The sequence below is a fragment of the Nonomuraea sp. NPDC052129 genome (genome assembly GCF_040680095.1).
Lineage (GTDB): Bacteria > Actinomycetota > Actinomycetes > Streptosporangiales > Streptosporangiaceae > Nonomuraea.
Window position 1 is genome coordinate 569,622 of the sequence record NZ_JBFAVX010000001.1, and the last position, 55,667, is coordinate 625,288.

Sequence of the window (55,667 nt, forward strand, 5' to 3'; positions counted from 1 at the left end):
CGCCGTCGACGCGAAGGACCCAGCAAATCGAAATCAGACCACCGAGATGGCGCCTGACGGGCACAGCGTCACGGCGCGGCGGACGGCTTCTTCCAGCTCGGCCGGCGGGGTGGAGTCAAGGACCACCACGGTCCCTTCCTCCTCGCTCTGGTCGAATATCGCCGGCACCGTCAGCGCGCACATGCCCGCGCCGATGCACACCGTCGTGTCTGCCTTGATCTCCATCATTGACCTACCAGGTGACAGGGAGGCGGTGCACACCATAGATGCTCATGTCCGAGCGCATCGGCACCTCCTCCGGTGATATGGCCAAGCGTAGGCCGGGGAAGCGCCGCAAAAGCGCCGGGTAGGCGATGCGCATCTCGGCCCGGGCCAGTTGCTGGCCGAGGCACTGGTGGATGCCGTGGCCGAACGTGAGGTGGCCCGTGGCGGGCCGGGCCAGGTCGAGGACGTCGCCGTCCGGGAAGCGGGACGGGTCGCGGTTGGCCACCGGGAGGTGGATCGTGACCGTGTCGCCGGCCTTGATGAGCCGGCCCTCGATCTCGACGTCGGCCAGCGCGCTCCTGATCGGACCGAGGTCGATGATCGTGAGGTAGCGCAGGAGCTCCTCGACGCCGTTCTCGACCGCGGACGGGTCATCGCGCATGAGGGCGAGCTGGGCGGGGTTGGTGAGCAGCGCGTAGGTGCCGAGGCCGATCATGTTCGCGGTCGTCTCGTGTCCGGCCACCAGCAACAGGAACGCGACGCCCGTGAGCTCCTCGTCGTTCAGCTCGCCGTTCTCGATCAGCCCGCTGAGCAGGTCGTCCTCCGGCTTCGCGCGCTTGCGCTGGATCAGCCCGTACAGGTACGCGGAGATGCGCGTCATCGCGCCTATGGCATCCTTGGCTTTGATCTCCAGGTTGACGAGCACCTTGGTGTCTTCCTGGAACTGCGCCCGGTCCTCGTACGGCACCCCGAGCAGCTCGCAGATCACCAGCGACGGGATGGGCAGCGCGAACTCCTGCACCAGGTCCACCGGCTTGGCCGCGGCCTCCATGGCGTCCAGGCATGCCTCGGCGATCTCGGCGATCCTGAGCTCCAGCTCCTTCATCCTGCGCACGGTGAACTGGCCGGTGAGGAGCTTGCGGTAGCGGGTGTGCTCGGGGGCGTCCAAACGCAGGAAGAACCCGGGCGGCACCCGGGAACCCTGTTCCCTCGCGAACCGCATCCGGGCCGGGGTCGGCTGGTGCATGTGCTCGGGGCGGTTGCTGAAGCGCGCGTCGGCGAGCACGGCGCGGGCGGCGGCGTAGCCGGTCACGATCCAGCCGAGGTGCCCGTCGGCGTAGGTCATGCGGTGGATCGGCGCCTGTTCTCGCAACTCGGCGATTTCGTCAGGCGGATCGAAGGGGCGCTGGCGGGTGTTGGTGAAGGTCAGATCCGACATGGTGTGGCTCCTTTCGCGTGGTCAACTACACCAGAAAACCTCATTCAATGCAAAATTTCAATGCATGAAAATCCCTAAGTTTGGCGGTAGAGTCCCCGGCATGGTGGGACTACGGGAGCGCAAGAAGCAGCGCACACGCCGGGCGCTGATCGAGGCCGCGCTCCGGCTGTTCGACGAGAAGGGCTTCGAGGAGACCACGCTGGCCGAGATCGCGGCCGAGGCCGAGGTGTCGACGCGGACGTTCTTCAGCTACTTCGCCAGCAAGGAGGACGTGCTGTTCTTCGACGGCGCGTCGCGCCTGGCACTGACCGTGGAGATGGTCTCGTCCAGGATGCCCGGCGAGCGGCTGGCCGACCTGCTGCTGCGGCTCGTACGGGCGAGTCTGCAACGGGCCGGCGACGACGACTTGTCGATGATGGAGGCGCCTCTGCGGTTGCGGCTCATCATGACCATCCCCTCCTTGCAGGCACGCGCGCTCCATCTGCTGCTCGACGGCCAGCTCCAGCTGGCGCGGGCACTGGAGGACGCCTTTCCCGATGAGCTCGACCACGTGGACGCGGCGGCGGCCGTGGGCGCGCTGATCGGCGCCACCAAGCTCGCGGCCATCTCCACCATCAACCGGGGCGGGTCGCTGGAGCAGGCGGAGGAGTCGGCCGTGCGCGCCGCCCAGCTCGCCCTGCGCGGCCTTTCATCGATCGGATGACCGATTACACCGAGCGCAGGCGGATCAGGGCGCTGGCGTAGTCGCCCGGAGGCAGGTCCAGCCGCAGGCCCGCCGACATCAGCAGGGCTCCATGGTGCAGTTGCCCGGTGTCCTCGTCGCGGTAGCGGCCCAGCGGGTCGAGCCCGGCCAGGCGGAGCGGCACGAGCGGCGTCCCGTGCGCGACGGGTCCCCGCCAGGCGAGTACGACCGTCCGGTCGCCGTAGGTGTACTGCACGCCGTACTCGAGCCTGTCCTGCCGCCCGAGCTGGACGACGGGCCTGATGTCCTTGTAGACGGCGACCAGCGCGGCGGCCTCGGCCAGCTCGGCCGGGCTCCACTTCAGCAGGTCGCCGCCGAGGCCCAGCGCGCCGGCCATGGCGACGTGGAAGCGGAAGCTGAGCGGGGTGACGCGGCGGGTGAGCGGGTTCGGGCTGTCGGTCACCCAGGCGGCCATCACGCGGGCCGGATAGATCTGGCTGAAGCCGTGCTGGATGGCGATGCGGTCGTGGGCGTCGGTGTTGTCGGAGGTCCACACCTGGTCGGTACGGGCCAGCATGCCCAGGTCGGTACGTCCCCCGCCACCCGCGCACGCCTCGATGCGCAGGTGCGGATGGTCGGCGCGCAGCCGGTCCATGATCGAGTAGACGGCTCGCACGTGGTCGATCCAGAGCCGGTCCTGGTCGGCGGCGCCGGGCCAGCCCGCCTCGGTGAAGGCCCGGTTGAAGTCCCACTTCAGAAAGTCCACGCCGTGCTCGCCGACCAGCCGGTGGAGCCACTTGTGCGCCCAGTCCGCGACGTCGGGCCGGGCGAAGTTGAGGACCAGCTGGTTGCGCAGCAGCGTGCGCGGGCGGCCGGGCATGTGCAGCACCCAGTCGGGGTGGGCGCGGTAGAGGTCGCTGTCGGGGTTGACCATCTCGGGCTCGACCCAGAGGCCGAACCGCATGCCCAGCCCGTGCACCTCGTCGATGAGCGGGGCCAGCCCGTTGGGGAAGCGGTCCGGGTTCGGCCACCAGTCGCCGAGCCCGGCGCTGTCGCCGGTGCGCCCGCCGAACCAGGCGTCGTCCATGACGAACAGCTCCACCCCCGCGCGGGCGGCGAGCGCGGCCAGCTCCTTCTGGTTCGACTCGGCCACCTCGAACCCGACGGCCTCCCAGGCGTTGTAGACCACCGGGCGCAGCTCGTCCGGCTCGGGCAGCACGTACCCGGTGACGTGGTCGTGCCAGCGGCGGCTGGCCCCGCCGAGCCCGTCGGGCGCGTAGACCCCCGCGAACACCGGCGTCACCCACTCCTCCCCCGGCTCCAGCCGCCAGGTGAGGCCCTCGTGGCCGAACCCGCCCGTCCACCCCGCGCTCCCCGACGGGTCGCGGGTGACCGTGATGCGCCAGCTGCCGCTCCAGGCGAGCGCGCAGCTCCACACCTCGCCGTGGCGCTCGCCCGCGTCGCCGCCGTCGACGGTGAGCCACGGGTTGGCGTGGTGACTGCTCAGCCCCCGCCTGCTGGTCAGCGTCGTCTCGCCCACGGTGAGGTCGGTACGGCGCAGCCCGTGCTCGGCGCTCCACCCGCCGACGGCGTGGCTGAGCCGGTACCCGGGCAGCGGCGGAACGCTCCACGCGGCCGAGTCGCATCGCAGGATCGTCACAGGCACCTCTGAGCGCAGCGCGGTCCACCGTTCCACGACGTCGCCGCGCACCCGGTAGTGCAGGTCCACCTCGAACGGCTGGACGGCATCCCGGAAGTGGACCGTCAGGTGTCCCCCGTCGATCGTGTGACCGACATGACGCCAGTCGACTCCCCGGGCCCCGTCCGGGAAGGCGATCTGCAGCGACGGAGTGCCGAAGCGCGCGCCCGCCTCGGTGCCGAGCTCCTCGGCCGGTCCGGCGCCGTCGAAACTGCTCGCGGCGGGTGCCGCCGGGCGGGGCAACGACGCCGCCTGCTCCTGGGTCAGCAGGGGTCCCCAGTGCAGGTGGACGGGGGTATCGTCGGCGTCGAGCCCGAGGACGTAGCTGGCGGTTGAGGTGGGCAGCAGATACGTACGGCTGGCCGCGTCGAAGGTCACCGAAGGCATGTCCCGGAGCCTAGATCGATGGGCCCTTCGAATCAATTCTTAACGAAGTTAATTAGTGTTACGATGCCCATCATGCCTGCACCGCTCACCACTCCCGCGGCGGCCACCGTGTTCACCATGGTCCTGACGCAGGGGCCGGTCTCCCGGGTGGAGATCGCCAGGCGGACGGGGCTGTCGTCCGCCGCCGTCACCAAGGCGGCGCGCCCGTTCATCGAGGCGGGCTATCTGGAAGAGCTGGAGGCCACGGACCGGCCGGGGCCCGGCGCGGGCCGGCCGGCCAGCCCGCTGGCCATCAAGCCGGACCGGGAGTTCTTCACCGGCGTGAAGATCACCGACGACGAGCTCATCGGCGTCGTCACCGACCTGCGCGCCCAGGTGCTCGTCGGCGCGCACCGCCCCCTGACGGCGTCCTCGCCCGAGGACGTGGTGGCGACGCTGGCCGATCTCGTGTCCGAGCTGCTCGCCGCCGACCCGGCCTACCGGCAGCGCTGCCACGCGCTGGGGCTGGCCGTGTCGGGCGATGTGGACAAGGCGCATGGCATGGTGCGCTACTCCCCCTTCCTCAACTGGCGGCAGGTGCCGCTGGCCCGGCTGGCCGCGGAGGCGACGGGGCTGCGGGTCACCGTCGAGAACGACGTCAAGTCCCTCACCGTGGCCGAGCAGTGGTTCGGCGAGGGCATCGGCGCGTCGTCGTTCGCGGTGGTCACGGTGGGGGTGGGCATCGGCTGCGGGCTGGTGGTGAACGACCGGATCGTGGCCGGCTCGCACGGCGTCGCCGGGGAGATCGGGCACGTCCCGGTAGGCGGCGAGGAGCCCGCGTGCCACTGCGGGGGACGCGGCTGCGTCGAGGCGATCGCCGGGACCGCGCCCATCGTGGCCGCGATCCGCGCGGCCACCGGCGACGCGTCGCTGACCATCGACGCGGCCATCGACGCCGCCCACGCGGGCGACGTGGCGGCGCGCGAGGTGTTCGCCAGGGCGGGGCACGCGATCGGGCTGGCCATGGCGGCCATGGCGAACCTCATCGGGCCCGAGCGCATCATCGTGACCGGCGACGTGCAGGGGCTGGCGGCCTACGACCTGTTCGAGGAGCAGATCAGCCGGTCGTTCGCGAGCCAGGCGTTCGGGGCGGCGGCCGACTGCCGGATCTTCCTGCGCCCCCGGCCCTTCGAGCAGTGGGCGCGCGGCGCGGCCTCGGTCGCCATCCAGACCTTCTTCACTCTCCAGGATCGACAGTGACTCAGGAGTGGCAGTGACCGCGACGACCGGGATCTGGCAGCCGCACGACCGCGCTCCGGGCGAGACCCGCGAAGTGCGCCTCCGCGCGGGCGCGACGGAGCTGACAGCGACGGCGGCGGCCGAGCTGACATGGACCGTCACCGAGGACGCCGAGGGCGTTCACGAGGTGCGGATCACTCCGGACCGGCCCGCGGCCGTCCGCGTGGCGTGGCGGGTGCCCTGCGTGGCCGCCACGGCCTTCTGGGCGCCCGACGGCGGCGAGCACAGAGGGCTGCCGCCGTTCTGGCGCAAGCCCCGGGTGGCCGCCCTGGAGAAGAACGCCCCCGTGGGCTGCCTGGTGGGCGCCGGTGACGTGTCGCTGTGCACGTACGCCGTCGGCGAGGTGGTCCGGCCGGTGCACATCCGCACCGGGGTGGTGGAGGAGACCGGCGACTTCGGCTTCTGGGCCGAGCACGACGCCGAGCCCGGCACCGGCCTGGTGCTGCGGCTCGACCTCACTGGACGGCCCTTCGCCCGCACGCTCGCGGACGTGGCCGAGTGGTGGCAGGGCAACGTCCACGAGCCTGCGGACGCGGCCGAGGGGTGGCGCGGCCCGGCGGGAGAGGTGCCCGAGGTGGCACGGATGCCCGCGTACTCGACCTGGTACGCCATGCAGCAGCACGTCGACGCCGCGAGCGTGGAGCGGCAGGCGGGCCCGGCGGCCGAGCTGGGCTGCGAGGCGATCATCGTGGACGACGGCTGGCACAGCGACGACCGCGGGCGCGGTTACGGGCACGTCGGCGAGTGGGAGCCCTCCACCACGTCTTTTCCCGATATTTCCGCACACGTGGCGGCGGTCAAGCAGGCGGGGCTCGCCTACCTGCTCTGGTACGCCCTGCCGTTCGTCGGCCGCCACACCGCGCTCTGGGACCGCGTACAGCCCTACTCGCTGGCCTACAAGGAGCACATGAACGCGGTCATCGTCGACCCGCGCTACCCCTACATCCGCGAGCTCCTCGCCGGCCACCTGACCCGCGCGGTCCAGGAGTGGGGCATGGACGGCCTGAAGATCGACTTCATCGACCAGTTCGCCGTGGAGGACCCGCCCGAGCCGGGGCCCGAGGCCGACTGCGCGACGGTCAACGAGGGCGTGCGCAGACTCCTGGCCATGCTGCCCCGCGACTGCCTGGTGGAGCTGCGCCAGCCGTACGTGAGCCCGGGGCTGTGGCCGTACGCCACGATGGTCCGCGCCTCGGACTGCCCGCTCAGCCCCGCGCACAACCGCCAGCGCACGGTGGACCTGCGCCTGATCGCCGGGCCGCTGGCCGTGCACGCCGACATGCTGATGTGGCACCCGGACGAGACCCCGGAGCGGGTCGCGGCGCAGCTGGTCAACGTGCTGTTCGCGGTCCCGCAGATCTCGGTGGACCTCACCACGCAGACGCCCGGGCAACTGGAGGTGCTGCGGTTCTGGCTGGGCTTCGTCAAGGAGCACGCCGATGTGCTGCAGCGCGGCGCGTTCGAGCCGGCCCGCCCGGACCTGGTCTATCCGCAGGTGACGGCCCGTTCGGCGGGCACGGTGATGACGGCCCGCTACGCGCCGCTGCCGGTGGCGGTCCCGGAGGCGGGCACGTTCTGGCTGGCCAACGCCGACGACTCGGCCGACGTGCTGCTCCAGGTCGGCCGCTCCGGTACGGCCCGCGCCAGGGTCCAGACCTGCCGGGGCCGTACGGTGAACGACACGACGCTGGAGCTGTCGCCCGGCACGCACACGATCACCGTGCCCACCGGCGGGCTGCTCCGGCTGGACCTGGGTTCAGAAGCCGCCTCGTAGCCGGTCGAGGAACTGCGCCTCGTACAGCGAGGGCGGCAGGAGACCCGCCTGGCCGGTGCCCTCGATGTACCCGGCGGGCTGCTGGAAGGGGCCGTCCCCGGTGACCATCCCCAGGCAGCCGATCGCGTAGTTCTGGGCCGTCGGCGGCTTCTGGACGATGAGTCGGCTGGTCGACACGTCGCACCGCCAGGCCACCGAGTGCGCCGCCGACCAGCCGTGCGAGGTGCCGTAGCGGCCCCGGTTGTACAGGCCCAGCGTGTAGTCGTAGTGCGGGTCGATGTCGCGGTGCCCGTCGTACAGCAGGCCCTGGGACCAGCGGCGGTGGCCCTCGCTGGAGTTCAGCGCGTACTCGGCCGTGCCGCGCAGGAACACCACGCCCGACACCGTGCTGTGCCCGTTGGAGACGAAGGCGTGCCGCGACTTGTAGGCGTAGCAGTCACGGAAGAGCACCTGCTGCGAGTAGACATAAGTGTTGAAGTTGTACCGCCTGCTCCCCGTGACGATGCTGACGGGGTCGACGGCCCGGCAGTTCTCGACCGTGGCGCGGGTCGTCTCCTGGGTGGCCACCCCGGCCTGGGTGAAGTGCAGCATCGTGCAGTCGCGCACCCACGAGTCCTCGGTACGCAGCAGCACGACCGCGTTGTAGGCGTGGTCCTCGTCCTGCTCGGGGTCGCCGTGATACTCGATGTCCACGCGCAGCCGCTCGACGCCCACCTGGGTGACGAGGCCGGCCCGGTCCCACTTGTAGACCGACGACTGGGACAGCGCCCGGTTCAGGTGGTTGAACACGGGCACGTCGATCGTCAGCCTGTTGCCGGAGATCTCGCGGATATAGCGGTTGTAGATGATCGGGTGCTCGCCCACCTGCCAGGCCGGGCCCACGTCGTGACCGCCGTAGTCGATGGCCTTGAGCCACCCCTCCGAGCACGGGTGGTGGATCACGATGTTGTCGCCGGGCCGCAGCGACCCGGCGTTCGCCACCTCGAACTCGCGCGCGCCCACCTGCACGAAGTCCGTGGTGATGTCGGTATGGGTACCCGGCACCTCCCCCGCCCAGCCGCCCGCCGACGTGCCGCCGGCCACGATCACGTCGCGGTCCTTGGGGCTGTTGCCGGTGGCCTTGATGATCGTGTTGCCCGCCGGGTCCTCGCCGTCGCCGCTGCCGCGCAGCACCATGCCGTCGGCGCGTACGTACAGGGTTCCGGCGACCGGGTAGAGGCCGGGCAGCAGGAGCAGCGCGCCACGCCGCTCGCGGGGCAGCGCCGCGATCTCGTCGAGGGCCGCCTGGATATGGGCGGTGTTGTCGCCCTCGACCGGCCGGATGGCCTTGACCACCCGCGCCCACGGGATCGGCCGCTCGCCGTTGCGGTATCCGGCGTGACTGAAGTCCGGCAACCGGTTGCCCTCGGCGTCCTGCGCGTAGGTCAGGCGCCCGCGCCGGTCGTAGGAGAGCAGCTTGGACTGCCAGAACGTGCCCGCGGCAGCGGGCTGGATGCCGGTCGCCGCCGCGAGGGCCAGCGCGCCGCCCGCCACGAGTAAACCGCGTCTGCTGAGGTCGTGTGCCATGGGGCCTGACTCCATCCTTGGGGGGTGCTACGGCCCACGCCCAAGCAGGACGTGGGCCGTACGGGCTCAGCTGATGACGATCTTGTCCAGCTCGGGACCCCTGGCCGTCAGGCCGAAGAACCGGATCGTGTTGACCCCGGCCACCAGGTCCACCGGCACGGTCGTGGTCGTCACGGTGTCCTTGGTCCCGGTCATCGGCACCTGGATGGAGTCGGCCCCGTTGACGCTGACCGCGAACGTCTGCGCGCCGTCCACCAGCGCGTGCACGGTCATCCGCCGGGTGCCGGTGGTCTCCGACAGCACGCCCTTGACCACGGCGTAGTCGTAGACGTTGCCGCCGATGAGGATCACCTTCCTGCCGCCCGAGCAGACCGCGCAGTAGGCGGGCTCGGCCGCGCCCTCCCACACGTTGCCCACCCGCTCGGCCTCATAGGCGCCCGGGCTCCGGTCCGGCGCCGGGAGCTTGACCGGCGGCGTCGCCGGGCCGAGCTGCCACGCCTTGAGGTCCTTGACCAGCAGGTACGTCTCCTGCAGCCCGGCGCTCTTGATGCTGCGGTAGATGCCCCACTTGGGCCGGTTGTACTGCTCCTGGGTCCACCACAGGTCGATGTGCTCGATCTTCTGGTCGGCGATCGTCCGGCGGCCGTCCGACAGGGTCCAGCGCATGTAGCCGTCGTCGCTCGACTTGAACTCCAGCGTGGTGGTCACCCACTTGTTCTGGATCGGTTCCAGGTCGGCGGTGGCGAAGTCGTGCGAGGTGTTGTCCGGCAGCGTCCAGTAGCGGGCCGCGATCTTCTGCACGCCCCCGATGACCGGCAGCGAGATCTGCGCGATCGGGGTGCCGACGTCGGAGTTCTTGAGCTGCCAGATGTGGGTGAAGGAGGTGGTCGCGTCGAGGGTGTCCGGGATGTACATGCGGTAGCTGATCCGCCAGGTCTCGTCCTTGCGGATCTCCAGCGGGGCGCCCTTGCCGTCGCGCATGCCGCGTACCTCGTTGCGCATGCGGTCGGAGCCGTCGCGGTCCTCCAGGTGGGCGGTGAAGCGCCAGGCGTCCTTGTCGGTGGAGACGTGCGGCAGGCCCTCGGGGTGGGAGCCGCGCCGGTCGTCCTCCAGCGCCTCGAACGCCTGGACACCGTCCTTCTTGACGCTCGGGTCCCAGCGCAGCTCCCAGCGCGGTGGCCGGGCCGTCTGGGTCTGCGACGGCCCCTCCGACGGGGTGGGGGTGCGCGCCGCCACCGCGGGGGTGGCGGTCGCGATCAGGGCGAGCGTGGCGAGCGCGCCCGCCAGGCGGGCGCCGTACTTCTTCACGGGTTGGGTACCTCGTCGGTGTCGGCCGCGCTGGCGGTCTGCTGTTCGGCGCGCAGGTTTCTGACCAGCAGGTACGTGTTCTGCAGGCCGGAGCTCTTGATGCTGCGGTAGATGCCCCACTTGGGGCGGAGGTAGTCGGTGTCGGCGCGCCAGAGGTCGGTGTTGTCCAGGCGCTTGTCGACCAGCGTCGTCGAGCCGTCCTTGAGCGTCCAGCGCAGGTAGCCGTTGTCGGCGGCCTTGAACTCGAAGGTGGTGTCGAGCCACTTGCCCTGGATGGGGTTCAGGTTGGTGTTGCCGACCTCGTGCGTCTGCTCGTCCTCGTCCCAGTAGCGGACGTTGATCTTCGGGGTGCCGCCCGAGATGGGCAGCGACATCGTGTAGAGGGGCGCGCCGGAGCCGGGCACCTTCATCTGCGCGATGTGGGTGAAGGAGCTGGTCGCGTCGAGCGAGGTCGGGATGTACAGCTGGTAGGAGATGCGCCAGACCTGGTTCTTGAGGATCTTGATGTACGAGCTGCTGCTCGTCCGCATGCCCTTGACCTCGTTGCGCTGCCGGTCGTCGCCGTCGCGGTCCTGGGTGTGCATGTCGAAGCGGTAGGCGTCGCCGGAGACGTAGATGTGGGTGACGCCGGAGTGGGAGTCGGAGCGGTCGTCCTCGATGCCCTCGAAGGCCTGGGCGACCGTCTGACTGGCCGGGTTGGGGTTCCAGCGCTGCGTCCAGACGGCCGCGGCGGTGGAGGTCGAGGCGGAGGCGGGTATCGCCGATAAAGAGACGAGGGTGACGGCGGCGAGGGTGCCGCTCAGGCGCTTGATCATGAGGTCTGTCTCCTCAGATGGAGGGTGAACCCGCCGTTGGGGGATACGGCGAGGTCGAGCTTGCCCCCGGCCGATACCGTCGCCGTCTCGGCGAGGATGCCGTCGTCGGGGGCGTCCCGGTAGATCTCGGCCGTCCACTCCCCTTCGTCCAGGAAGTCGAGCGGCACGGTGAGCGTGCGGGCCTCGCCCGACACGCCCGCGCCGACGTACCATTCGCCGCCGCTCCTCCTGGCCAGCAGGATGTGGTCGGCGGGGTCGCCGGACAGCAGCCGCGTGTCGTCCCATGCGGTGGGGACGCCGGACAGCAGCCGCAGCGCCTCGGGCCTGGCCTCGTAGGCCTCGATGCCGTCGGCGAAGTGCTGGACGCCCGATTCGAAGATCACGGATAGCGCGAGCTCGAATCCGGCGGAGATGGTGCGGACCGCGGTGAACGTGCACGGGGTGAAGTCCATCGGGCCCTGCACGTTGCGGGTGAACGCGAGCGACAGGTAGTGCGCGGGCGGGTAGAGCGGCAGTTTGCCGGGCTTCGGCTTGATCCACTCGGCGCCCTTGACCGCCTCCGCGGTCATGAACTGCGGCCAGGTGCGCTCGGTGCCGCGCGGGATCGTGCCGCCGTGGAAGACGACCATGAGCTTCAGCCGGGCGGTGGCGGCCAGGATGGCGTCGAACCAGCGCATCCGGTCCTGGCCGTCGGACTCGGTGAAGTCGATCTTCACGCCGACGGCGCCCCACTCCTTCCAGAGCGCGAGCTTCTCGCGGTGCTCCAGCTCGGTGTCGACGTGCTGCCAGTGCGACCAGAGCCAGACGCCGACGTTCCTGGCCGCGGCGTAGGCGATCAGCTCGGGCATCCACTGCTTGTTCCAGCCGGCGTCGGCCAGCACGTACGGCCAGCCGTGCGCGGCGGCGAAGTCGACCCAGCGCTTCTGCTCCTCCAGATCACGGGTGGAGGGGCCGTCGGACCACCACGACCAGGCCGCCGCGCCGGGCCGGATCCACGAGGTGTCCGCCACCTCCGAGGGCGCCGCCAGGCTGGTCACCAGGTCGCTGGCGACGATCGTGGCCAGCTCACCGATGATCATCGTGCGCCACGGGGTGACGAGCGGGCTGGCCGCCGTCACGTAGGGGTCGGGCAGGTCGAGGCGGAAGGCGTGGCCGTCGAAGCGCAGCCGGGTGCCCGCGTAGCCGCTGTCCAGGTTCGACTCGGTCACCAGCAGCCAGGTGTCGCCGATCTGGAAGAGCGACGGGTAGCCGTACAGGATGGGCTCGGCGTCGGCGACCGGGCCGTGCCGGTGGATCTCCTCGTAGTCGCAGCGCCCGTTCTCGTACGGCAGGAGCACCGCACGGGCCTCCCTCGGCACCACATACTCCGAAATTTCGTCAATTACCGTCACCGGTCCGGTCCACGGCACCACGTACCGGTAGGCCACGCCGTGGCCGCCGATCCGCACCTCCAGGTGGAGCCGGTGCGCGCCCTTGGTGAACGACAGCGTCCACTCCTTGGCCGCGTACAGGTGCTCGCGCCGCTTGCCGGTCACCGTCTCATAGGACTCCGTCACCTGCCTGGACGACATCCCGTCGAAGGCCAGGCCGGTGCTCAGGTCCTCGTGCGCGGCCCGCAGGCCCAGCCTGGACGGCCGCACCACCACCCGGCCGTCGCGCCGCACCTCCAGGGTCGGCTCGCCATCGGCCGAGAGCGCGATCGCGACTTCCAGGTCTTCGTCACTGAGCGTCCATTGCGACACAGGGCCTCCAAGCAGAGATAGGAGGAGTGAGCCGAACTCATCGGCAACCCGCTCGGGCCCGCCGGCTCGAGCAGGGCGGCCGACGCCGACCCCACTGAGCTCCTCACAACGTGCCTGAGCCTAGGTTGCAAGCGCTTGCAATTCAATTCTTGACGAAGTTAATTACCAGGTCTACGGTACGGCCATGCCTCGCGCATCGGACGATGACGGATCCACACATCGGATCTCTCCCGCTCGGCTGGCCGAATTCCAGCGCCGGACGTGGCGATAGCAGTGATCGAGCTCTTTCTCTGAAAGGCCCACCCCCCATGGAGATGAACCGGCGCCAGATGCTGGCCCTCGCGGTGGCCGCGGCGACCGTGCCCATGCTGTCCGCCTGCGCGGGCGACACCCGTCAGCAGCGGCAGGCCGCGGCGCCCACGAAATCCGGCGTGCCGACGCTGGACCCGAACCGGCCCGGCAACGACACCTGGCCGTTCGAGGAGGCCGAGCAGCTCAACAACGCGCTGAAATGGCCGACGACCCAGGTGGCCGACCCGGCGTCGAAGGTGACGCTGACGGTGGCGATCACCGCGGACGTGATCGCCGAAGTACGCAACGCGCAGTTCGACTTCTTCTTCCACAAGCGCCACCCGAACATCGAGATCAAGCGCGAGACCTCGCAGTTCGACTCCTACCTCACCAAGTACATGGCCCAGGCGGCGGGCGGCTCCATGCCCGACGTGATGTACACGCACTACAGCTGGGCCCAGAACTTCATCGCCAACGACATCTTCCAGCCGCTGGACGAGTTCATCGCCAAGACGCCCGAGTTCGACAAGCAGGACCTGCCGGTGAACGCGCTCGGCTACTACGAGCGTGACGGCAAGCTGTTCGGCCTGCCGACGGACATGGCGCCCAAGCTGCTCTTCTACAACAAGGACGTCTTCGACAAGGCCGGCGAGAAGTACCCCGACGAGTCGTGGACCGTCGAGAAGATGATGGAGGTCGCCAGGAAGCTCACCAGCGGCTCCGGCGCCGAGAAGGTCTACGGCTTCACCCCGATGCTGCTGCCCGAGCCCGACATCACGCCGCGCGCCCTGGCGCAGTACGGCGGGCGCTACCTGAACGCCGACGAGTCGGTCTCCATGATCTCCCAGCCGGAGGCGCAGAAGGTCTTCGGCATGTGGCTCGACCTGCTCAACAAGGACAAGGCCGTACCGAGCCTGGCCGAGCTCAACCAGGTGCTGGAGAAGGTGGAGCCGTTCAAGGTCGGGCACGCGGCGATGACGATCAACGGCGCGTGGATCCTGACCGAGTTGGCCAAGCAGACGGCGTTCAAGTGGGGCGTCGCTCCCACGCCCAAGGGCCCGAAGGGCCGCTTCACGCCGGTCATCGGCAGCGCCCTGGCCATGTACGCCAAGTCACCGCAGAAGGACGCGGCCTGGATCTACCTCAACGAGTACCTCTCCTCGACCGGGCAGCAGTTCCGCCGCATCAGCGCCCCGGCCCGACAGTCGGCCTGGGAGCCGAACGCCGAGGCGCTCGGCATCCCCAAGGACGTCGTCGAGACCGTCAAGAGCGCCATGAAGGAGTACGGCACCGGCGACGGCGTGCTCAAGCTGCCCGCCAACAAGAAGGTCGTCGAGACGGCCAAGCCCATCTGGGAGCGGGTCATGATCGGCAAGACCGATCTGGCGAGCGGTCTGAAGGAGATCACCGACAAGATCACCCCGCTGCTGGCCGAGAACAAGATCGCATGAGCGCTGTCGCCGCCGTCTTCTCGCGGCGCGGCCAGAGCACACTGGCCCGCCGCGAGGCCCGGCGCTTCCATCTGTTCGTCTCGCCGTGGGTAATCGGGTTCGTCTTCTTCAGCGGCGGGCCGATCCTCGCCTCGATCGCGATCAGCTTCACCGACTGGAACCTGCTGCGCAGCCCCACCTGGGCGGGCCTGGCCAACTACCAGAAGATGGTCAACGACCCGGAGTTCTGGGACTCGATCGTCAACACGTTCTACTACGGCCTGGGCGCGGTGGTGCTGGGCGTCGTCTTCACCTTCGCGCTGGCGCTGCTGCTCAACCAGCCGCTGCGCTTCCAGGGGTTGTTCCGCACGGTGATGTACCTGCCGTCGGTGGTGTCGGGTGTGGCGACCGCGCTGCTGTGGCTGAACATCCTGCATCCCGACTTCGGCCTGATCAACAAGCTGCTGGCGATGATCGGCATCTCGGGCCCGCCGTGGCTCGGCTCGACGGAGTGGGCGATGCCGGCCCTCATCCTGATGAGCGTCTGGGGCGCGGGCAACACCATCGTCATCTACCTGGCCGGCCTGCAGGGCATCCCGGCCACGCTGTACGAGGCCGCGGAGATCGACGGCGCCGGCTGGTGGCGCAGGTTCTGGAGCGTCACGGTGCCGATGATGTCGCCGGTGATCTTCTTCAACGTGGTGACGGGCTTCATCGCGAGCATCCAGGCGTACACGCTGATCCTCATCATGACCGAGGGCGGCCCGGCCAACTCCACCATGGTGCTCGGGCTCTACATCTACCGGCAGGCGTTCGTGTTCTTCGACATGGGCTACGCCGCCGCGCTGTCCTGGGCCATGTTCCTGATCGTCATCATCGTCACCCTGATCCAGTTCGGCCTGGCCAGGCGCTGGGTCCACTACGAGTTCAACTGATCTTTCGAGAGGAGGGCCGGGATGCTGGTCGAGACGAAGGCCGCCCCCGACATCCGGCGGCCGGGGCGCGCCGCCATGACCGCCGGTCAGGCCGAGCGCATCAGACGGGCCCAGCGGGTGGGCGCGTACGTGCTGCTCATCGCGGCCACCGGCGTGTTCCTGCTGCCGTTCCTCTGGATGGTGACGACGTCGCTGAAGTCGGACGCGGAGAACCTGGCCTTCCCGCCCCAGTTCCTGCCTGACGCCTTCCATTTCGAGAACTACACCCGAGGCTGGAGCGGGAACCTGCCCTTCACCCGGTTCCTGCTCAACACCGTCCTGATCACCGCCCTGTCGATGGCCGGCAACCTGATCTCGTGCGTCCTGCCCGCCTACGCCTTCGCCAGGATGCGGGCCCGGCTCGGCGCCTTCCTGTTCGCGCTCATGCTGGGCACGATGATGATCCCGCGCGAGATCACGCTGGTCCCGAAGTACATCCTGTTCGCCAAGCTGGGCTGGGTGGACACCTACCTGCCGCTGATCGTGCCGGAGTTCTTCGGGGTGGCGCTGTACATCTTCCTGCTGCGCCAGTTCTTCACCACGATCCCGCAGGAGCTCATCGACGCGGCCCGGATCGACGGCGCGTCGGAGTGGCGGATCCTGTGGAAGATCATGCTTCCGCTGTCGAAGCCGGCGCTGGCCGCGATCATGCTGTTCTCGTTCGTCGGCAACTGGAACCAGTATCTGGAGTCGGTGATCTACCTGCGGACCACCGAGAAGTTCACCATCCCGCTGGGCCTCGGGATGTTCTCCGGCCAGTACGCCACTCAGTACAACCAGATGATGGCCGTCTCGATCATCGCGATGATGCCGATTGTCGTACTGTTCTTCATTGCCCAGAAAACGTTCATCCGGGGCGTGACGCTGACCGGAATAGCGGGAAGGTGAGCTGTTGAACTACGAACGCCAGCCGTACAGGAGATGTGGCCGCAGCGGTCTGCGACTGCCCGCGGTCTCGCTGGGCCTGTGGCACAACTTCGGCGGCGGCAAGCCGCTGGACAGCCAGCGGGCGATCCTGCACAAGGCGCTCGACCTTGGCATCACCCATTTCGACATCGCCGACAGGTACGGCCCGCCGCTCGGGGCCGCCGAGTCGACGTTCGGCACGATCTTCCGTCAGGACCTGCGTGGCCACCGCGACGAGATCGTGGTCACCACCAAGGGCAGCAACCCCATGTGGGACGGCCCCTACGGCAAGGGCAACTCACGCAAGCACCTGCTGGCCACGCTCGACCGCTCGCTGGACCGGCTCGGCCTGGACTTCGTGGACATCTTCTACCTGCACCGCGACGACGAGGAGACGCCGCTGGAAGAGCAGGTGAGCACGCTCGACCACATGGTGCGCACCGGCCGCGTCCTCTACGCCGGGGTCTCCAACTTCTCCCCCGAGCGTACGGCGGCGGCCGCCCGGCTGATGCGCGAGCTCGGCACCCCGCTGGTGGTGCACCAGCCGGTGTACTCGATGGTCAGGCGGGGCATCGAGGAGTCGCTGCTGGGCGTGCTGGAGCAGGAGGGCATGGGCTGCGTCGTCTACTCGCCGCTGGCGCAGGGCCTGCTGACCGACCGCTACCTGAACGGCATCCCGGCGGACTCGCGGGCGGCCGAGGGCCGCTTCCTCACGGCCGACCGGGTGACGCCGGAGATGCTGGCCTTCGTCCGCGCCCTGGGCGAGCTCGCCTCGGCCCGCGGGCAGTCGGTGGCCCAGCTGGCGCTGGCCTGGGCCCTGCGGGACCCGCGTATCACGTCGGTCCTCGTGGGCGCGTCGAGCCCCGAGCAGCTGGCGGCGAACGTCGCGGCCGTCGACCGGCTCGACTTTACCGACGACGAACTGTCCCAGATCGACCGAGCCGCCAAGGAAGCGGGTGTCGATGCGTAGCAGGCTTCATCTGGCGCCGGCGTGATAGCCCTTCCCAGGGTGGGCCTGGGCGGCGGACCCCTTGGGAACTACCTCCATCCCATCTCCGACGCCCAGGCCCAGGCCGTCATCGACACAGCCTGGGCGGCCGGGGTCCGCTACTTCGACACCGCCCCGTTCTACGGCTTCGGCCTGGCCGAGCAGCGCCTGGGCAAGGCGTTGCGCGACCGCCCCCGGTCGGAGTACCTCCTGTCGACCAAGGTCGGCCGCCTGGTCCGGCCCGGCGCCAACGGGTCGCCCGGGGCGGGCATCTTCGCGGTGCCCGACGATCGGCACGTCGAGTGGGATTTCACCCGCGACGGCGTCCTGCGCAGCGTCTCGGACTCCCTGGAGCGCCTCGGCCTGGACCGGATCGACATCCTGCTCATCCACGACCCTGACCACCACTGGCCGCAGGCCCTGGACGAGGCCTACCCCGCCCTGGCGGACCTGCGCGCTCAGGGTGTGGTGCGCGCGATCGGCGTCGGCATGAACCAGTCGCGGATGCTCGTCGACTTCGTCAAGCGCGCCGACCCGGACCTCCTGCTCGCCGCCAACCAGTGCACGCTGCTGCGCCGGTCGGCGTTCGAGGAGCTGTTGCCCCTGTGCCGGGAGCGCGCCATCCCCGTCGTCGCGGCCAGCCTGCTGCACCGCGGCGAGCTGGCCGGCCCGTCGGCCGACGCCTCCGAGGAGGTGCGGCGGATCGCGGCGGCGTGTCAGGAGCACGAGGTCCCGATCACGGCCGCTGCCCTGCAGTTCCCGTTCCGGCATCCCGCGGTGCACTCGATCCTGGTCGGCGCCCACGAACCAGACCAGGTCACCGCCAACCTGGCCGCCCTGCGCCATTCCATACCCGACGCCCTGTGGCAGGACCTGGGACCTAGCTGATCGGTTCCTTGTAGACGAGCAGGTAGCGCCAGAACAGCAGGCGGCGGATCGAGGCTCCGGGCAGCAGCGTCGCCGCCTCGGCGGTGATCTCCGGCAGCGTCATCATGGCCTTGGCGACCACCATCTCGGTGGGAGCCTCCTCCTGCGGCCGGGTCGCCGAAAGGAGCCGCGCGACCGCGTTCACCGGCGCCGCGCACAGGCTGACCGCGTAGTCCGCGGGCGTGCTCTCCCGATAGCAGCCGAGGATCGCGAGCACCCCACCGGGCGCGAGCGATCCGCGTAACCGGCTGACCGTCTCGAAGGGCACATGGTGGATGCTGGCCAGGCACGAGACGAAGTCGTACTTTCCGCGCGGCAGCTCCGCCACCGCGATGTCGGCCTGCTCATACCGGACGGGACCCGGGATCGAGCGGGCCGCCTCGACGGCCTCGGCGGAGGAGTCGACCGCGTCGACCACCAGCCCCCGCGCGGCCAGCCGCCGCGCGAACAGCCCGGTCCCGCAGCCCACGTCCAGGGCGGTCCCGGCGCCCTCGGGGATCTGCTTGAGTAGAAGCGGATGATAGTGGTCATTGTGACTGAACGACATGACACGCAAAGCTAACGCTGCGGAAGCAGCTTGATCGTGCTTTCGGCGTACCGCTGCACCTGGGCGCGGCTGTACAGGAGCGGGAAGTAGTCGCTCGTCCGCCAGCGCTCCGCCAGATCCCGATAGTGCGGGCTCCGCGGATCGCCGGACTGGCCGGGGGCGTTGACCGCGCGGGAGTCGTCCCACTTGCCGACGTCGAGCACCATCTTGAACGACGCTCCGGACGTCTGCTGGTAGGTGGCGGCGTTGTAGGAGGAGGCGTCCACCGTGTACGCCGAGCCGCCCCGGGGGAAGGGACCCACGTTCGCGCCGACGGGGCTGGTGAACTCCGTGTACTGCAGCGCGCCCCACGTCCACAGCCGCGGGTCGGCACCGAGCCGCCCGGCGACCTCGCGGTAGGCGGCGGCCAGTGTCGTGGCCAGCAGGTCGTCCCGCACGGCCTTACCTTCGGTCCCGAACCAGCGTTCCGGGTTCTCCAGCGCGTCGATCAGCACGCGGACGTCGAGGACGGGGATGGCGTCCGCCACCGCCGGCGGCAGGACCGCGCGGCGGAAGGCGGGCACCAGATGACGCGAGAACCACGGCTCGAACAGGGTCGCCTCCGGCGAGTCCGCGTCCGTCGCCCCGCCCCAGGGCCGGAGCAGCGCCAGCGCCCGCTGGGTGTCCGGATCCGCGCTCGTCAGGCCGGCGAGCACGCGCACGATCCGCTGCGCGGGCTTGGACACCTTGTCGGCCTGCAAGCGGATCGAGTCGTCGAGGGAATTCCGCGGGCTCGCCGCGAGCACTTCGTCGATCCGCTGTTTGCGGTAGGGAGGATCCCACTCGAACCCCACCTGGACCGGGTGGTTCGCCGGAAGGTCGAACTCGTTCGCCGAAGAGATCAGCCCCCGCGGCGGGTTGTAGGAGCGGGGCAGTCGGGCGCCGTCGTAGAAGCCCTTCCATTCGTAGCGGCCGTCGCCCGGCACGGGCAACAGGCCGTCATAGCCGTTGCGCCGGGGGGTGAGGCCGCCGGGCACCCAGCCGATGTTGCCGGAGGTGTCGGCGTACACCTGGTTCTCGGGCGGGCCACCCCAGGTGCTCATGGCCGCCGCGAACTGCTTGAAGTCGCGGGCGCCCATGTACGTCAGGCTGCCGAAGTAAGGGGACGTGCCGGGCTCCAGCCAGGTGGTGCGCAGGGCGTACGCGAGGTTGCGCTGCTTGTCGATCTTGAGCACGGGACCGTGCCTGGTGAACGGCAACTCCACGTCGACCGGCGAGCCGCCCGCGACCGGCACCTTCTCGGTGATCGTCGTGAAGCGCTCCCAGCCGTCGCCGTACCGGTACCTGCCCGGGTCGGCGGGATCGAGCTGGTAGACGTAGAGGTCTTCCTGGTCGGTGCCGAAGATGGTCAGGCCGAACGCGACCGTGCCGTTGTGCCCGATCGAGATCCCTGGAAGCGCGGGTTCACCGGCCCCGATGACGTCGATCCCGGGCGCCGACAGATGGGCCATGTAGCGCAGGGAGGGCGCCGTCAGCGACCGGTGCGGGTCGCTGGCCAGGATGGGACGGCCCGTCGCGGAGCGGCCCGGCGAGACCGCCCAGCTGTTGCTGCCCTCGCCGGCCGCTGGGTCGGCAGGGGCCAGGCGTAGCGCGCCGTTCTGGAAGACCACGCCCCGCGTGGCCAGATCGTAGGTCCGCAGCACGTCCACGGGCACGGAGCAGGGATCGAGCCCTTTGGGCAGGCTCGTGGTGTGTTCGGGTTCCAGCTGCCACAGGGCTCCGGCGGCCTCGATTCCGCCCGCGCAGACGATGAGTGAGCGGAGCACCTCGCTGAAGACGTTCTTGGAGATGCCGTGGCTTCTGATCCGCACCACGTCCTCCGGCCGCCAGAGCGCGGGCGCGTATCCGAGTTGCCGGAACTCGGGCGGCATGCGGTCCGGATTCCGTTCGAGCCACCGTACGTAGGCGTTGACGCCCTCGGTGAAACGGGTCGCCGCCTGTTTGGCTCCGGGGCCGTAGCTCGCCCATTCCCGGTCCATGTTCCCGCGATACAGGAACATCCTCGTCGCCTTGTCCTGCTCCATGTAGGCGGAGCCGAACACCGCGGAGAGCTCTCCCAGGCCGCGGCGCCGCCAGAGGTCGATCTGGAACAGCCGGTCCCGGGCGGCGTTGAATCCCTGGGCGAGGAAGAGGTCGTCGGTGTTCTGGGCGTAGATGTGCGGCACACCCCACTCGTCCACCACCAGCTCGACCGGCTGCCTGAGCCCCGGGACGACCTGCTCCGTGGCCTGCCGTGACTGCGCCACGACGGGCGGCGCCGTCAGGCTCAGCACAAGGACGGCGGCCAGCGCCGCTCCGGCACGCAGGCGTCTCCGCATGGCACAGCACCTCTCGGTGGGGTCCGGGACTCCATGACAGGACGCCTGCGATGATTTCGGCCAGGGAAGTCGGGATATTTAGGGGGCACAGCGGCGGAAAAAGCCCTCCGCCCCTCATCTGTAGGGGTTGAGTAGGGGTTCTAGGCGCACGTCTTCTGCTCGACGTCACACAGCTTGACTTCGGGGAAACGAGGTGACCGTTCGTCGAACAGCGGCTGCGGCTTCGCGCGCAGGTGCAGGTCGAAGAACGCCGCCACGTACGTGCGGGTGATCGCCATGGAACGGGCAGGGGGCAGGCCGGTGTTGCGGTAGATGCCGATCTGTTCGCCTAGCACGGCGATGTCGGTGAACGAGACGTGCTCCGCCCCCGCCACCACGAGCCAGCGCTTCCATCCCGTCAGGTTCTGCCAGACGCCGTCCCACGAGACGTCCTTTCCGCCCGGGCTGTGTTTCGCCTGCGTGCCCAGGAAGAGGAACGGCCGCGACAACCCGCTCTTCGGAACCGGGACGAACGCGGTGCCGTCGATGTCGATCCCGGCGCGTACCCTCGGGTCCTTGAGCATGGCGCCCACCGCGCTCGCGCCGCCCGCCGAGTGACCGGCCATCGCGATTCTGGACGGGTCGATCAGCGCGGCGCTCTTCCATTTGGGGTGTGCGCGCGTCAGTGCGTCCAGCACGAAGGACACGTCGGCCGCTCGGGTCGCGCCAACCTTGTCCCAGAATGCCTGGTCCTTCTCCTTGACCTCGCAGGCCACGCAGGTGGTGATCCGGCCCCCGGGGAAACTCGTCGCGGTCTCGTACGTGTGGCCGATGGAGACCACCGCGTATCCTCTGCTCGCCAGGTCCTCGGCCAGTGCGGTGAGCGAGCTCCGTGGCTCGGTGAAGCCAGTGGAGAGCACCACCAGCGGCAGTCCGCGCCGATGACCCGCGGGTTCGGCGTCGGTGGTCGCGTTGGTCCGCGTCTTGCTCAGCAGGTCGAGCGGCAGATCGGTTATCTCCCCATCCTTCATGAGAAGTTCGGATTCCTTGGGCGTCATGTACGGGGCCGGCATTCGGCCGCGGGACTTCGCCGGGTACCACAAGGAGACCATGAGTTCCCGCGCCTTCACGCTGGGCACCCAGGGGTCGGCGCGGGAGGTGTCCTTGAGGTACAAGGACGTGGTGCCGACCGGCTGGGACCCGGTCGGCTTGGGGAGGTACGGCGTGCCGCTCCGGACAGACGCCAGACCAGCGGAGGCGGGCCTGGCGGGGTTCGGCGACGTCGTGCGCGCGGGGCCGTCGGATCGGACCGGCCCGGCCGCGGGAGCGCAGGAGGTGACGGCCGCGAAGGCGAGCAGAGCCGCGATGGCGATGACGCCTCGGCGCGGCGTCGGATTCATCACATGACCCATGAACTGGTGTCCTTCCGGGTGGGAGCGGCAGCCTCGATGGAGGTTCCACAGGCGGCCGATGGCAGCAAGCAAGCTATGCGCGCGGGAGATTCGCCCGCGTCGTCTGTCATGCCGATATCGGCCCCTTCTCGGGGACGACCCCCAGCCGGGTCATCCCTGCGATGTACTCCTGGAGGATGTCGGGCCCGGTCACCGAGGCTGACGCGGGACGTACCGCGCAGTCGGGACAATGCATCAGTGACAGTGAGCGAACGACGTGGATGGCGGCAGCTCGGGCTGGATGTGCTGCGCCCCGAGCAGAAACCCGCCCGGCCCTCGCGCCGGTCGCTCCTCGCCGACCTGCTGCTCGCGATCCTCCTGACCGTTGTCGCGGTGGCCGCTACGGCGAGCACGACCGGCGGTGATCTCCACCGCCTCGACGTGCGGCAGCACTCCCTGGTGGAGCCCTTGCGACTGCGGCCCGCTCCTCCGCCACGAAGCGCCGATGTCCGGCCCGACACTCTGGTACGGCCCGCCGACGACCGGTCGGGCCCGCTTCCCCTTCTGGTGGTTCTGACGGCGTTGCCGCTGGCGGTACGGCGGCTTTATCCGCTGACCACCTTCGGGGTGGTACTGGTGGCGGCATTGGCCACCGCCGACGACGCGACCTGGATCACCGTGCTGACGTTCGCCATCGCCGCCTATGGCGCCGTGGCCCACAGTCGTTACCGGGTGCTGGCGATGGGCGGCATCGTCCTCGCGACCGTCCTGGCCGGCGCGGCCTTCCAGGACTCCGTACCGCCGTTGCCGAGCTGGCTCGGCCCGTTCGTGGTACTGCTCAGCGCCGGAGTCGCCGCGAGTTTCGGCCGGTTCTGGAGGCGACAGATCGACGCACTGCGGCAGGCTCAGGAGGAGGACACGCGCCGGGCCGTCGAGGTGGAGCGCTCCCGGATCGCCGGCGAACTCCACGACGTCGTCACCCACAATGTGAACGTGATGGTCATCCAGGCCGGAGCGGCACGCAAGGTCATGGACACGGCCCCGGATCGGTCGAAGCAGGCCATGCTGGCGGTCGAAGCCGGCGGCCGGGCCGCCATGGCCGAACTCCGCCACGTCATGGGTCTGCTCGCCGGTCCGGAAAGCGCGCGGGCGGTGAGCGGCGCCGACGGGCTCGAACCACAACCGGGACTCGACCAGCTGGACTCCTTGATCAAACGGGTCCGCGAAGCCGGAATACCGGTCAGTGTCGAGGTCTCTCCCCCGCCCGGCCCGCTGCCGCCGGGGGTGGAGCTGGCCGCGTACCGCGTCGTACAGGAGGCCTTGACCAACACCATCAAGCACGCGGCCGGCGCCGCGGCGTCCGTCACGATCGGCCACAACGGCGACTGGCTGGAGATCGAGGTCACCGACACCGGCGGCAGGCAGGCGACGCGCACCGTGGACGGCCAGGGCAGGGGCCTGATCGGGCTACGCGAACGCCTCGCGCTCTACGACGGCACCCTGGAGGCGGGACCAAGGAGTGGCGGCGGCTACCAGATCAAGGCGAGGCTTCCATGGACGTGACCAAGCCTCTGCGCGTGGTCATCGCCGACGACCAGGCGCTGGTACGCAGCGGATTCGGAATGATTCTCGCCGCCGACGGCATCGAGGTGGCAGCCGAGGCGGCCAACGGCGCCGAAGCCGTCGCCGCGGTCCGGCGCACCCGACCCGACGTCGTGCTGATGGACATCCGGATGCCGGAGATGGACGGCCTCGAAGCCACCCGGCAGATCATGGCAGGCGCCCCGGACGAGACCCGCGTCCTCATCCTGACCACCTACGACCTCGATCACTATGTCTACGCGGCGCTCACCATGGGGGCCAGCGCGTTCCTGCTCAAGGACGTCACCCCCGAGCACCTGGTGGCCGCGGTGCGCCTGGTCCGCGCGGGTGACGCCCTGCTCGCCCCGTCGATCACCCGCCGCCTGGTCGAACGCTTCGCCCGCCGTGACGAGGCCAGGGCGGCCGTTCACCGCGACCTGTCGGAGCTGACGCCCCGAGAGCTGGAGGTGTTGCGCCTGCTGGCCACCGGGCTGAGCAACGCCGAACTCGCCGAACGGCTGAGCCTCAGCCCGACGACGGTGAAGACCCACGTGGCGCGCATCCTGTCCAAGCTCGGCCTCAGGGACCGGGTTCAGGCGGTCGTGCTGGCGTACGAGACGGGGCTGATCACCCCCGGCTCGCCCATTGACGGGCCGCCCGGGAGCGCGCGGGGGCCGTCGTAAGCGCCGGACCCGGTCCTCTCACGCCGAGACCGTCCTACAACGATCATCCGCAGGGCCCGGGATGCCGAAAGGTCCGCGAACCTCGGGCGAGAACTTCCCGAAGCTCACGGACCTGTCACCGGCGAGGCTAGCGGCGCACGTGCACCGGCACGCCCTTGCCCAGCAGTCCGGGCAGCTCGACCGCCACGTTCATCGGCATCCGCACGCACCCGTGCGACGCCGGATACAGCGGCACCGACAGCGCGCCGTGGAACGCGATGCCGCCGTTGAAGAAGATCGGGTTGTACAGCTGCCCCAGGTACGACCTGTGCCAGCCCTTGGCTCGCCACGTCGTCTTGAAGTCGCCCGTGGGCGTCCTGGCCGAGCCGCAGAAGCGCTGGCTCTTGCCCTGCCACTTCGCCGTCTCGCAGTACGGGACGCCGCTGCCGGAGGAGATGTGGGTGATCAGCTTCACCTGGCCGTCGACGTACAGGACCATGATCTGCTTGGTCAGGTTGACCTCGGCGCGGGTCGGCTTGCCGTTCTTGACCAGGACCTTGGGGGTCCTGGGGTTCTCCAGCGCGGTCCACGTGCGCTTGGCGATCGTGCTGGTGGGCCGGATGCCGTTCACCTTCTGGAAGGCCCACACGGCGGTCATCGTGGACCCCCCGTAGCTGCCGTCGGCCCGGCCCGGCCGGTAGCCGAGCTCTTTGAGGCGCGTCTGCAGCCAGGTGACCGCTTTGCCCTTGGCGCCCAGCTTGAGGGTCTTCTTGGGCGCGGCGACGGTCGTGGTGGGCCCGGCCTCGGAGGCCGCCACAGTCGGCGGCACCGCGGTGGGTGTCGCCGCCGTGGGTGTCGTTGTGATGGACGTGGGTGTCGTTGTGATGGAAACGATCGCGGGCGCGGGCGCCGACCGCGCATGGGTGACGGTCGTACCGCACCCCGTCAGGACTAGGGCGCCAGCCGTCAAGAGAGCAGCCACGCCGGGCAGCCGTCGATCCCCCACCCGTACCACCTCTCAAACCATGAACATTCTGATCAAAGGACCATGTCAGGTTAATGCAATGGTCAACCTGTTTAGAGTGTGCCCATGCCTGAGAAGTTGCCTGCCAACGCCGTTCTGGTGGAATCCGCCCTCCGCGCGCTAGGTGCCGAGGGAGAAATCATCGTATTGCCGGAAAAAGCCCCCACTGCGGCCACTGCCGCCGCGCAGGTCGGCTGTGAGGTCGGCGCCATCGCCAACAGCCTCATCTTCGACGCGGACGGTGCGCCGCTCCTCGTGATGACCAGCGGCGCGCACCGCGTCGACGTCGAGCTGATCGCCCGCACGGCGGGGGTCGAGAAGGTACGGCGGGCGACACCGGAGTTCGTCAGGGCGGCGACGGGCCAGCCGATCGGCGGCGTCGCGCCCGTCGGGCATCCGGCCCCGGTGCGGACCCTGGTGGACAACTGGCTGAGCAAGCACGAGGTCGTTTGGGCCGCCGGCGGGCATCCGCTCACGGTCTTTCCCACCACATTCGATGAGCTGGTGCGGATCACCGGTGGTACCCCCGTCGACGTCGAGTAGTGTGCGACGCGTGATCGAGTTTCGTGGGGCGGGACAGGCGGAGTTCACCGAACACCTGGACACGGTGATCGGCATCTACGCCGCCGCCATGCGCCCGCCCGCGGACCAGATCACCGGCCGCAAGGCCATCATGCGGAATCACGGGACATACCCATATTTCCAGTGCTATTTCGCTGAATTGCGTGGGGAGTCGGAGGCATACCCCCCGAAGATCGTCGGCTTCGCCTACGGCTTCCGGGGCGCGCCGGGCCAGTGGTGGCACGACGTCGTGTTCCGCGCGCTGGAGAACCAGGCGGGCAGGGAGGTCGCCGACGCCTGGCTGGGCAACGCGTTCGAACTGGCCGAGATCCACATGCACCCCGACTACCAGGGCAAGGGCATCGGCCGCGCCATGATCTCCACTCTGTGCGCGGGCCGCCGCGAGCGTTCGGCGGTCCTGTCCACCCACGATCGCCCCACCACGGCCCGCCACCTGTACGCCAGCATGGGCTTCACCGACCTGCTGAGCCCGTTCCTCTTCCCGGGCGGCTACGAGCAGTACGCGATCGTGGGCAGACCCCTCCCCCTGTGACCACGACGGCTTTGACACGACGGCTTGACCCCGGCGGCTTGACCACAGGGGGCGAATCGCGGCCCTGATCCGGTTCGTTCCAGGTCCGTACCAGCGCGGCTCCGCCTCGTTCGCCACGCCGCCGCCATAATGAAGACGATCAACCTGGCGCCCCCATCCGCGTCAATCCCGGGCACCTCCCCCTGCACCGACGCCCACGTCACACCACCCGGACGTCCGGCAGGAGGAACCTATGCGTCTCGTCACACGAATCGGAGTGGCCGCCACTCTCCTGGTGAGCCAGGGCACCCCACCCGAGCCGACCGCCACCTCCGCACCCACACCTACGCCCACACCCACGTCGACCGCGAGCACCAGCAAAAAGAGCTCCAAGACTGCCATCCCCCCAGAGCTGAAGAACGTCCCGTCGCTCCGCGTCCTCCCCTGGGACCCCCGCCAGGCCAGCCACGTCCGGATCTTCGTGCACTGCCCGCCGAAGGCGAATCACGCGCTCATCGGCTCCACCGCGTTCGCCCTGAAGGGGTCAAGGCGCCTCTACCGGGAGGTGGGGCTGGGACTGTCCGACCGGGGTCTGGCGCACCGCGCCGTGTCCATCTCCTACTCCGCCCTGCCTGGATTCCACGGTGCGCACCTGAAGTGCGTGAAGGTCAAGATGAACCAGAAGACACGCATCAGGCGCATCAGGGTGCTCGGCCGGGATGCCGTGCCTCTCTACGTGCGCAGGTTCAGCATCTGGCAGTTCTTCGACTAGGCCGGAGAACGAACCGGCGTGTCATTGGCCGTCTCGTGACTTGTGGTTTGCCAGCCGTCACTCTGGGCAATCTTCACTACGTAGGGCAACCGGCCATCCGCCCGATCCCCCTGCGGGCGGAGCACCGGCACGAGGTCCCCTCACCGAGGGTCGTTCTTCTTCTCCCACGAAAGAGCTATCCCTCCCCAGGGACCCCGACCGCGACGGACCGCCTTCCTCCACTCCGCCGGACCGTCACAGGGGTCGCACCAAAGGATCTAGACGGCCAAGGGACGAGTCGCAACAAGAGAAAGGCCAGGATGCGCCGGGTTACGCGGACAGCGCCTCGGCCGGAGCAAGCCGCTCGAACACCTCTCGCGTCGCGCTGGAGCGGTTGAACGTGATGAAGTGGATGCCTGGGGCGCCCTCATCGAGCAGCCGCTGGCAGAGCTCCACCCCGTGGTCGATGCCCAGCCGCCGCACGGCCGCCGGGTCGTCAGCCACCGCCTCGAAGCGGGCCGCCAGGTCCGCCGGGAACGGCGCCCCCGACAGCTGCTCCGACCTGGCGATCGTGCTCATCTGCGTGACCGGCATGATGCACGGAATGATCGGCGTGTCACACCCCTGCTCCGCCACGCGGTCGCGCAGCCGCAGGTAGTCGTCGGCCTGGAAGAACATCTGGGTGATCGCGTAGTCGGCGCCGGCCCGGCACTTCTGTACGAAGAAGTCGGTGTCGGACTCGATCGACGGCGAACGCGGGTGTTTGTACGGGAACGCCGCCACGCCCACGCAGAAGTCGCCCACCTGCCGGATCAGCCGCACGAGCTCCTCGGCGTACAGGACGCCTTCGGGGTGCTGGACCCACTCGCCCGTCGGGTCACCAGGAGGGTCGCCCCGCACGGCGAGGATGTTGCGCACCCCCGCGTCCGCGAAGCGGCCGATCAGGTGGCGCAGCTCGCGCATCGAGTGGTTGACCGCGGTGAAATGCGCCACAGGGGTGAGCGTGGTGTCGTGGGCCAGCCGTTCGACGATGTCGACGGTGCGGTCACGGCTGGAGCCGCCCGCGCCGTAGGTCACGGACACGAACGTCGGCCGCAGCGACTCGAGCTCTCTGATCGCCCGCCACAGCTGCCGTTCCCCCTCGTCCGTCTTCGGCGGGAAGAATTCGAAGGAGAACGACCGGCCACCGGACGCGAGAAGCTCACGGACGGTGGGAACACGATCGGGCAGGATGGAGGGTCGACCAAGCGCCATGTGACCCAGGCTACCGCCACAAGCCCCGTCCCTGGAGATCCGGCTCGGCCGCCCGGCCACTAGTCTCAGATGCATGACCACTGACGCCGCGAGCCTGGACGCCCTGCGTGCCAAGGTGGACGCCGCGCTGCGGACGTTCGTCCGACGGCAGTTGCCCGTCCCCGGCGACACCGAGCTCGAGCCGCTCCGCTCGGCCGCCGAAGACCTGCTGTCCGGCGGCAAGCGGCTGCGCCCGGCCTTCTGCTACTGGGGATGGCGGGGCGCGGGCGGCACCGACGTGCCCGGGATCTTCACCGCCGCCGCCTCGCTGGAGCTGCTCCAGGCCAGCGCGCTGGTGCACGACGACGTGATGGACAAGAGCGACCTGCGCAGGGGCATGCCGTCCGCGCACCGCCGCTTCGAGGCCATCCACGAGAAGTCGGGCTGGCACGGCTCGGCGGAGCAGTTCGGCGAGGGCGCGGCGATCCTGCTGGGCAACCTGCTGCTGATCTGGTCCGGCGAGATGTGGCGCAGCAGCGGCCTGCCGCCCGAGTCCCTGTCGGCGGCCCAGCCGGTGCACGACCACATGCGCACCGAGCTGATGTGTGGCCAATATCTCGACCTGCTGGAGCAGGCGCACGGCGAGAACACCTTCGAGTCCGCCCTGCGCGTCGCTCTCTACAAGAGCGGCAAATACTCCGTCGAACAACCGCTCCGCCTCGGCCTGGTGCTCGCCGCCGGCAGCCTGGAGCCGTGGATGGACGAGCTCTGCATGGAGTACGGCCGGCGGGTCGGCATCGCCTTCCAGCTGCGCGACGACATCCTGGGCGTGTTCGGCGACCCGGCGCAGACCGGCAAACCGGCGGGCGACGACCTGCGCGAGGGCAAGCGGACGATGCTCGTCGCCCGGACGCTGGCCGCGGCCGCACCCGGCGACGCCGAGACCGTGCGAGCCCTGCTCGGCGACCCCGGACTCGACGAGGACGGGGTGGCCGTGCTGCGGGGCATCATCGAGGGCACCGGGGCGCTGCGCCAGTGCGAGGACATGATCGGCGACTACCTCGGCGAGGCGCTGACGTTCCTCGGCAAGGCGCCCATCACACCGGAGGCCCGCGCGGCCCTGTCGGACCTGGCGGTGGCCGCCACCTCACGTACCACCTGAGTCATCACTCTCACTCTCAGGCGCACCTGAGAGGCCGCACGCGCACACCCTGAGAGGCCGCGTGTACGACCCGCCGCCTCACACACGACCTGAGTACGGCGCGGCGGGCGCCGGAGGGCGCCCGCGCGCGTCTGTCAGCCGGCCAGGCGCTTGGCGAACTCCGCTGCCGCGGCGCCCGGATCGTCGGCCTCCGTGATGGCGCGTACCACCACAACCCGTTCGACCCCGTACGACCGAACCTGGTTGAGATTGCCCAGGTCGATCCCACCAATGCCGAACCACGGCCGCCCGGTGCCGAGCGACGCCGCGTGCCGGAGCAGCGATGGCCCCGGCGCGTGGCGGCCCGGCTTGGTCGGCGTCGGCCAGACGGGACCGCAGCAGAAGTAGTCGACGCCCTCCTCCACGGCCGCGGCGGACGCCTCGGCGATGGAGTGGGTGGACCGTCCGATGAAGACGTCGTCGCCGAGTATCTCTCGCGCGACCTTCACCGGAAGATCGTCCTGCCCCAGGTGGAGCACGTCGGGCCGGGCGGCGTAGGCGATGTCGGCCCGGTCGTTGACCGCCAGCAGCCGGCCGTGCCGGTCGCAGGCGTCGCGGAAGACCTCGAGAAGCGCGAGCTCTTCGCGCGCCTCCAGCCCCTTCTCCCGCAACTGGACGATGTCCACGCCCGCGGCCAGCACCGCGTCGAGGAAGTCGGCCAGGTCACCGCGTTCGCGACGGCCGTCCGTGCAGAGGTAGAGGCGGGCGTCAGAAAGCGAGGGCTTGGGCACGCCGCTTGACCTCGGTATGGCGACCGGCCCTGATGGCGTCGACGGGCGAGCCGGGCAGGGAGTCGTCGGGAGTGAAGAGCCAGCGCAGCGACTCGATGTCGTCGTAACCGGAGTCGCGCAGCACGGAGAGCGTGCCGGGCAGACCCTTCATCACGTCCTTTCCGTCAAGGAACACCGCGGGCACTTGTGGCCCACCACCACCCCGGCGCACACCGAGCAGTTTCCGGTCCTTGAGGAGTTGCTTGGCCCGCCCTATCGAAAGGTCTAGGCGCGCGGCCACTTCGGGGAGAGTGAGCCACTCGGCGACGAGCTGGTCGGTCTCCCGGTCGATCTGCGCAACAGAAAGCGTCACGAAACCACAACTACCACATGGCGTGCTTGCTCAAACAACACAGTCCCGTAGGGAGAGGTCGGGATCTACCAGGCGTTCGGCGTCTACGCGGTGTCCGGCTTCGATGATTCTGCGGCCCTGGACGAGGTCTCGGGGCCGGTCCACGGCGAGTACCGCGGCCAGGGTGTCGTCCGAGGTGAGCCAGCAGGCCGACCATTTTCCGCCGAGTTCGCCCCGGTAGAGGAGGCGGTCTCCGGCCGGGTGGTGGCCCGCGTACTGGACCATGTGGCCGAACTGCTCGGACCAGAAATAAGGCACCGGGTCGTAGGCGGCCTCGACACCCAGCAGCGTGGCGGCGGCCACCTCGGGTGAGTTGAGCGCGGCGTCCCAGTGCTCGACCCTCAGCCTGGTCTCGAACCGGCGCGACCACCAGGCGGCGCAGTCGCCCACGGCCACGACGTTCGGCAGGGAGGTGCGCAGGTGTTCGTCGGTGACGACGCCGTTGTCCAGGTCGACGCCGGAGCCCGCGAGCCAGCCGACGGTCGGGCGCACGCCGACGCCGGTGACGACCACGTGCGCCTCGATGAGGCTTCCGTCGGCGAGCGTGACGCCGCCGTCGTCCACGGAGCCGACCAGGGTGTTCAGCCGCAGGTCGATGCCCTCGTACCAGCCCTGGGTGCGGGCGCCGATCTCGGGGCCGACCGCCTGGGCGAGCGGGGTGGGGCCCGCCTCGATCACGGTCACCTCGCAGCCGGCCCGGCGGGCGGCGGTGGCCACCTCGGCGCCGATCCAACCGGCGCCGATGATCACCACGTGGGCGCCCTTGACGAGCCGGGCGCGCAGCTCCAGCGCGTCGTCGAGGGTACGCAGCACGTGCTGACGGCCGTCACCGGGCAGCGTGATCGGCTCGGCTCCGGTGGCGATCACCAGCCCGTCGTAGCCGAGCTCGCCCTCGGTGGTCTCGACGACGCCGGGACGCAGCGCCTTGGCCGAGACACCCGGCCAGAAGTCCACCTCCAGCACGGCGAGGTCGGCGTCGACGAAGCTGGAGTCACTGCTGCCGGACAGGACCGCCTTCGACAAGGGTGGCCGGTCGTACGGCCGGTGCCGCTCTTGCCCGATCAACGTGATCCTGCCGTCGAACCCTTTCGCGCGCAGCGCCTCGACACTCCGTACACCGGCCAGACCGGCACCTGCCACCACCACATGATTCACGTTCAAGACCATAACGGGGCCCGTGCCGGGACGTCGCGCCGAGGCCGTAGGGTGGAGACGTAAGACGCGCGGGAGTCCGGCCGTTACCGGGCTGAGAGGAAGGCTGCACCGGGCCTTCGACCGCAAGACACCTGATCCGGATCATGCCGGCGAAGGGAGCGGACGTGGACATCGTCGTAGGCGGCGGGATCATCGGGCTGTCCATCGCCTGGCGCCTGTCCCGCTCGGGGCGGCCGGTCACCGTGGTCGACCCGGCTCCGGCCACCGGGGCCTCGCACGCGGCGGCGGGCATGCTGGCGCCGGTGAGCGAGGTCACCTACACGGAGGAGCCGCTGCTCCGACTGGGCCTCGCCGCACTGCGCCGCTGGCCGTCCTTCGCCTCCGAACTCGCCACCGACGCCGGCCTCGACACCGGTACGCAACCCGCCGCCACCCGCGTTGACGAGGCCGGGGCGTCTGAAGCGGTCGTGAGCGGGCTCAGTGAGGCCGCGCGGGCCGGGCTGGACTTCCGGGTCGACGGGACGCTGGCCGTGGCGTTCGGGGCCGACGATCTGGCGGCGCTCGGTGAGCTGGCCGCGTTCATGGAGAAGCTGGGGCTACCGGTCGAGCGGCTCACCGGGCGCGAGTGCCGTCGGCTGGAGCCCATGCTGGCGCCCTCCGTACGCGGTGGGCTGCTGGCCCGTGGAGACGCCTGGGTGGACCCGCGCCGGGTCACCGCCGCGCTCCAGGCCGCACTCGACCGCCTGGGCGTCCCCCTCGTCCGGGCTCGCGTCAGCGAACTACTCCGGAACGGCGGCATGGGCGACCAGGTCGTGGGCGTACGCCTCGCACCCCCGGACCAGACGGCCACTCCGTCCGGGCCGACCACCCCGGACAGGACAGCCACCCCGGACGGGACAGCCACCCCGGACAGGACAGCCACCCCGGACAGGACAGCCACCCCGGACGGGACAGCCACCCCGGACCAGGGCCTCCCGCAGGCGGACATCCCCGCCGAGATCCGGGGCGAGCAGGTCGTGCTGGCGGCCGGGGCGTGGAGCGCCGGGCTGGTCGATGTCCCGGTACGGCCGGTCAAGGGGCAGATCATGCGGCTGCGCTCCCCTCAGCCCCTGCTCGGCAGGTGCGTACGCGGGACGGTCCACGGCAAATCCGTCTACCTGGTGCCGAGGGGTGACGGTGAGCTGGTGGTCGGGGCGACCCAGGAGGAGCTGGGGTTCGACACGAGGGTGACGGCGGGCGGACTGTACGAGCTGCTGCGGGACGCCCACGAGCTGGTCCCGGGCGTCACCGAGCTGGAGATCGCCGACGTGGTGGCGGGGCTGCGGCCGGGCACACCGGACAACGTCCCGCTCATCGGGCCCAGCGGGACGCCGGGGCTGGTGCTGGCCACTGGGCATCACCGGGGCGGGGTGCTGCTGGCCCCGCTCACGGCGGCCATTCTGCTGGGCGAGGAGAGCGAGCTCGCGGAGCTGTGCTCGCCGCTGAGATATCGGGATATTTCATGAATGTGACCATCAATGGGGCCCCGCACGAGGTGCCCGACGGCACCACCGTGGCGCAGGCCGTACTCACGCTCACCACGGCGACGACCGGCGTCGCCGTGGCCGTGAACGACGAGGTGGTGACGCGGAGCGCCTGGGAGACGACAGCGCTCGGCGACAGTGACCGGATGGAAGTGCTGACGGCGGTGCAAGGTGGATGATCTCCTCATAGCCGGAGAGAAGTTCTCCTCCCGGCTCATCATGGGCACCGGCGGCGCGCCGTCGCTGGAGGTGCTCGACCAGGCGCTGGTCGCGTCCGGCACCGAGCTGACGACCGTCGCCATGCGGCGGCTCGACCCCAGTGCACCCGGCTCGGTGCTCGACGTGCTGCGCGAACGCGGCATCAAGGTCCTGCCCAACACCGCCGGCTGCTTCACCGCGGGCGACGCCGTGCTGACCGCCCGGCTGGCCAGGGAGGCGCTCGGCACGAACTGGGTCAAGCTCGAGGTCATCGCCGACGAGCGGACGCTGCTGCCGGACCCGATCGAGACGTTCGACGCGGCCGAACGACTGGTGGCCGACGGGTTCGTGGTGCTGCCGTACATCGGGGACGACCCGGCGCTGGCGCGTCGCCTGGAGCTGGCCGGATGTGCCGCGGTGATGCCGCTCGGCGCGCCGATCGGCTCGGGCCTCGGCATCCGCAACCCGCACAACATCGAGCTCATCGTGGAGGCGGCCTCGGTGCCGGTCATCCTCGACGCGGGCATCGGTACGGCCAGCGACGCCGCCCTGGCGATGGAGCTGGGCTGCGACGCCGTACTCCTGGCCACGGCCGTCACCAGGGCGCAGCGGCCGGAGCTGATGGCGACGGCCATGAGAGCGGCCGTCCAGGCGGGCCGGCTCGCCCACCAGGCGGGCCGCATCCCCCGCCGCCGCTACGCGGAGGCATCCTCCCCGACGGGCCCATAGCCACGCGAAACCCCCGGACGGTTCCGTAGCCACGCGAAGGCCCCCGACGGGTCCGTAGCCACGCGAGGGCCCCGGACAGGCCCGCAGTCGCCGACGCCACGCGGAACCGGCGAAACAGGATATGTCCGGTTATGTTCCAGATAGGCGCGTTCCAACGAGCACGGCTCGGCATCGGTTTCGGATGGTCAGGCCTTGCCAGTGGCAAAACGCCCGTAAACTCAGCGGGGTGGACACGACGACAGCGGACCCTCTCGTCGGACGGCTGCTCGATGGGCGTTATCGCATCGAGTCCCGGATCGCGCGGGGCGGTATGGCGACCGTCTACCTGGCGCTCGACGTCCGGCTTGACCGCACGGTCGCGCTGAAGGTCATGCATCGCTCGCTCGCCGAGGACCCGGCGTTCGTGCGGCGGTTCATCGGCGAGGCCAAGTCCGTGGCCAGCCTCTCGCACCCCAACGTGGTGCATGTCTTCGACCAGGGCACCGACGGTGACGTGGTCTATCTGTCGATGGAGTACGTCCCCGGCAAGACGCTCCGCGACACCCTGCGCGACCGGGGCAGGCTGCCCGCCCGCGAGGCGCTGGAGATCATGATACCGGTGCTCGCGGCCTTGGGCGCGGCCCATCAGGCGGGCATGGTGCACCGCGACGTCAAGCCCGAGAACGTCCTGCTCACCGACGACGGCCGGGTGAAGGTGGTGGACTTCGGCCTGGCTCGGGCGATCGAGGCGACCAACCAGACCCGCACCGGCGTGATGATCGGCACGATCGGCTACATGTCGCCCGAGCAGGTCATGACCGGCGGCGCCGACGTGCGCAGCGACGTCTACGCGGCGGGCATCATGCTGTTCGAGCTGGTGACCGGCGAGCAGCCCTACGACGGCGAGACGCCGATGTCGGTGGCCTACCGGCACGTCCACGACACCGTGCCGCCGCCGTCCTCCGTGGTGCCGGAGGTGCCGCCGCTGATCGACACGCTGGTGACGCACGCCACGGCCCGCTCCCCCGACGACCGTCCCGCCGACGCGACCGCGATGCTGGTGGCGGCCGTGGACGCGCACCGCATGCTGCCCCGTACGACGACGCCGCCCATGCACTCGGGGGCGTCCGGGGCGCGCTCCATGCCGTACTCGATGCCGGGCTCCAGACCCGCCACCGCGCCGCACGCGATGACGCAGGTGGTGCCGAACCACACGATGATCCAGCCGCGCGAAGAGCTGCCCGCGCGGCGCACCGGTTTCAAGCCCAACTGGTTCCTGGTCGCGCTCGCCGCGGTCATGGTGGTGGCGGTGGCGCTGACGGGCTGGTACTTCTCGCAGACCACGTACGTGCCGGTGCCCGACCTGGTCGGCAGGGACCTGGCGGTCGCCCAGAAAGCCGCCGCCGGCCAGGGCTTCCAGGTGAAGACGGCCCCCGGCCAGCACGACGAGAAGGTCGCCGAGGGCCTCGTGCTGCGAACCGACCCGGGGCGCAACGTCGAGGTCGAGCGGGGCGCGGCCCTCACGCTGGTCCCCTCGCTGGGCCCGAAGCGGGTGCTGGTGCCCAACGTCGAGGGCATGACCGAGCCCGAGGCCCGCACCGCGATCGGCAAGGCCGGGCTCGACGTCAACCGCGTCAGCCGGCAGGCCAACCAGGAGATCGACCGCGGCAAGGTGATCCGCACCTCGCCCGACGTGGGCGAGAAGGTCAAGGAGAACTCGAAGGTCAACCTCTACGTCAGCGCGGGGCTCGTGATGCCCGACGTCAGCGGCATGCCCAAGGACGAGGCGGCCAGCTACCTCGGCACCCAGGGCTTCCAGGTGCAGGTCAACGAGGTCGACGACCGGGCCGAACCGTGCACGGTGATCGCGCAGGCGCCCAAGGCCAAGGCCGAGGTCAACAAGGGCGCGCAGGCCATGATCACGGTGGCCCGGTGCCAGACCGACTTCTGGGACTGGTTCAGCGGCGACAATGAGGACAACGAGGCACGTGACGACCAGGAGTTCCAGCTCGTCCCGTCGGTGGTGGGCAAGAACACCGGCGACGCCAGGAACGAGTTACAGGGTCTCGGCTTCAGGGTGCAGATCCGCAAGCTCTCGGGCGATGGAGTCGTACGGTTCCAGCGCCCGGCGGGCAACAGCGAGCGGCCGCCCGGCGCGGTGGTGGTCCTCTGGCAGTAACCCGGCAGTCGTCCTCTGGCAGTGACCCGACGGCCGGGCCGCGCCCAGGCGAGGGCCGTCAGGCGAGGGTGCCGTTCAACCGGACCCTTGCCAGCCCACCATCGGGATAGATGTCGACGCGCACCCGCGTGACCGGCCCGGCGTGCTCCAGGCGGAACCGGTGCGGGGTGTCGGGCTGCAGCCGCGTCCTGGCCAGCAGCTCGACCTCACGGTCACCGTCGTAGCCGGTCAGTGACACCCATCCGGGCGCGTTGAACAGCAGGTTCGTGGTGTCGATCTCGGCCAGCCGGATGACGCCGCGCGCGGCGAGCCGGATGACCAGCCACTCGTTCCCGGCCTCGCGCCGCCGCGCGGTCTCCCAGCCCTCCGCCTGATGGCGGGCCAGCCCGGGGGCCAGGACGTTGTCGGGCGCCGAGTAGAACTCGTTGGAGCAGGCGATGACCCGCCCCCCGTTCGCCAGGGCGGCCAGGTCGAGGCTGAGCCCGTCGTAGAGGGACAGGTCCGGCCGTACCTCGCCGTGCACGCGCAGGCGGGCGATCCCGCCGTCGGGATACATGTTCAGCCGGACGTGCGTGTAACGGGAGTCGTCGGTCACCTCGAAAGCGTGCTCGGCGTCCCCCTTGAGGTCGCTCCTCGGCACGATCTCCACCCAGTCGGCGTCGGCGAGTTCGGCGGGTGACGGGTAGCCGTCCACGGCCACGGCCTCGACCGAGGCGTGGGGCGGGAAGTTGCCCTTGAACCAGGCTGTGTCGATCACCACGCCCCGGACGACCCCCGGCAGGCCGAGCCGGACGATCGCCCAGTCGTGGCCGGGCTCGCGCCGGCGCCGGGTCTCCCAGCCGTCGTAGACCTGGCCCTTGCTGCCGAACGTCTCCGCCTGGAAACCGGGGCGTCCCGGCCGGATCAGGCTCTCCTTCTCGGCGAAGGACTCGTCGCTGGCGGCGACCACCGAGCCGCCGAGGGTACGCATCGCGAGGTCGGGCAGGTCGGTGAAGCCGGGCATCTACTGCTCTCCCAACAGGAAGGCTCCGTGCGGTACGCCGTCAGTGGGCCGGCCGCGGAGCCAGGTGGTAAGGACGGCGCCCTTGAGGAGGTGGCCGTGGTAGGGGGTCACCGGGTTCTTGTGGTGGAGCCGGGCCGCGTCGACCGGGTTGACGGCCGTGGCATCGAAAGCCACCAGATCAGCGTCGTTGCCAACCTTTATCCCGCCTTTTCCGGAAATATGGGCCATTGCTGCTGGCTGGGTGGACATCCAGCGCACCACGTCGGCCAGCCCGTGACCGCGGCGCGACGCCTCGGTCCATACGGCCGGCAGGCCGAGCTGGAGTGAGGCGATGCCGCCCCAGGCCGCCGCGAACGAGGGCACCTTGAGGTCGGCCGGTGCGGGCGAGTGGTCGGAGACGACGCAGCTCAGTACGCCACCGGCCAGCCCGTCCCAGAGCCGGTCACGGTTGGCGGCGGAGCGGATCGGCGGGCAGCACTTGTAGGCGGTCTCGCCCTCGGGCACCTGTTCGGCGGCCAGGGTCAGGTAGTGGGGACAGGTCTCGGCGGTGATGCGTACCCCCTCGGCCTGGGCGGCGGCCAGCGGCTCCAGGCAGTCGGCGCTGGAGACGTGCAGGATGTGCACCCGGGCGCCGGTCTCCCGGCCCAGTCGAATCACCTGCTCGACCGCGCTGCGCTCGGCCGCGCCCGGCCGGGAGTCCACGAACTCGCGGTACGTCGGACCCGCCGGCTCGGCCAGCAGCGCCGGGTCCTCGGCGTGTACGACCATGAGGCCGTCGAACCCGGCGAGCTCCGTGAGCGCCTGGCGCACCTCTGAAGGGCTGAGCGGCGGGAACTCCTCCACGCCCGACGGCGACAGGAAGCACTTGAAACCGTGGACACCGCGGTCGTGCAGGGGGCGCAGGTCCTTGACGTTGCCGGGGATCGCGCCGCCCCAGAAGCCGACGTCCACGTGACACTGCCCGTCGGCGGCGCGCAGCTTGGCGTCGAGCGCGTCCACGGTGACGGTGGGCGGGAGCGAGTTGAGCGGCATGTCCACGATCGTGGTGACTCCGCCGGCGGCGGCCGCCCTGGTGGCCGAGGCGAACCCCTCCCAGTGCGTACGGCCCGGCTCGTTGACGTGCACGTGAGTGTCGACCAGGCCGGGCAGCAGCGCGAGGTCACGCAGGTCGATGTCCTCGGCCGCCTCGATGGCGTCACCGTACGCGCCGACCGCGGCGATCCGGCCGTCGCGGACGGCCACCGAGGCGGCCCGCTCACCGTCGGGCGTGACGGTCCTGCGCGATCGAACCACGAGGTCATAGCCGCTCATATCAACTCCGGTCAGAGGCGGTCGGCGGCGAGCTTGGCGGCCAGGCGTTCGAGCAGCGCGGCGGCGTCGGCCATGCAGCGGGCCGGGTCGGGCTCCAGGTCGGTGAGGGCGTAGGCGGCCTCGATGCCGGCCGCCCGGAGCTCAGCGTCGGACAGGGTACGGCGACCGCACACGGCGACCACCGGCACGCCCGCCCTGGCAGCCGCCTGGGCGACGCCGACAGGGGCCTTGCCGCGCAGCGACTGCTCATCCAGCGAGCCCTCACCGGTGATCACCAGGCGGGCCCCCTTGACGTGCTCACCGAACCCGAGCAGGTCGAGCAGGTAGTCGATGCCCGGCTGAACCTCGGCGTGCAGGAACGCCAGCGCCGCGAACCCCACCCCACCCGCGGCCCCTGCGCCCGGAGCCCCGGCGACGCCCATCGGGCGGGGCACGTCGTCGTGCTCGACGGCGCCCGCGAGACCGTGCGTGCGCGTGGCGACGGCGGCGAGGCGCCCGAGCGCCCGGTCCAGGACCGGCACGTCCTCCAGGGTCGCGCCCTTCTGCGGACCGTAGACCGCCGCGGCGCCGTGCGGACCGAGGAGCGGGTTGTCGACGTCGCTGGCCACCACCACCTCAATGCCCGACATATCCGTGAAACCGGAGATGTCGATGCGGTCGAGCCTGCCCAGGGCGGCTCCGCCGTACTCGAGCTCGTCGCCCTGAGCGTCGAGGAAGCGGGCGCCGAGCGCCTGCGCCATGCCCGCGCCCCCGTCGGTGCAGGCGCTGCCGCCCAGGCCCAGCACGACGCGCTTGGCGCCCTGGCGGATCGCGTCGGCGATGAGCTCGCCGGTGCCGTAGCTCGTGGCGGTGAGAGGCTCGAGCCCGCCGGGAAGGCGGCGCAGGCCGGACGCCTCGGCGAGCTCGACGACGGCGGTGTCTCCGCGCCGCGCGTACGAAGCCTGGACGGGCTCGCCCGTGGGCCCGGTGACCTGGCGGGAGACGCGCGTGAAGCCACAGGCCACGACCGCGTCCACGGTGCCGTCTCCCCCGTCGGCCACCGGCAGCTCTATCGCCGGAACGCCCAGCCCCGCCGACACATGGGCCGCCACCTCGGCGGCGGTCAGCGACCCCTTGAACTTGTCGGGGGCAACGAGCACATGCTCAACCACTACGAACTCCCACACGGTGACGAACGGCGAACGGCCCCGCCTCCGGGGAGACGCGACGATTCATCATCACATCCCGGCGGACGGCGCCTCGAACTGGCGTCCGGTGCCGCCCGCCGCGTGATTCACGACAGATGGGCGTGGTTACCGGTGGATCTCCTTGGCGGCGGTGATGCCATGCTTTTCGGCCAGCCGGGTCAGGCGGCGGTGGGCCTCAACGCCCGCGCGGCCGACTGCGTCATGGGCGACTGTCCTGAGCTCGTCGTCCTCGACGACCGTCTCGCCGCCGACCAGCAGCCGGGCCAGCGGCGGCTGGCGGGTGGCGAAGACCAGGCGGCAGACCGGGTCGGTCACCGCCGAGGCGAACGGCTCGTCCACCCGCCACAGCGCGATGTCCGCGAGCTTGCCCGCCTCCAGCGTGCCCAGTTCGCCCTCACGGCCGAGGTTGCGGGCCCCGCCGAGCGTGGCGAGTTCGAGGGCCTGCCGGGCGGTCAGCGCGCCGGGTCCGTACACGGCCCGCTGGAACAGCAGTGCCTGCCGCATCTCGCCGGACAGCGTGGTCAGCTCCGAGGAGGCGCTGCCGTCCACGCCGAGGCCGACGTTCGCGCCGCGTCGGAGCATCTCCGAAACCCTGGCGATCCCGGCGCCGAGCCGGCCGTTCGACGAGGGGCAGTGCGCGGAGCCGGTGCCGGTGGCGGCGAGCTTGCCGATGTCGGAGTCGCTGAGGTGCACCGCGTGCGCGAACCAGACGTCGGGGCCGAGCCAGCCGAGCTTGTCCATGTACTCGACGGGCCGCATGCCGAACTGCGCGCGGCAGTGCTCCTCCTCGTCCAGCGTCTCGGCCAGGTGGGTGTGCAGGCGGACTCCCCGGTCGCGGGCGAGGGCGGCGGCCTCGGTCATCAGCTCACCGCTGACCGAGAACGGCGAGCAGGGCGCCACCGCGATCCGCAGCTTCGAGGAGAACGACGGGTCGTGGTAGACGTCGACGGCCTCGGCGGTGGCGGCGAGGATCTCGTCGAGCCGCTCGACGACGACGTCCGGGGGCAGGCCGCCCTGCAACTCGCCCCTGTCCATGGAGCCGCGCGCCGGGTGGAAGCGGATGCCCAGCTCGCGTGCCGCCTCGATCTCGGCGGCGAGCAGGTCGCCGCGGCCCTTGGGGAAGATGTAGTGGTGGTCGCTGGAGGTGGTGCAGCCGGACAGGGCCAGGTGGCCGAGCCCCGCCCCGGCCGCGCCCCTGACGACCTCGGCGTCCATGGCGGCCCACACGGGGTAGAGGGCCACCAGCCACTCGAACAGCGTCGCGTCCTGGGCCAGGCCCTGCGAGGCCCACTGGTAGAGGTGGTGGTGGGTGTTGACCAGGCCGGGCGTGGCCAGGCAGCCGGTGCCGTCGATCCGGGTGGCCGGCGGGGTGGCGGGCGCATCGGCCATGGGGCCGAGGCCAGTGATCAGATCACCCTCGATACGGATATATCCGGACTCGACCTCCGGCCCGGCAACAGGCGCGATGTAGACGTTGTCGATCTGCACAGAACCCGACCGGACAGAACCCGACTGCGCGGATCCGATCGACCCGGATCCGGACTGCGCGGATCCGATCGACCCGAAGCCGGGCTGTGTGGGAGAGGTCACCTGGTCGCCGCCTTTCGCTCCGCCGCCAGCCGTACCGCGTCCAGGATCTTCTCGTAGCCGGTGCAGCGGCACAGGTTCCCCGCGAGGGCCTCGCGGATCTCCGCGTCGGACGGCCGGTCGACGCGTTCGAGCAGGTCGTGCGTCTGCACGATCAGACCGGGCGTGCAGAAGCCGCACTGCACCGCGCCGCTCTCGACGAACGCCTCCTGCACGGGGTCGAGCCGGTCGCCGTCGGCCAGGCCCTCGACGGTACGCACCTGGCGGCCCTCGGCCTGCCCGGCGGCGACCAGGCAGGCGCAGACCGGCGTCCCGTCTAGGTAGACCGTGCACGATCCGCATTCGCCCTGCTCACAGGCGTTCTTGGAGCCGGGCAGCCCGACCCGTTCGCGCAGCACGTACAGGAGGCTCTCGCCCTCCCACACGTCGTCGGCGCACTGCTCGCGGCCGTTGACGGTGAAGGTGACGCGCATCAGGCGGCCCTCCTTCCTCGGTAGTCGTTCCAGGCCCAGGTCAGCGTGCGGCGAGCCATCACGCCGATGGCGTGCCTGCGGTAGTCGGCGGTGCCGCGCACGTCGTCGATCGGCGAGGCGGCCCGAGCGCACAACTCGCCGAACCGCTTCAGCACGGCGGGGTCGAGCCGGGCGTTCCAGTCGAGCTCGCGGCGCAGGAACTCCTCGGCCTCCAGCGCCCTGCGCGGCGTGGGCGCGGCCGATCCGAGGCCGGTGCCGACCCGCCTCTCCCCGGGATGCAGCGCGACCGCGAACGAGCACACCGCGATGACCATGGCGTTGCGGGTGCCGACCTTGGAGAAGTATTGAGGGCCGGTGGCGGGTTCGAGGTGGACGGCCCTGATCAGCTCGTCCGGCCGCAGCGCGGACCGCTTGACGCCCAGGTAGAACTCGTGGGCGGGGATCATCCTGACGCCCCCGTCGCGCGACTCCACCTCGATCACCGCCCCGGCGGCGAGCAGCGGCGGGTGGCTGTCCCCGGCGGGCGAAGCCGCGCCCAGGTTCCCGCCGACCGAGCCGCGGTTGCGGATCTGCGGCGAGCCGACCGTCCGCGACGCCTGCGCCAGTCCCGGCAGCGGGCCGGCAAGTTCCTCGATGATCGTGGTGTACGGCACGGCGGCCCCCACCCGGTAGCGGCCGTCCTCCAGGGACCAGGTACGCAACTCGGGCACGCGGGTGAGGTCCAGCAGCGCCTCCGGCCGTCGCGCGTCGAAGTTGATCTCGACCATCACGTCGGTGCCACCCTGGATGGGCACGGCCCCGGGCCGGTCCGCCTTGGCGGCCAGCGCCTCGTCCCATGTCGTGGGGCGCAGGAATTCCATCGCTCTACTCCCAGGCGAATGCGGCGTCAGGGGCGTCCTCGCGCAGTACGCCGCCCTCGATCAGGCCATAGGGGCGGTCGGCCGCGAAGTAGACCTCGTTGTCGTTGTCCAGGCCGAACGGCGAGAGGTCCACCAGGAAGTGGTGCTTGTTCGGCATCGCGAACCTGATCTCGCAGACCTCGCCTCGGGTGTCCAGTACCCGTTTTCCCATCGCGTACAGCGTCTGCTGCAGTGACAGGCTGTGCGTGTCGGCGAACGCCTCGAGCAGGCAGCGCCGGACCTCCTCGTACGACTTGCCGTACGCGGTCCCTTCTGAAGCGTGGCGCCACCGGGCGGCGACGGCGGTGGCGAGGACGCGGTCGGTGGTCGGCGGCAGCGTGGTGTACTCGTCCTGGATGTAGCCGTGGAACTCCGAGCCCGTCGAGTTGAGCACGACCAGGTCCTTCAGGCCGGAGACCACGGTGGTGCGGCCGTCCCGGTCATGGTGGACGACGCAGGTGCGCACCTCGCCGCCCTTGCGCGCGAACGAGTGCGGCCGGTCGCCGCCGATCCGCTCCCAGGCGTACTCCTCGACCTCCACCCTGGCGTGGTCGATCGACGGCTGTGACGCGACATAATGCCGGGCCAGCAGCAGCGCGAAGTCCTCGATCTGGTCGACGCCGTGCTTCTTGGCGAAGGCGTAGACGGTGTTCTTCTGCGAGTCGGTCGGCAGCACGGTGGCGTTGTCGCCGGTCAGGTGGACGGCCTCCATGTCGCCGGAGAGCGAGGAGCTGACGCTCAGGTCCTTCAGGTGGTGGACGTCGCCCTCGCGGACGACGCGGACGAGCCGGGTCTCCGCCTTGCCGTAGCGGTTGGGGCCCAGGATGACGTCGGGCACGTTCTAGCTCCCTCGGTAGGTGGAGTAGGCGAACGGGCTGAGCAGCAGCGGCACGTGATAGTGCGCGGCCGGGTCCGTCACGGTGAAGGTGATGACGACCTCGGGGTAGAACGTGTCGGCCAGGTAGGCGCCGGTGTCGAAGACCACCCGGTGGACGCCGGCGCCGGGGTTCCAGCCCTTGATCCGGCCGTCCGCGTCAGTGCGGCCGTCGGCCACGACCTCGCCCGCGTACTCCAGCCGTACGGCCACTCCCGCGGCGGGGCGGCCGGTGACGGCGTTCAGGACGTGCGTCGAGAAGCTCATCAGGACCCCTCCAGCAGCTTGACCAGCCGCAGCCTGGTGATCTTGGCCAGCTCGTCGCGAACGGTGGCGCGTTCGGTCTCCTCGTCGTGGAGCAGGCGTTCGCGCAGCCTGGCCAGCATCTCCGCGCCTGTCAGGCCGGTGGCGCAGATCAGGTAGACGTGGCCGAAACGGTCCTCGTAGGCCCGGTTGCCCTCGGCCAGCTCGGCGCGCGTGTCGTCCTCGACGCCCGACTGCTCCTGCCTGGACCAGGCGCTCTCGGCGCGCTCCCCGATCCTGGGGTGGGCGCTGAGCGCTTCGAGGACGTCGGGCCAGGCCAGGTCGCGTACGGCCACGTCCGCGGCGGCGGCGAGCCGGTCCGGGTCACTGTAGGGGCGCCGGGCCGCGACGGACCTGGCGAAGGCGCGGGAGGCGCAGCAGGCGAGCAGTTCCGCCTCGATGGCCTCCCGGGCGTTGAACCCGGCCAGACCGGTGAGCGTGTTGGGCATAGCAGCAGTACACACACCCGCCTGGTGCCCGGTCCATCCGCAAGAACTCTCAAGTGGCCCAGCGGTTGGCTAGGACTTTTCGTGTCATGCTCCAAGCTCGCCGCATATCCCGCACGGCCGGCCCGCTCCGCCGCCCGCCTAAACTGATAGGCATCATGACCCCAACCTCTCTCATCGGCGGGCACGTCTCCGTCGCGGGCGGCCTGGCGACGGGCGGTCTCGCGTACATGGCCGAGATCGGCGCCGAGATGATCCAGGTGTTCGTCACCAACCCGCGCGCCTGGGCGCTCACGCCGGGCAAGCCCGAAGAGGACGCCGCGCTGGCCGCGTCGGGTGTCGATACCTTCGTGCACGTGCCCTACCTGGCCAACTTCGGCTCGCCCAACCCCGAGACGGTGGCCGGCACCATCGCGCTCGTCCGTTACACGCTGCGCCGCGGCGCCGAGGTCGGCGCCAAGGGAGTCGTGGTGCACACGGGCTCGGCGGTGACGCAGCCGCGCGACGACGCGATGCGCCAGCTGCGCGAGCATCTGTTGCCGTTGCTCGACGAGATCCCCGAGGGCGGCCCCGATCTGCTGCTGGAGCCGATGGCGGGCCAGGGGGCGATGCTCTGCGCCACGGTGCAGGATCTGGAGCCCTACCTGGCGGCGCTCGACTGGCACCCGCGGGCCAACATCTGCCTCGACACCTGCCACGCGTTCTCGGCCGGGCACGACCTGGTCGCGGCGAGCGGGGTCAAGGAGACGTTCGACGCGCTGCACGCGATCGCGCCGGGGCGGCTGAAGCTGATCCACGCCAATGACTCCAAGGACGTGTGCGGCTCGAAGAAGGACCGCCACGAGAACATCGGCGCGGGGCACATCGGCGCCCAGCCGTTCGCCGACCTGATGCGGCACCCGGCCGTGGCGGGCGTCCCGATCTGCATCGAGACGCCGGGGAAGGCCGACAAGCACCGCGAGGACATCGCCACCCTCAAGAAGCTCCGCGACGAGCCGTGATCTCCGGCCTGCTCGGTTGAGTCGGGCCTTGACGCACGTGTCGGGACGCCCGCTCTCGCGATCCGGCCACCCCCGTAAGCCGGATCGCGGTCCTTTCCGCGGCCACAGCGGGCGTCCCACACGTGCTCGGCAGGCGGGCCCTGCCCCCCGGTAGAGGGCCCGACAGCCGTGGTGACCTGCGCGGTCACCGGAGGATCCGACGCATCAGACTAATCAGCGAGCCTTTCGGCTCGTCCCCCCCGATGCGCCGGGTGGCTTCCGATGCGCAAACACTACGGTCGCGATCTTGCGGGCGAACCCCCGTTTACGGACAGCTCGTCGAACGGTCTGTAGTCATCGCCATACGGAGCGTGCTGATACGACGAGCGGCGGCTCCGGCACGACGAACGGTCACTTCCGCGGCCCCGCGATCCCGGACACGACGGCCCTCCGGACGCCACAGAGCCACCCGACCCGGTGTGACCAGGGAACTCGCCACCATCACGGAGAAATCGCCCGGCGCGGCGAACCGCGCGGGCGGCCGTTCACACTCCCCGCGTTCACGCCCACCCCACCCGGGAAACGGGCGGCACAACGGGTCAGCGACGGGTCAGGAAATGGCGCCGCGATGCTGGCGGACCAGCTGCTCGCGCACCTGGCGGCTGTGCCGCCTGCTCACCTGGAGCGTCTGGGTGCCGACGGTCAGCATCACCCTGCCGCCCTCGAACCTGAGCTCGCTCACGTGCCTGGCGGAGACGAGGGTGCTGCGATGCACCCGGATGAACCCGGCGTCGGCCCAGCGCCGCTCCAGCGCCGCCAGGGACATGCGTACGAGGTAGCTGCCGTCGACCGTGTGCAGGCGTACGTAGTCGCCCTTCGCCTCGGCGTACCAGACCGCCTGCTGCGGGACAAACCTGGTGATCCCGCTCAGCTCAACCGGGATCACATCGTCGAGGGCCGGCTCGGCGGGCGGCGCCACGGCCACCTCCAGCCTGCGCACCGCCTCGGCCAGCCGCTCGGCCCGGACCGGTTTCAGCAGGTAGTCGACGGCCTCCAGCTCGAACGCCCGCACCGCGCAGTCCTCGTGCGCCGTGACGAACACCAACCTGGGCGGGCTGGGGAATCCGCCGACGAGCTTGGCCAGGTCGAGCCCGTCGATGCCGGGCATCCGGATGTCGAGGAACACCCCGTCGAGCCGCTCGCCGGTCCCGATCATCTGGACCATCTCCTGCAGGGCCGCGACGCCGTCGCTCGCGGTCGTGACCCGTTCCACTCTGGCGTCCTTGCGCAGCAAGTAGGCCAGTTCTTCCAAAGCGGGCACCTCATCGTCGACGGCCAGCACACGCAGCATGACCACCACGCTGCCTTAATAACGCTGAGGTCACAACCCACTTGCGCACGCAGCGCGAATAATTGACTACAGAGCGCTGAGGCGCGTCTTGGGCACGCGGAGCCGCACGGTGGTGCCCGAGCCCAGCGTCGTCTCCACCACCAGCCCGTAGCCGTCGCCGTAGATCTGGCGCATCCGCACGTCCACGTTGGCCAGGCCGATGCCGTTGCCCTCGCGCCTCGGGTCGTCGTCGAGCACCCGCCTGACGTGTTCCGGATCCATGCCGGTGCCGTCGTCCTCGACGGTGATGTGCGCCTCCGGCCCGGCGTCGCGGGCCACCACGCGGACCTGTCCGACGCCGCCGCGGCTGCCCATGCCGTGCTTGATCGCGTTCTCCACCAGCGGTTGCAGGCACAGGAACGGCACCGGCACCGGCAGCACCTCCGGCGCCACCTGCACGCTGAAGCGCAGCCTGTCGCCGAAGCGCGCCCGCTCCAGCAGCAGGTAGCGGTCGACGCAGGTCAACTCGTCGGCCAGGGTGGTGAAGTCGTGCGCCCGGCGCAGCGCGTAACGGGCGAAGTCGGCGAAGTCCAGCAGCAACTCCCGGGCCCGCGCCGGATCGGTGCGGACGAACGAGGCGATCGTGGTCAGCGCGTTGTAGATGAAGTGCGGCGAGATCTGCGCCCGCAGGGCGCGCATCTCCGCCTCCAGCGCGCGCCGCCGCGAGGTGTCGAGCTCGGCCAGCTCCAGCTGGCCCGACACCCACCGGCCGACCTCGGTGACGGTACGCACCAGCGCCGCGCTCACCTCCTGGTCGAAGGCCGCCAGCGTGCCGACGAGCTTGCCGTCGACGAGCAGCGGCACCACGACCGCGCCGTACGGCTCCCCGGCGAACACCTGCGGCAGCCCGGACGCCAGCGCGGTGCGGGCGTAGGTGAGCACCTCGTCGGTGCACGGGCCGTCCCAGGCCAGCGCCGCCTCGGTCGAGGTGATCGCGACGGCGTAGGTGCCGAGCAGGGCGTGCAGATGGCGTACGGCCTTGCGGGCCGAGTCGCGGTTCAGCCCCGCGCGCAACGAGGGGGCAGCCAGGGCCGCGATGTGCAGCGCCGTGTACGTCGCCTCGTCCCTCCAGTCACCCGGGGGCGGCCCGGCCGGATCGGACGGCTCGCGCGGCTCCCGGCGTCCCCGCGGCACCAGGGCGACGACGTAGCCGAGGACGAAGGTCAGGCAGGACAGCACCACGCACGCGGTGGTCGACATGCGGGCAACCGTAGCCAACAACGGACCGTGTTCGGGCGGAAACCCTACGGAGGGCCCTCCCCGGGTTCTTCCTGGTAGGAGTAGCGTTGCTCGCGCCAGGGATCGGCCACGTTGTGGTAGCCGCGTTCCTCCCAGAAGCCTCGGCGATCTTCGAGGAGATACTCGATGGCCCGCACCCATTTGACGCTTTTCCAGGCGTACAGATGGGGCACGACGGCGCGTACGGGGAAGCCTCGGTCGGCGCTGATCGGCTTGTCGTCCAGCTCCATGGCGAACAGCGTGTCCGAGGCGGTGAAGTCGGACATCCGGAGATTGGCGCTGTAGCCGTACTCGGCCCAGATCATCACGTGCCGCACGCCCGGATCGGGCGGGGCCGCCGCGACGATCGTCGCCGGGCTGACACCCCGCCACTCGTTGCCCATGATCGAGAACTTGGTGACGCAGTGGAAATCCGCGATGACGCCGGTGCGGGGCAGGCTCTCGAACTCCGGCCAGGTGAAGCGGTGTTCCTCGCCCGAGGCGGTGGCTCCGAAGACACGGAAGTCCCAGCTCTCGGGCCGGAACTGCGGCACCCTGCCGTAGTGGATCACCGGCCGGCCGCGCGGGACGTACTGGCCCGGAGGCAGCCGCGATTCCTCCACGTACACTCCCCTCGCCGGTTTCCGTGGTCTTGGGCCATCCTGCCATCGGCCCGTGTCTGCCTTGCGCGCGGGTGCGGTGCGCTACGATGGCGACTATGCGTAAAGCGTTCGTGTTTTGGTATGGCGACGGACCCGTGTCCGTTCGCCACCTGACGCTGCGCTAGCAGACAGGCGAACGAAAGGCCCCGGGTCCACATGGACCCGGGGCCTTTCGGCGTTTCCAGGGCTTTTTCCGCGCTTGATCAAAGGAGCAGCAGATGGTGATCGTGATGGGCCAGGAGGCAACCGGGGATGACATCGCGTCGATCGTCGCGGTCGTCCAGGCGGCCGGGGTAGAGGCGTTCGTGAGCAGGGGTGTACGGCGCACGATCGTCGGGCTGGTGGGCGATGTGACCCAGCTCGACGAGGCGAGCCTGCGGGGCATGCCGGGGGTGCGCGACGTGATGCGGGTGAGCACCCCGTACAAGCTGGTGAGCAGGGAGAACCATCCCGAACGCTCCACGGTCCACGTGGGCGGCGTGCCGATCGGCCCCGGCACCGTGACACTGATCGCGGGGCCGTGCGCGGTGGAGACGCCCCAGCAGACGCTGGAGGCGGCCAGGATGGCCATGGCGGCGGGCGCGACCCTGCTGCGCGGCGGCGCCTTCAAGCCCCGCACCTCGCCGTACGCCTTCCAGGGGCTGGGCGAGCAGGGCCTGCGCATCCTCGCCGACGTGCGCGAGGAGACCGGGTTGCCGATCGTCACCGAGGTGGTCGACGCGCAGGACGTCGCCCTGGTCGCCTCGTACGCGGACATGCTGCAGGTCGGCACCCGCAACGCGCAGAACTTCGCGCTGCTGCAGGCGGTCGGCGCGGCGGGCCGGCCGGTCATGCTCAAGCGCGGCATGAGCTCGACGATCGAGGAGTGGCTGATGGCCGCCGAGTACATCGCGCGGCGCGGCAACCTCGACATCGTGCTGTGTGAGCGCGGTATCCGGACGTTCGAGACCGCCACGCGCAACACCCTCGACGTCTCGGCGGTGCCGGTGGCGCAGCGGCTGTCGCACCTGCCGGTGATCGTCGACCCGTCGCACTCGGGCGGCCAGCGTGGCCTGGTGCTGCCGCTGACGCGGGCGGCGATCGCCGTGGGCGCCGACGGCGTCATCATCGACGTGCACCCGCATCCCGAGCAGGCGATCGTCGACGGGCCGCAGGCGCTGGTCGACACCGATCTGGGCGAGCTGGCCCAGGTCATGCGGGACTTCCCGCCGCTGCTCGGCAAGACCGCCGCCGCCGCGCTGACGGTCTGATCCGCCTGGGATGAGTACGGCCGGCACCACGCGCCCGGTCGGCCGTACTCATGAGTAACTTGAGTACGTAACCCCATGTGCCGACATGTCGCCCAGCCTGATGATGGTCGACATGACGAAGCCCATCCAACCCACCCAGACCACCGCCTACTACGTCCAGGCGATCCTGTCGTTCGGGGTCTCCGTGTCGTCCGTGGTGCTCGCCCTGGTCTACCTCCCGGCCTCCGGGTGGATCAGGGCCTTCCTCGCCCTGGGCGTCCTGTACGTCATCACCTCGACCATCACGCTCAGCAAGGTCGTACGCGACCGTCAGGAGCTGTCGGGGGTCAGCACCCGCGTCGACCAGGCCCGCCTGGACAAGCTGCTCGCCGAGCACGACCCGTTCAGGGTGGACGCGTCCTGACCGTGCTGATTTGCCGCACTCCGTGCGGCGGGCTCGGTCGCCCAATGCCGCCGTCTTCCCCCGTCGCTCTGGTCGCTACGCTCCGTGCTGATTTGCCGCACTCCGTGCGGCGGGCTCGGTCGCCCAATGCCGCCGCCTTCCCCCGTCGCTCTGGTCGCTACGCTCCCGGCGCTCCTCCTCCAGACGACGGCGCTCCCTCGCCGGCTCCTCCTCCAGACGACGGCGCTCCCTCGCGGGCTGGGTGGCCCTCTCAAGCCTGAGGCCGGGCCGCCCAACGGAATGGTCCCCCACGGGCGGGCCGGCCTCAGCCCAGGCTCAGAGTTTGTATTCCTGGATCGAGTCGGCGAGCTGGACGGCCAGCTCTTCGGCGTCCAGCCGCTTCTCGATCTGCTTGAGGTCCTCGATCTTCGCGCGCGTCTCGGCCCGCTTGGGGGCCAGCAGCGTGCAACAGTCCTCGTCGGGCAGCTCGGAGATCTCCAGCGTGCCGATGCGCCGGGCCTCGGCCATGATCTCCGTCTTGTCCCAGCCCACCAGCGGGCGCAGGATCGGCAGCTCGACCGCGTGATCCTGGGCCGTGATGTTGGTCAGCGTCTGGGAGGAGACCTGGCCGAGGGCGTCACCGGTGATCAGCGCGGCGGCGCGGATGCGGTGCGCGACCTCCTCGGCCGTCTTGAGCATGAGCCGGCGCTGGGCGATCACCGCGAGCCGGTCCTGGCCGGACGTGCGGATCGACTGCTGGGCCTTGCCGAACGGCACCACCCACAGCCGTGATCGGCCCTGGAACCGGTCGAGCTTCCTCACCAGCGCGTACGCCTTGTAGATCGACTCGGACGTGGTGAACGGGATGCCGGAGAAGTGCAGGAAGTCGACGTGCAGGCCGCGGCGCATCATCCTGTAGGCGGCCACCGGCGAGTCGATGCCGCCCGACATGAGCACCAGCGCCCGGCCGCTGCTGCCGACCGGCAGGCCGCCCTGTCCGGGGATGCCGCCGGTGAAGACGAACACCTCGTCCTTGTCGACCTCGATGGAGACCGTCAGCTCCGGGTTCTTCAGGTTGACGGGCAGGCCGTACTCGTCGTTGATGGCGCCGCCGACCAGCCGGTCGAGCTCGTTGGAGCGCAGCGGGAAGCGCTTGTCGCGGCGGCGCGAGCGCACCGCGAACGTGGCGCCGCGCTTGACCTCCTCGCGCTCGGACACCAGCTCCAGGCTCGCCTTGAGCACGGCGTCGGGGTCCTTGGCGACCCGCCAGGCCGAGTGGATCCAGACCAGGCCGGGCACGTCGGCGACGCGCTTGGCCACGGTCTCCGACTGTTCGGCCGTGGCGCCGTCGGGCAGGAAGATCGCGATGACGCCGTGCCGCTTGCGCACGTCGAGCTTGAGGCCGAGCTCCTTGACGGCTTCGCGGATGTTGTCGACCAGGCGGCGTTCGAAAATGTCGCGGTTCTTACCTTTGAGGACGATCTCGCCCAGCTTGAGCAGAACGCACGGCTCGCCCAGGGCGGACATCGACATGGCAGAACCTCCGGGAGTGATGGGGACGCGCCGAGGCCAACGCCTCGACCCACCGAGTTTAGTCCGCGTCGAGCCCCTGCTCGATCGCATATCGCACCAGTTCTACCCGGTTGTGGAGCTGGAGCTTCTGGAGCGTGTTCTGGACGTGGTTCTGTACGGTCCGGTGCGAGAGCACAAGCCGGTCGGCGATCTGCCGGTAGGACAGGCCCTTGGCGACCAGCCGCAGCACCTCGGTCTCCCGCTCGGTCAGCCGGGGTCCCTCGGCCGGCGCGGACTGGGCGGCGAGCCGCCGATACTCCCCCAATACGAGCCCGGCCAGACCCGGCGTGAACACCGCGTCGCCATCCGCGGTCCGCCGTACGGCGTCGAGGAACTCCTCCCGGCTCGCCGACTTCACCAGATATCCGGAAGCGCCCGCCTTGACCGCGTCCAGCACGTCGTCCTGCTCGGCACTGGCCGACAACACCAGCACCCTCGGCGGCACCGCCATCCCGGCCAGCCCTTCGGCCACCTCCGCCCCCGACATGTCGGGCAGCCGCAGATCGAGCACCACCACCTCGGGCAGCACCGCCCCGGCCACGCGAAGCGCCTGACACCCCTCACCCACGGCGGCGACCACCTCGTAGCCCGCCTCGGCCAGATCCCTGGCAACCCCGTCGCGCCACATCGGATGGTCATCCACCACCATCACCCGCACCATGGCCGCCACTCTAGGGTCGCGACGCCGACCCGTCTCCTTCCACACCCCCGGAGGGGGCATCCTCCCGAAGCACCCAACCACCACAGACCGTCCTCTTCCGCTCCCCCGGGAGGGGGTCCTAGGCGGGGACCGTCAGCTCGATCTCCGTGCCCTCCCCCGGAACGCTGGTGATCGAGACCTTCCCGCCAAGACCCTCGATGCGCCCGCGGATGGACTGGGAGACACCCAGGCGACCGGCCGCCGCGGCCTCCTCTAAACGGCCGACCGGAATCCCCGGTCCCTCGTCGCGGACGCTGACCGTAACCGTGCCGTCCCCCGACTCGGCGAACACCCACGCTCGCGCCGAGGCCCCACAGTGCGCCCGGACGTTGTCCAGGGCCGCCCCGACGGCCGCCGCCGTCTGCTCCGCCACCGGCCCCGGCAGCGCCAGGGGCGTCGCCGGGGTCGAGACCGTCACGTACGTCGAGCCGTACCGCATGAGCAACGCCCGCAGATCCGCCACCCCAGCAGGCGGGGACGCGGGCCGGACGAACAGCGAGCGCAGGGCCGACTCCTGCTCCCCGGCGAGCCGGCCCAGCTCCGCCGCCTCGCCGCCCAACTCCTGGCCGCGGCGCCGGACCAGCGCCAGGACCTGCAGGACCGAGTCGTGCACGTCCCGCGCCAGCCGATCGCGTTCGCGCTGCGCCGCCTCCATCTCGACGGCCCGTTGCATCCGCTCCTCCGCCCGCTTGGCCAGCCGCGCCACGTGCCCGACCACCACGCCCGTCATGAACAGCAGCACCGCGCCGTTGATCAGGACGGGCGCGTCGGGCCCGTGGATCCGCAGCCAGAGGTCGGCCGCCGCCACGACGGCCGCGGCCACCGTGCCGAGCCGCCGGCCGCCGTGCACCGCCCAGGCCAGCACCGGGCCCGCGATCCAGGTGGCCGGGACCGGCATGGTGCCCTCACCGGGCTGCTGGGCGCCCTGTACGTACGGCGAAGCCAGCAGGCAGGCCACGGCCACCAGCAGGTCGAGCACGAGCAGCGGCCATCGGCGCAGCGCCTCGACGGAGTACGCGAAGATCGCCGCGGCCGTCCACAGCCCCATGACGCCGATCACCAGCCACCCCGTGAGCGGCTCCGCGTAGCCGCGGTGCTGCGCCATCAGCACCGCCGCGTAGAGCAGCGAGGCGACGCGGAAGACCGCGATCGCGCGCCAGAACGGCCTCTCGATACCCATGAGCCCTTCTCACGTTCCGACATTACAGGTTGACAGATAGTCGAGATATCTATGTGAATCGGACAGGCCAGCTGGCACAATCCGGTGACCCCTAATGCAAGGAAACTGACTTAATGTCCGCTGTTAACCATTTCACCTACGGCCCGCTCACGCCGCTCCTCGCGTACGTGATGTCGTGCATAGGGTCGATGCTCGGACTGCGGCTGACCGCCCAGGCGCACGCCTCGCGAGGCGCCTCGCGGATCCGGTGGCTCATCGGGGCGGCCATCTCCATCGGCGGCACCGGCATCTGGGTCATGCACTTCATCGGCATGATGGGCTTCGCGGTCGAGGGCACCCAGATCAAGTACGACGTGCCGTTGACGGTCGCCTCCGCCGTGGTGGCCATCGTGGTCGTCGGCACCGGCCTGTTCCTGGTCTCGTACGGCGGCGGCCGGCTGCTCGCCCTGCTCGGCGGCGGCCTGCTGACCGGCCTGGGCGTGGCCAGCATGCACTACCTCGGCATGTACGCGATGAACATGTCCGCGCACGTCTCCTATGACCGAAAAGTGGTGGCCGCCTCCGTCGCGATCGCCGTGATCGCCGCGACCGTGGCCCTGTGGTTCACGATGCGGGTCAAGCGCCCCATCTGGATCGCCGGCGCGGCGCTGGTCATGGGCGTGGCCGTCTCGGGCATGCACTACACCGGCATGTACGCGATGCTCGTCACGGTCGACGCCGAGCCCAGCGCCGTGCCGGGCGCCGACGCCCTCGACTTCCTCGTGCCGCTCATGACCGTGATCAGCCTGATCACGCTGACCATGCTGCTCATGGTCATCCTGTCGCCCTCGGAGGAAGAGCTGTCCGAGGACGCCGAACTGGTCGCCCGGCTGGAGCTGCGCCGGCGTGCCAGCCAGCAGCCGCAGCCCTACCCCGCGCCCATTCCCCTTCACCCGCGGCCCGTCCAGCGGCAACCCGCCCAACAGCAACACAGCCAGCAACGGCCCGTTCAGCCGCAACCCACTCGGCCGCAACCCGTCTTCGGCGCCCCCGTCCCCGAGCCGCAACCGATCTTGGGCGCGCCTACATCCCCGCAGCAGCAGGGGTTCCCGCAAGATTCGCCACGTTCCAAAATTAGACGGAGGTAGTTGCAAAATCACCTGAGCCCTGCTCATACTCCCTTATTCACCTCTAAGGGACGTGTGTGCGTATGTCGCCGATTGACCACTTCTCCTATGGGCCGCTGACCCTCCTTGTCGCCTACGGTATGTCCAGCATCGGGTCCATGCTCGGCCTGCTGCTGACCTCGCGGGCCCGGCTGGTCAGCGCCAGGGAGGCCCGATATTGGCTGGCGGGCGCGGCGGTGGCCATCGGCGG

54 protein-coding genes and 1 riboswitch (1 of these 55 only partly in view) are annotated in these 55,667 nt (G+C 70.3%); of the genes, 24 read left to right on the top strand and 30 right to left on the bottom strand.

Translation table 11 applies throughout. The annotated features are described in order from the left end of the window. Window positions 1–33 precede the first annotated feature (33 nt). Together AB0L53_RS02590 and AB0L53_RS02595 are read right to left on the bottom strand one after the other, a co-directional pair. Window positions 34–225, bottom strand: a complete 192-nt coding sequence (locus tag AB0L53_RS02590; protein WP_357946339.1) for a ferredoxin — start codon at window positions 223–225, stop codon at window positions 34–36. 7 nt (window positions 226–232) lie between these two features. Beyond that, complete coding sequence (locus AB0L53_RS02595) at window positions 233–1,423, bottom strand: cytochrome P450 (RefSeq protein ID WP_363989220.1); 1,191 nt, start codon at window positions 1,421–1,423, stop codon at window positions 233–235. Window positions 1,424–1,523: 100 nt separating this feature from the next. Between AB0L53_RS02595 and AB0L53_RS02600 the strand changes: the two genes are divergently transcribed. Further along, window positions 1,524–2,126, top strand: a complete 603-nt coding sequence (locus tag AB0L53_RS02600) for a helix-turn-helix domain-containing protein (protein WP_363989223.1) — start codon at window positions 1,524–1,526, stop codon at window positions 2,124–2,126. A gap of 4 nt (window positions 2,127–2,130) precedes the next feature. Here AB0L53_RS02600 and AB0L53_RS02605 read toward each other — a convergent pair whose 3' ends face one another. After that, window positions 2,131–4,191 (bottom strand): alpha-galactosidase, encoded by a 2,061-nt coding sequence (locus tag AB0L53_RS02605; RefSeq protein WP_363989226.1) that lies wholly within the window; start codon window positions 4,189–4,191, stop codon window positions 2,131–2,133. A gap of 72 nt (window positions 4,192–4,263) precedes the next feature. Between AB0L53_RS02605 and AB0L53_RS02610 the strand changes: the two genes are divergently transcribed. Next, window positions 4,264–5,430, top strand: a complete 1,167-nt coding sequence (locus tag AB0L53_RS02610) for an ROK family transcriptional regulator (RefSeq protein ID WP_363989229.1) — start codon at window positions 4,264–4,266, stop codon at window positions 5,428–5,430. 13 nt (window positions 5,431–5,443) lie between these two features. Continuing rightward, entirely contained in the window at window positions 5,444–7,243 is a 1,800-nt protein-coding gene (locus AB0L53_RS02615; RefSeq protein WP_363989232.1) for a glycoside hydrolase family 36 protein, read from the top strand. Here AB0L53_RS02615 and AB0L53_RS02620 read toward each other — a convergent pair. The 4 genes from AB0L53_RS02620 to AB0L53_RS02635 form a co-directional block, all read right to left on the bottom strand. Next, on the bottom strand, window positions 7,226–8,809 hold the full coding sequence (locus tag AB0L53_RS02620; protein ID WP_363989235.1) for a hypothetical protein: 1,584 nt from the start codon (window positions 8,807–8,809) through the stop codon (window positions 7,226–7,228). The genes AB0L53_RS02615 and AB0L53_RS02620 overlap by 18 nt on opposite strands. Before the next feature lie 66 nt (window positions 8,810–8,875). After that, complete coding sequence (locus AB0L53_RS02625) at window positions 8,876–10,117, bottom strand: hypothetical protein (protein ID WP_363989238.1); 1,242 nt, start codon at window positions 10,115–10,117, stop codon at window positions 8,876–8,878. Beyond that, window positions 10,114–10,932, bottom strand: coding sequence for a hypothetical protein (locus AB0L53_RS02630; RefSeq protein ID WP_363989241.1), 819 nt, complete (start codon window positions 10,930–10,932; stop codon window positions 10,114–10,116). Before AB0L53_RS02630 ends, AB0L53_RS02625 begins: the two co-directional genes overlap by 4 nt. After that, window positions 10,929–12,674: a glycoside hydrolase family 97 catalytic domain-containing protein gene (locus tag AB0L53_RS02635; protein WP_363989243.1), complete on the bottom strand. Its 1,746-nt coding sequence runs from the start codon at window positions 12,672–12,674 to the stop codon at window positions 10,929–10,931. The genes AB0L53_RS02630 and AB0L53_RS02635 overlap by 4 nt, the downstream gene beginning before the upstream one ends. A gap of 314 nt (window positions 12,675–12,988) precedes the next feature. Between AB0L53_RS02635 and AB0L53_RS02640 the strand changes: the two genes are divergently transcribed. From AB0L53_RS02640 to AB0L53_RS02660, 5 genes are read left to right on the top strand one after another with little or no spacing between them, the layout of a single operon-like run. Further along, the gene (locus tag AB0L53_RS02640; RefSeq protein WP_363989246.1) at window positions 12,989–14,416 is read left to right on the top strand and encodes a sugar ABC transporter substrate-binding protein; all 1,428 of its coding nucleotides are present in this window, start codon (window positions 12,989–12,991) and stop codon (window positions 14,414–14,416) included. After that, entirely contained in the window at window positions 14,413–15,330 is a 918-nt protein-coding gene (locus AB0L53_RS02645; RefSeq protein ID WP_363989249.1) for a sugar ABC transporter permease, read from the top strand. The genes AB0L53_RS02640 and AB0L53_RS02645 overlap by 4 nt, the downstream gene beginning before the upstream one ends. 21 nt (window positions 15,331–15,351) lie before the next feature. After that, a complete protein-coding gene (locus AB0L53_RS02650; RefSeq protein ID WP_363989251.1) occupies window positions 15,352–16,257 on the top strand; it encodes a carbohydrate ABC transporter permease in 906 nt (301 codons plus the stop codon). 4 nt (window positions 16,258–16,261) lie between these two features. Then, entirely contained in the window at window positions 16,262–17,245 is a 984-nt protein-coding gene (locus tag AB0L53_RS02655; protein WP_363989254.1) for an aldo/keto reductase, read from the top strand. 21 nt (window positions 17,246–17,266) lie between these two features. After that, the gene (locus AB0L53_RS02660; RefSeq protein WP_363989257.1) at window positions 17,267–18,151 is read left to right on the top strand and encodes an aldo/keto reductase; all 885 of its coding nucleotides are present in this window, start codon (window positions 17,267–17,269) and stop codon (window positions 18,149–18,151) included. On the opposite strand, the gene AB0L53_RS02665 is transcribed toward AB0L53_RS02660, so the two are convergent. From AB0L53_RS02665 to AB0L53_RS02675, 3 genes are all read right to left on the bottom strand, one after another. Next, a complete protein-coding gene (locus tag AB0L53_RS02665) occupies window positions 18,144–18,737 on the bottom strand; it encodes a class I SAM-dependent methyltransferase (protein ID WP_363989260.1) in 594 nt (197 codons plus the stop codon). The two genes, AB0L53_RS02660 and AB0L53_RS02665, sit on opposite strands and share 8 nt — an antisense overlap. Before the next feature lie 11 nt (window positions 18,738–18,748). Further along, on the bottom strand, window positions 18,749–21,094 hold the full coding sequence (locus AB0L53_RS02670; protein ID WP_363989263.1) for a penicillin acylase family protein: 2,346 nt from the start codon (window positions 21,092–21,094) through the stop codon (window positions 18,749–18,751). 140 nt (window positions 21,095–21,234) lie between these two features. Beyond that, entirely contained in the window at window positions 21,235–22,248 is a 1,014-nt protein-coding gene (locus AB0L53_RS02675; protein WP_363990339.1) for an alpha/beta hydrolase, read from the bottom strand. On the opposite strand from AB0L53_RS02675, the gene AB0L53_RS02680 reads away from it, so the two are divergent. The 3 genes from AB0L53_RS02680 (at window position 22,184) to AB0L53_RS02690 (ending at window position 24,728) form a co-directional block, all read left to right on the top strand. Beyond that, window positions 22,184–22,480, top strand: a complete 297-nt coding sequence (locus tag AB0L53_RS02680; protein ID WP_363990392.1) for a hypothetical protein — start codon at window positions 22,184–22,186, stop codon at window positions 22,478–22,480. The two genes, AB0L53_RS02675 and AB0L53_RS02680, sit on opposite strands and share 65 nt — an antisense overlap. A 242-nt stretch (window positions 22,481–22,722) precedes the next feature. Beyond that, on the top strand, window positions 22,723–24,027 hold the full coding sequence (locus AB0L53_RS02685) for a histidine kinase (protein WP_363989266.1): 1,305 nt from the start codon (window positions 22,723–22,725) through the stop codon (window positions 24,025–24,027). Beyond that, window positions 24,018–24,728, top strand: coding sequence for a response regulator transcription factor (locus tag AB0L53_RS02690; protein ID WP_363989269.1), 711 nt, complete (start codon window positions 24,018–24,020; stop codon window positions 24,726–24,728). Before AB0L53_RS02685 ends, AB0L53_RS02690 begins: the two co-directional genes overlap by 10 nt. A gap of 127 nt (window positions 24,729–24,855) precedes the next feature. On the opposite strand, the gene AB0L53_RS02695 is transcribed toward AB0L53_RS02690, so the two are convergent. Further along, the gene (locus AB0L53_RS02695) at window positions 24,856–25,536 is read right to left on the bottom strand and encodes a L,D-transpeptidase family protein (protein ID WP_363989273.1); all 681 of its coding nucleotides are present in this window, start codon (window positions 25,534–25,536) and stop codon (window positions 24,856–24,858) included. Window positions 25,537–25,797: 261 nt separating this feature from the next. Between AB0L53_RS02695 and AB0L53_RS02700 the strand changes: the two genes are divergently transcribed. From AB0L53_RS02700 to AB0L53_RS02710, 3 genes are all read left to right on the top strand, one after another. Then, window positions 25,798–26,274: a YbaK/EbsC family protein gene (locus tag AB0L53_RS02700; protein ID WP_358538422.1), complete on the top strand. Its 477-nt coding sequence runs from the start codon at window positions 25,798–25,800 to the stop codon at window positions 26,272–26,274. Between the two features lie 10 nt (window positions 26,275–26,284). Next, the gene (locus tag AB0L53_RS02705; RefSeq protein ID WP_363989276.1) at window positions 26,285–26,845 is read left to right on the top strand and encodes a GNAT family N-acetyltransferase; all 561 of its coding nucleotides are present in this window, start codon (window positions 26,285–26,287) and stop codon (window positions 26,843–26,845) included. A 232-nt stretch (window positions 26,846–27,077) separates the two neighbouring features. Next, complete coding sequence (locus AB0L53_RS02710; RefSeq protein ID WP_363989279.1) at window positions 27,078–27,596, top strand: hypothetical protein; 519 nt, start codon at window positions 27,078–27,080, stop codon at window positions 27,594–27,596. 309 nt (window positions 27,597–27,905) lie between these two features. Here the strand turns inward: AB0L53_RS02710 and metF are convergent, their stop codons facing one another. Beyond that, window positions 27,906–28,829 (bottom strand): methylenetetrahydrofolate reductase [NAD(P)H], encoded by a 924-nt coding sequence (gene metF, locus AB0L53_RS02715; RefSeq protein ID WP_363989282.1) that lies wholly within the window; start codon window positions 28,827–28,829, stop codon window positions 27,906–27,908. Window positions 28,830–28,902: 73 nt separating this feature from the next. On the opposite strand from metF, the gene AB0L53_RS02720 reads away from it, so the two are divergent. Beyond that, window positions 28,903–29,970 (top strand): polyprenyl synthetase family protein, encoded by a 1,068-nt coding sequence (locus AB0L53_RS02720; protein WP_363989285.1) that lies wholly within the window; start codon window positions 28,903–28,905, stop codon window positions 29,968–29,970. Between the two features lie 134 nt (window positions 29,971–30,104). Here the strand turns inward: AB0L53_RS02720 and thiE are convergent, their stop codons facing one another. Genes thiE through AB0L53_RS02735 form a run of 3 tightly spaced genes read right to left on the bottom strand, consistent with a single transcriptional unit; the run spans window position 30,105 to window position 32,286 of the window. Further along, window positions 30,105–30,740 (bottom strand): thiamine phosphate synthase, encoded by a 636-nt coding sequence (thiE, locus tag AB0L53_RS02725; RefSeq protein WP_363989287.1) that lies wholly within the window; start codon window positions 30,738–30,740, stop codon window positions 30,105–30,107. Continuing rightward, on the bottom strand, window positions 30,718–31,092 hold the full coding sequence (locus AB0L53_RS02730) for an Rv2175c family DNA-binding protein (protein ID WP_225298599.1): 375 nt from the start codon (window positions 31,090–31,092) through the stop codon (window positions 30,718–30,720). The genes thiE and AB0L53_RS02730 overlap by 23 nt, the downstream gene beginning before the upstream one ends. Window positions 31,093–31,122: 30 nt before the next feature. Beyond that, on the bottom strand, window positions 31,123–32,286 hold the full coding sequence (locus AB0L53_RS02735) for an FAD-dependent oxidoreductase (RefSeq protein ID WP_363989291.1): 1,164 nt from the start codon (window positions 32,284–32,286) through the stop codon (window positions 31,123–31,125). 58 nt (window positions 32,287–32,344) lie between these two features. Then, window positions 32,345–32,461: riboswitch (TPP riboswitch) on the top strand. On the opposite strand from AB0L53_RS02735, the gene AB0L53_RS02740 reads away from it, so the two are divergent. From AB0L53_RS02740 to pknB, 4 genes are all read left to right on the top strand, one after another. Beyond that, complete coding sequence (locus AB0L53_RS02740) at window positions 32,451–33,791, top strand: FAD-dependent oxidoreductase (protein ID WP_363989294.1); 1,341 nt, start codon at window positions 32,451–32,453, stop codon at window positions 33,789–33,791. (Overlaps the previous riboswitch by 11 nt.) Next, window positions 33,788–33,988, top strand: a complete 201-nt coding sequence (thiS, locus tag AB0L53_RS02745) for a sulfur carrier protein ThiS (RefSeq protein ID WP_225298594.1) — start codon at window positions 33,788–33,790, stop codon at window positions 33,986–33,988. The genes AB0L53_RS02740 and thiS overlap by 4 nt, the downstream gene beginning before the upstream one ends. Window positions 33,989–34,028: 40 nt before the next feature. Beyond that, window positions 34,029–34,736: a thiazole synthase gene (locus tag AB0L53_RS02750; RefSeq protein WP_363990341.1), complete on the top strand. Its 708-nt coding sequence runs from the start codon at window positions 34,029–34,031 to the stop codon at window positions 34,734–34,736. A 226-nt stretch (window positions 34,737–34,962) separates the two neighbouring features. Next, complete coding sequence (gene pknB / locus AB0L53_RS02755) at window positions 34,963–36,894, top strand: Stk1 family PASTA domain-containing Ser/Thr kinase (protein WP_363989298.1); 1,932 nt, start codon at window positions 34,963–34,965, stop codon at window positions 36,892–36,894. Window positions 36,895–36,952: 58 nt separating this feature from the next. Here the strand turns inward: pknB and alc are convergent, their stop codons facing one another. The 9 genes from alc to uraD form a co-directional block, all read right to left on the bottom strand. Then, window positions 36,953–37,897 carry an allantoicase gene (gene alc, locus AB0L53_RS02760; RefSeq protein WP_363989301.1) on the bottom strand — a complete coding sequence of 315 codons (945 nt, stop codon included), beginning with the start codon at window positions 37,895–37,897 and terminating at the stop codon, window positions 36,953–36,955. Next, on the bottom strand, window positions 37,898–39,208 hold the full coding sequence (gene allB, locus AB0L53_RS02765) for an allantoinase AllB (RefSeq protein ID WP_363989304.1): 1,311 nt from the start codon (window positions 39,206–39,208) through the stop codon (window positions 37,898–37,900). It abuts the gene before it with no gap. Window positions 39,209–39,219: 11 nt separating this feature from the next. Then, window positions 39,220–40,359, bottom strand: coding sequence for a glycerate kinase (locus tag AB0L53_RS02770; RefSeq protein ID WP_363989307.1), 1,140 nt, complete (start codon window positions 40,357–40,359; stop codon window positions 39,220–39,222). A 141-nt stretch (window positions 40,360–40,500) separates the two neighbouring features. Next, on the bottom strand, window positions 40,501–41,877 hold the full coding sequence (locus AB0L53_RS02775; RefSeq protein ID WP_363990343.1) for an 8-oxoguanine deaminase: 1,377 nt from the start codon (window positions 41,875–41,877) through the stop codon (window positions 40,501–40,503). 104 nt (window positions 41,878–41,981) lie between these two features. Next, on the bottom strand, window positions 41,982–42,455 hold the full coding sequence (locus AB0L53_RS02780; RefSeq protein WP_363989309.1) for a (2Fe-2S)-binding protein: 474 nt from the start codon (window positions 42,453–42,455) through the stop codon (window positions 41,982–41,984). Continuing rightward, window positions 42,455–43,315 (bottom strand): xanthine dehydrogenase family protein subunit M, encoded by an 861-nt coding sequence (locus AB0L53_RS02785; protein ID WP_363989312.1) that lies wholly within the window; start codon window positions 43,313–43,315, stop codon window positions 42,455–42,457. Before AB0L53_RS02785 ends, AB0L53_RS02780 begins: the two co-directional genes overlap by 1 nt. Window positions 43,316–43,319: 4 nt before the next feature. Further along, entirely contained in the window at window positions 43,320–44,192 is an 873-nt protein-coding gene (gene pucL / locus AB0L53_RS02790) for a factor-independent urate hydroxylase (RefSeq protein WP_363989314.1), read from the bottom strand. Window positions 44,193–44,195: 3 nt separating this feature from the next. Continuing rightward, window positions 44,196–44,498, bottom strand: coding sequence for a hydroxyisourate hydrolase (gene uraH / locus AB0L53_RS02795; RefSeq protein WP_363990347.1), 303 nt, complete (start codon window positions 44,496–44,498; stop codon window positions 44,196–44,198). After that, window positions 44,495–44,980: a 2-oxo-4-hydroxy-4-carboxy-5-ureidoimidazoline decarboxylase gene (gene uraD, locus AB0L53_RS02800; protein ID WP_363989317.1), complete on the bottom strand. Its 486-nt coding sequence runs from the start codon at window positions 44,978–44,980 to the stop codon at window positions 44,495–44,497. The genes uraH and uraD overlap by 4 nt, the downstream gene beginning before the upstream one ends. A gap of 155 nt (window positions 44,981–45,135) precedes the next feature. Between uraD and AB0L53_RS02805 the strand changes: the two genes are divergently transcribed. Next, a complete protein-coding gene (locus AB0L53_RS02805) occupies window positions 45,136–45,978 on the top strand; it encodes a deoxyribonuclease IV (protein WP_363989320.1) in 843 nt (280 codons plus the stop codon). A 589-nt stretch (window positions 45,979–46,567) separates the two neighbouring features. On the opposite strand, the gene AB0L53_RS02810 is transcribed toward AB0L53_RS02805, so the two are convergent. The 3 genes from AB0L53_RS02810 to AB0L53_RS02820 all read right to left on the bottom strand — a co-directional run bounded on the left by AB0L53_RS02810 (window position 46,568) and on the right by AB0L53_RS02820 (window position 49,188). Beyond that, entirely contained in the window at window positions 46,568–47,308 is a 741-nt protein-coding gene (locus AB0L53_RS02810; RefSeq protein WP_357946337.1) for a LytTR family DNA-binding domain-containing protein, read from the bottom strand. Between the two features lie 66 nt (window positions 47,309–47,374). Continuing rightward, window positions 47,375–48,547 (bottom strand): histidine kinase, encoded by a 1,173-nt coding sequence (locus AB0L53_RS02815; protein ID WP_363989323.1) that lies wholly within the window; start codon window positions 48,545–48,547, stop codon window positions 47,375–47,377. 44 nt (window positions 48,548–48,591) lie between these two features. After that, on the bottom strand, window positions 48,592–49,188 hold the full coding sequence (locus AB0L53_RS02820) for a sulfite oxidase-like oxidoreductase (RefSeq protein ID WP_357639851.1): 597 nt from the start codon (window positions 49,186–49,188) through the stop codon (window positions 48,592–48,594). Between the two features lie 257 nt (window positions 49,189–49,445). Between AB0L53_RS02820 and aroF the strand changes: the two genes are divergently transcribed. Both aroF and AB0L53_RS02830 read left to right on the top strand, forming a co-directional pair. Continuing rightward, window positions 49,446–50,477 (top strand): 3-deoxy-7-phosphoheptulonate synthase, encoded by a 1,032-nt coding sequence (gene aroF / locus AB0L53_RS02825; protein ID WP_363989327.1) that lies wholly within the window; start codon window positions 49,446–49,448, stop codon window positions 50,475–50,477. 112 nt (window positions 50,478–50,589) lie between these two features. Next, window positions 50,590–50,880, top strand: a complete 291-nt coding sequence (locus tag AB0L53_RS02830; protein WP_357945114.1) for a YiaA/YiaB family inner membrane protein — start codon at window positions 50,590–50,592, stop codon at window positions 50,878–50,880. Window positions 50,881–51,195: 315 nt separating this feature from the next. Here AB0L53_RS02830 and thiI read toward each other — a convergent pair whose 3' ends face one another. The 3 genes from thiI to AB0L53_RS02845 form a co-directional block, all read right to left on the bottom strand. Further along, window positions 51,196–52,392 carry a tRNA uracil 4-sulfurtransferase ThiI gene (gene thiI / locus AB0L53_RS02835; protein WP_363989330.1) on the bottom strand — a complete coding sequence of 399 codons (1,197 nt, stop codon included), beginning with the start codon at window positions 52,390–52,392 and terminating at the stop codon, window positions 51,196–51,198. A 58-nt stretch (window positions 52,393–52,450) separates the two neighbouring features. Next, window positions 52,451–53,092, bottom strand: a complete 642-nt coding sequence (locus AB0L53_RS02840) for a response regulator transcription factor (protein ID WP_363989333.1) — start codon at window positions 53,090–53,092, stop codon at window positions 52,451–52,453. A gap of 118 nt (window positions 53,093–53,210) precedes the next feature. After that, window positions 53,211–54,311: a DUF5931 domain-containing protein gene (locus tag AB0L53_RS02845; RefSeq protein ID WP_363989336.1), complete on the bottom strand. Its 1,101-nt coding sequence runs from the start codon at window positions 54,309–54,311 to the stop codon at window positions 53,211–53,213. Between the two features lie 113 nt (window positions 54,312–54,424). On the opposite strand from AB0L53_RS02845, the gene AB0L53_RS02850 reads away from it, so the two are divergent. Both AB0L53_RS02850 and AB0L53_RS02855 read left to right on the top strand, forming a co-directional pair. Then, window positions 54,425–55,438, top strand: coding sequence for an MHYT domain-containing protein (locus tag AB0L53_RS02850; RefSeq protein WP_363989339.1), 1,014 nt, complete (start codon window positions 54,425–54,427; stop codon window positions 55,436–55,438). A 62-nt stretch (window positions 55,439–55,500) separates the two neighbouring features. Beyond that, window positions 55,501–55,667, top strand: the beginning of a protein-coding gene (locus tag AB0L53_RS02855) for an MHYT domain-containing protein (protein WP_363989342.1). The gene runs 688 nt beyond the window's last position; 167 of the gene's 855 nt are visible here — the first part of the coding sequence; its start codon is at window positions 55,501–55,503; its stop codon lies beyond the right edge, outside the window.

Bases quoted from the DNA above. Each gene is read 5' to 3' on its own strand.
- AB0L53_RS02720 (WP_363989285.1), top strand. From the start codon at position 28,903: ATGACCACTGACGCCGCGAGCCTGGACGCCCTGCGTGCCAAGGTGGAC.
- metF (WP_363989282.1), bottom strand. From the start codon at position 28,829: ATGGCGCTTGGTCGACCCTCCATCCTGCCCGATCGTGTTCCCACCGTC.
- AB0L53_RS02750 (WP_363990341.1), top strand. From the start codon at position 34,029: ATGGGCACCGGCGGCGCGCCGTCGCTGGAGGTGCTCGACCAGGCGCTG.
- AB0L53_RS02780 (WP_363989309.1), bottom strand. From the start codon at position 42,455: ATGCGCGTCACCTTCACCGTCAACGGCCGCGAGCAGTGCGCCGACGAC.
- alc (WP_363989301.1), bottom strand. From the start codon at position 37,897: ATGCCCGGCTTCACCGACCTGCCCGACCTCGCGATGCGTACCCTCGGC.
- AB0L53_RS02670 (WP_363989263.1), bottom strand. From the start codon at position 21,094: ATGCGGAGACGCCTGCGTGCCGGAGCGGCGCTGGCCGCCGTCCTTGTG.
- aroF (WP_363989327.1), top strand. From the start codon at position 49,446: ATGGTGATCGTGATGGGCCAGGAGGCAACCGGGGATGACATCGCGTCG.
- AB0L53_RS02830 (WP_357945114.1), top strand. From the start codon at position 50,590: ATGACGAAGCCCATCCAACCCACCCAGACCACCGCCTACTACGTCCAG.
- AB0L53_RS02785 (WP_363989312.1), bottom strand. From the start codon at position 43,315: ATGGAATTCCTGCGCCCCACGACATGGGACGAGGCGCTGGCCGCCAAG.
- AB0L53_RS02605 (WP_363989226.1), bottom strand. From the start codon at position 4,191: ATGCCTTCGGTGACCTTCGACGCGGCCAGCCGTACGTATCTGCTGCCC.
- AB0L53_RS02665 (WP_363989260.1), bottom strand. From the start codon at position 18,737: ATGTCGTTCAGTCACAATGACCACTATCATCCGCTTCTACTCAAGCAG.
- allB (WP_363989304.1), bottom strand. From the start codon at position 39,208: ATGAGCGGCTATGACCTCGTGGTTCGATCGCGCAGGACCGTCACGCCC.
- AB0L53_RS02805 (WP_363989320.1), top strand. From the start codon at position 45,136: ATGACCCCAACCTCTCTCATCGGCGGGCACGTCTCCGTCGCGGGCGGC.
- AB0L53_RS02690 (WP_363989269.1), top strand. From the start codon at position 24,018: ATGGACGTGACCAAGCCTCTGCGCGTGGTCATCGCCGACGACCAGGCG.
- AB0L53_RS02810 (WP_357946337.1), bottom strand. From the start codon at position 47,308: ATGCTGCGTGTGCTGGCCGTCGACGATGAGGTGCCCGCTTTGGAAGAA.
- thiI (WP_363989330.1), bottom strand. From the start codon at position 52,392: ATGTCGATGTCCGCCCTGGGCGAGCCGTGCGTTCTGCTCAAGCTGGGC.
- AB0L53_RS02640 (WP_363989246.1), top strand. From the start codon at position 12,989: ATGAACCGGCGCCAGATGCTGGCCCTCGCGGTGGCCGCGGCGACCGTG.
- AB0L53_RS02630 (WP_363989241.1), bottom strand. From the start codon at position 10,932: ATGATCAAGCGCCTGAGCGGCACCCTCGCCGCCGTCACCCTCGTCTCT.
- AB0L53_RS02610 (WP_363989229.1), top strand. From the start codon at position 4,264: ATGCCTGCACCGCTCACCACTCCCGCGGCGGCCACCGTGTTCACCATG.
- AB0L53_RS02680 (WP_363990392.1), top strand. From the start codon at position 22,184: ATGAGTTCCCGCGCCTTCACGCTGGGCACCCAGGGGTCGGCGCGGGAG.
- AB0L53_RS02815 (WP_363989323.1), bottom strand. From the start codon at position 48,547: ATGTCGACCACCGCGTGCGTGGTGCTGTCCTGCCTGACCTTCGTCCTC.
- AB0L53_RS02620 (WP_363989235.1), bottom strand. From the start codon at position 8,809: ATGGCACACGACCTCAGCAGACGCGGTTTACTCGTGGCGGGCGGCGCG.
- uraD (WP_363989317.1), bottom strand. From the start codon at position 44,980: ATGCCCAACACGCTCACCGGTCTGGCCGGGTTCAACGCCCGGGAGGCC.
- AB0L53_RS02645 (WP_363989249.1), top strand. From the start codon at position 14,413: ATGAGCGCTGTCGCCGCCGTCTTCTCGCGGCGCGGCCAGAGCACACTG.
- AB0L53_RS02700 (WP_358538422.1), top strand. From the start codon at position 25,798: ATGCCTGAGAAGTTGCCTGCCAACGCCGTTCTGGTGGAATCCGCCCTC.
- AB0L53_RS02845 (WP_363989336.1), bottom strand. From the start codon at position 54,311: ATGGGTATCGAGAGGCCGTTCTGGCGCGCGATCGCGGTCTTCCGCGTC.
- thiS (WP_225298594.1), top strand. From the start codon at position 33,788: ATGAATGTGACCATCAATGGGGCCCCGCACGAGGTGCCCGACGGCACC.
- AB0L53_RS02600 (WP_363989223.1), top strand. From the start codon at position 1,524: ATGGTGGGACTACGGGAGCGCAAGAAGCAGCGCACACGCCGGGCGCTG.
- AB0L53_RS02650 (WP_363989251.1), top strand. From the start codon at position 15,352: ATGCTGGTCGAGACGAAGGCCGCCCCCGACATCCGGCGGCCGGGGCGC.
- AB0L53_RS02595 (WP_363989220.1), bottom strand. From the start codon at position 1,423: ATGTCGGATCTGACCTTCACCAACACCCGCCAGCGCCCCTTCGATCCG.
- AB0L53_RS02590 (WP_357946339.1), bottom strand. From the start codon at position 225: ATGGAGATCAAGGCAGACACGACGGTGTGCATCGGCGCGGGCATGTGC.
- AB0L53_RS02850 (WP_363989339.1), top strand. From the start codon at position 54,425: ATGTCCGCTGTTAACCATTTCACCTACGGCCCGCTCACGCCGCTCCTC.
- AB0L53_RS02710 (WP_363989279.1), top strand. From the start codon at position 27,078: ATGCGTCTCGTCACACGAATCGGAGTGGCCGCCACTCTCCTGGTGAGC.
- AB0L53_RS02840 (WP_363989333.1), bottom strand. From the start codon at position 53,092: ATGGTGCGGGTGATGGTGGTGGATGACCATCCGATGTGGCGCGACGGG.